The sequence below is a fragment of the Lonsdalea quercina subsp. quercina genome (assembly GCF_000688655.1).
Lineage (GTDB): Bacteria > Pseudomonadota > Gammaproteobacteria > Enterobacterales > Enterobacteriaceae > Lonsdalea > Lonsdalea quercina.
Map to the genome: position 1 here is coordinate 461372 of NZ_JIBO01000006.1, position 57671 is coordinate 519042.

The 57671-nt window shown below is 55.1% G+C and carries 44 protein-coding genes and 1 other RNA gene (2 of these 45 running past the window's edge); 15 read left to right on the plus strand and 30 right to left on the minus strand.

Translation table 11 applies throughout. The features are described from left to right. Both RZ35_RS07125 and ydiJ read right to left on the minus strand, forming a co-directional pair. On the minus strand, positions 1–421 hold the 5' portion of the coding sequence (locus tag RZ35_RS07125) for a hotdog fold thioesterase (protein ID WP_026742679.1). 5 nt of this gene lie to the left of the window's left edge; only the first 421 of its 426 coding nucleotides appear in the window; the start codon lies at positions 419–421; its stop codon lies beyond the left edge, outside the window. Further along, positions 418–3471, minus strand: coding sequence for a D-2-hydroxyglutarate dehydrogenase YdiJ (gene ydiJ, locus RZ35_RS07130; protein WP_026742680.1), 3054 nt, complete (start codon positions 3469–3471; stop codon positions 418–420). Before ydiJ ends, RZ35_RS07125 begins: the two co-directional genes overlap by 4 nt. A gap of 300 nt (positions 3472–3771) precedes the next feature. Between ydiJ and ydiK the strand changes: the two genes are divergently transcribed. Then, positions 3772–4878 carry an AI-2E family transporter YdiK gene (gene ydiK / locus RZ35_RS07135; RefSeq protein ID WP_394296480.1) on the plus strand — a complete coding sequence of 369 codons (1107 nt, stop codon included), beginning with the start codon at positions 3772–3774 and terminating at the stop codon, positions 4876–4878. A gap of 258 nt (positions 4879–5136) precedes the next feature. After that, an RNA gene (gene rprA / locus RZ35_RS17270) (antisense sRNA RprA) lies at positions 5137–5238 on the plus strand. 157 nt (positions 5239–5395) lie between these two features. Here rprA and ppsA read toward each other — a convergent pair. Next, entirely contained in the window at positions 5396–7774 is a 2379-nt protein-coding gene (gene ppsA / locus RZ35_RS07140) for a phosphoenolpyruvate synthase (protein ID WP_026742682.1), read from the minus strand. 278 nt (positions 7775–8052) lie between these two features. Between ppsA and ppsR the strand changes: the two genes are divergently transcribed. After that, positions 8053–8880: a posphoenolpyruvate synthetase regulatory kinase/phosphorylase PpsR gene (gene ppsR, locus RZ35_RS07145; RefSeq protein WP_026742683.1), complete on the plus strand. Its 828-nt coding sequence runs from the start codon at positions 8053–8055 to the stop codon at positions 8878–8880. Between the two features lie 132 nt (positions 8881–9012). Further along, positions 9013–10059, plus strand: coding sequence for a 3-deoxy-7-phosphoheptulonate synthase (locus RZ35_RS07150; protein WP_026742684.1), 1047 nt, complete (start codon positions 9013–9015; stop codon positions 10057–10059). Between the two features lie 114 nt (positions 10060–10173). Here the strand turns inward: RZ35_RS07150 and rmf are convergent, their stop codons facing one another. From rmf to pyrD, 8 genes are all read right to left on the minus strand, one after another. Then, positions 10174–10341, minus strand: a complete 168-nt coding sequence (gene rmf / locus RZ35_RS17275) for a ribosome modulation factor (protein ID WP_071999766.1) — start codon at positions 10339–10341, stop codon at positions 10174–10176. Positions 10342–10596: 255 nt separating this feature from the next. Beyond that, on the minus strand, positions 10597–11160 hold the full coding sequence (gene pqiC / locus RZ35_RS07155; protein ID WP_026742685.1) for a membrane integrity-associated transporter subunit PqiC: 564 nt from the start codon (positions 11158–11160) through the stop codon (positions 10597–10599). A 3-nt stretch (positions 11161–11163) separates the two neighbouring features. Then, positions 11164–12807: an intermembrane transport protein PqiB gene (pqiB, locus tag RZ35_RS07160; protein ID WP_026742686.1), complete on the minus strand. Its 1644-nt coding sequence runs from the start codon at positions 12805–12807 to the stop codon at positions 11164–11166. Between the two features lie 13 nt (positions 12808–12820). After that, entirely contained in the window at positions 12821–14062 is a 1242-nt protein-coding gene (gene pqiA, locus RZ35_RS07165) for a membrane integrity-associated transporter subunit PqiA (protein ID WP_026742687.1), read from the minus strand. Positions 14063–14124: 62 nt separating this feature from the next. Then, positions 14125–16044 (minus strand): ABC transporter ATP-binding protein, encoded by a 1920-nt coding sequence (locus tag RZ35_RS07170; RefSeq protein WP_026742688.1) that lies wholly within the window; start codon positions 16042–16044, stop codon positions 14125–14127. Positions 16045–16048: 4 nt separating this feature from the next. Then, a complete protein-coding gene (rlmKL, locus tag RZ35_RS07175; protein WP_026742689.1) occupies positions 16049–18166 on the minus strand; it encodes a bifunctional 23S rRNA (guanine(2069)-N(7))-methyltransferase RlmK/23S rRNA (guanine(2445)-N(2))-methyltransferase RlmL in 2118 nt (705 codons plus the stop codon). Between the two features lie 515 nt (positions 18167–18681). Continuing rightward, positions 18682–19242, minus strand: coding sequence for a cell division protein ZapC (locus RZ35_RS07180; protein WP_026742690.1), 561 nt, complete (start codon positions 19240–19242; stop codon positions 18682–18684). A gap of 158 nt (positions 19243–19400) precedes the next feature. Continuing rightward, positions 19401–20408: a quinone-dependent dihydroorotate dehydrogenase gene (gene pyrD, locus RZ35_RS07185; RefSeq protein WP_026742691.1), complete on the minus strand. Its 1008-nt coding sequence runs from the start codon at positions 20406–20408 to the stop codon at positions 19401–19403. Between the two features lie 248 nt (positions 20409–20656). On the opposite strand from pyrD, the gene ssuE reads away from it, so the two are divergent. From ssuE to ssuB, 5 genes are all read left to right on the plus strand, one after another. Then, positions 20657–21214, plus strand: a complete 558-nt coding sequence (gene ssuE / locus RZ35_RS07190; protein ID WP_026742692.1) for an NADPH-dependent FMN reductase — start codon at positions 20657–20659, stop codon at positions 21212–21214. Between the two features lie 9 nt (positions 21215–21223). Further along, entirely contained in the window at positions 21224–22177 is a 954-nt protein-coding gene (locus tag RZ35_RS07195) for a sulfonate ABC transporter substrate-binding protein (RefSeq protein ID WP_026742693.1), read from the plus strand. Positions 22178–22199: 22 nt separating this feature from the next. Next, positions 22200–23345, plus strand: coding sequence for an FMNH2-dependent alkanesulfonate monooxygenase (gene ssuD / locus RZ35_RS07200; protein ID WP_026742694.1), 1146 nt, complete (start codon positions 22200–22202; stop codon positions 23343–23345). A gap of 9 nt (positions 23346–23354) precedes the next feature. Next, entirely contained in the window at positions 23355–24146 is a 792-nt protein-coding gene (gene ssuC / locus RZ35_RS07205; RefSeq protein WP_026742695.1) for an aliphatic sulfonate ABC transporter permease SsuC, read from the plus strand. After that, a complete protein-coding gene (gene ssuB, locus RZ35_RS07210; protein WP_026742696.1) occupies positions 24143–24937 on the plus strand; it encodes an aliphatic sulfonates ABC transporter ATP-binding protein in 795 nt (264 codons plus the stop codon). The genes ssuC and ssuB overlap by 4 nt, the downstream gene beginning before the upstream one ends. 239 nt (positions 24938–25176) lie before the next feature. Here ssuB and pepN read toward each other — a convergent pair whose 3' ends face one another. After that, positions 25177–27792 carry an aminopeptidase N gene (pepN, locus tag RZ35_RS07215; protein ID WP_026742697.1) on the minus strand — a complete coding sequence of 872 codons (2616 nt, stop codon included), beginning with the start codon at positions 27790–27792 and terminating at the stop codon, positions 25177–25179. Between the two features lie 576 nt (positions 27793–28368). On the opposite strand from pepN, the gene pncB reads away from it, so the two are divergent. The 4 genes from pncB to RZ35_RS07235 all read left to right on the plus strand — a co-directional run bounded on the left by pncB (position 28369) and on the right by RZ35_RS07235 (position 33949). Continuing rightward, positions 28369–29574, plus strand: a complete 1206-nt coding sequence (gene pncB / locus RZ35_RS07220; RefSeq protein WP_026742698.1) for a nicotinate phosphoribosyltransferase — start codon at positions 28369–28371, stop codon at positions 29572–29574. A 180-nt stretch (positions 29575–29754) separates the two neighbouring features. After that, the gene (gene asnS, locus RZ35_RS07225; RefSeq protein WP_026742699.1) at positions 29755–31155 is read left to right on the plus strand and encodes an asparagine--tRNA ligase; all 1401 of its coding nucleotides are present in this window, start codon (positions 29755–29757) and stop codon (positions 31153–31155) included. 292 nt (positions 31156–31447) lie between these two features. Then, positions 31448–32515 (plus strand): porin, encoded by a 1068-nt coding sequence (locus tag RZ35_RS07230; protein ID WP_026742700.1) that lies wholly within the window; start codon positions 31448–31450, stop codon positions 32513–32515. 243 nt (positions 32516–32758) lie between these two features. Then, positions 32759–33949 carry an amino acid aminotransferase gene (locus RZ35_RS07235; RefSeq protein WP_026742701.1) on the plus strand — a complete coding sequence of 397 codons (1191 nt, stop codon included), beginning with the start codon at positions 32759–32761 and terminating at the stop codon, positions 33947–33949. 95 nt (positions 33950–34044) lie between these two features. Here RZ35_RS07235 and RZ35_RS07240 read toward each other — a convergent pair whose 3' ends face one another. From RZ35_RS07240 to lolC, 11 genes are all read right to left on the minus strand, one after another. After that, a complete protein-coding gene (locus RZ35_RS07240; RefSeq protein WP_026742702.1) occupies positions 34045–34689 on the minus strand; it encodes an MBL fold metallo-hydrolase in 645 nt (214 codons plus the stop codon). 65 nt (positions 34690–34754) lie between these two features. Beyond that, on the minus strand, positions 34755–35303 hold the full coding sequence (locus RZ35_RS07245; RefSeq protein ID WP_026742703.1) for a YcbK family protein: 549 nt from the start codon (positions 35301–35303) through the stop codon (positions 34755–34757). Between the two features lie 166 nt (positions 35304–35469). Then, complete coding sequence (gene ldtD / locus RZ35_RS07250) at positions 35470–37188, minus strand: L,D-transpeptidase (protein WP_026742704.1); 1719 nt, start codon at positions 37186–37188, stop codon at positions 35470–35472. A gap of 345 nt (positions 37189–37533) precedes the next feature. Next, positions 37534–38985 carry a protein adenylyltransferase SelO gene (locus RZ35_RS07255; protein WP_026742705.1) on the minus strand — a complete coding sequence of 484 codons (1452 nt, stop codon included), beginning with the start codon at positions 38983–38985 and terminating at the stop codon, positions 37534–37536. Between the two features lie 103 nt (positions 38986–39088). Further along, the gene (locus tag RZ35_RS07260) at positions 39089–39823 is read right to left on the minus strand and encodes an EAL domain-containing protein (RefSeq protein WP_026742706.1); all 735 of its coding nucleotides are present in this window, start codon (positions 39821–39823) and stop codon (positions 39089–39091) included. A gap of 483 nt (positions 39824–40306) precedes the next feature. Continuing rightward, complete coding sequence (locus RZ35_RS07265) at positions 40307–40738, minus strand: NlpC/P60 family protein (RefSeq protein ID WP_394296481.1); 432 nt, start codon at positions 40736–40738, stop codon at positions 40307–40309. A 475-nt stretch (positions 40739–41213) separates the two neighbouring features. Beyond that, the gene (gene cobB / locus RZ35_RS07270; RefSeq protein WP_026742708.1) at positions 41214–42044 is read right to left on the minus strand and encodes a Sir2 family NAD+-dependent deacetylase; all 831 of its coding nucleotides are present in this window, start codon (positions 42042–42044) and stop codon (positions 41214–41216) included. Between the two features lie 9 nt (positions 42045–42053). Then, complete coding sequence (gene nagK / locus RZ35_RS07275) at positions 42054–42968, minus strand: N-acetylglucosamine kinase (protein WP_026742709.1); 915 nt, start codon at positions 42966–42968, stop codon at positions 42054–42056. Between the two features lie 74 nt (positions 42969–43042). After that, positions 43043–44290: a lipoprotein-releasing ABC transporter permease subunit LolE gene (lolE, locus tag RZ35_RS07280; RefSeq protein ID WP_026742710.1), complete on the minus strand. Its 1248-nt coding sequence runs from the start codon at positions 44288–44290 to the stop codon at positions 43043–43045. Then, entirely contained in the window at positions 44287–44994 is a 708-nt protein-coding gene (gene lolD / locus RZ35_RS07285) for a lipoprotein-releasing ABC transporter ATP-binding protein LolD (RefSeq protein WP_026742711.1), read from the minus strand. Before lolD ends, lolE begins: the two co-directional genes overlap by 4 nt. Further along, complete coding sequence (gene lolC, locus RZ35_RS07290) at positions 44987–46189, minus strand: lipoprotein-releasing ABC transporter permease subunit LolC (protein ID WP_026742712.1); 1203 nt, start codon at positions 46187–46189, stop codon at positions 44987–44989. The genes lolD and lolC overlap by 8 nt, the downstream gene beginning before the upstream one ends. Positions 46190–46325: 136 nt before the next feature. Here lolC and mfd point away from each other — a divergent pair, with 136 nt between their 5' ends. Together mfd and RZ35_RS07300 are read left to right on the plus strand one after the other, a co-directional pair. After that, positions 46326–49775 carry a transcription-repair coupling factor gene (gene mfd, locus RZ35_RS07295; protein ID WP_026742713.1) on the plus strand — a complete coding sequence of 1150 codons (3450 nt, stop codon included), beginning with the start codon at positions 46326–46328 and terminating at the stop codon, positions 49773–49775. Between the two features lie 437 nt (positions 49776–50212). Further along, a complete protein-coding gene (locus RZ35_RS07300) occupies positions 50213–51115 on the plus strand; it encodes a glutamate/aspartate ABC transporter substrate-binding protein (protein ID WP_026742714.1) in 903 nt (300 codons plus the stop codon). A 122-nt stretch (positions 51116–51237) separates the two neighbouring features. On the opposite strand, the gene RZ35_RS07305 is transcribed toward RZ35_RS07300, so the two are convergent. The 7 genes from RZ35_RS07305 to RZ35_RS07335 all read right to left on the minus strand — a co-directional run. Beyond that, complete coding sequence (locus RZ35_RS07305; RefSeq protein ID WP_026742715.1) at positions 51238–51777, minus strand: glycine zipper 2TM domain-containing protein; 540 nt, start codon at positions 51775–51777, stop codon at positions 51238–51240. Positions 51778–52112: 335 nt separating this feature from the next. Then, positions 52113–53420 (minus strand): NAD(P)/FAD-dependent oxidoreductase, encoded by a 1308-nt coding sequence (locus tag RZ35_RS07310; protein ID WP_026742716.1) that lies wholly within the window; start codon positions 53418–53420, stop codon positions 52113–52115. A gap of 350 nt (positions 53421–53770) precedes the next feature. Continuing rightward, on the minus strand, positions 53771–54796 hold the full coding sequence (gene nagZ / locus RZ35_RS07315; protein WP_026742717.1) for a beta-N-acetylhexosaminidase: 1026 nt from the start codon (positions 54794–54796) through the stop codon (positions 53771–53773). Between the two features lie 38 nt (positions 54797–54834). Beyond that, entirely contained in the window at positions 54835–55683 is an 849-nt protein-coding gene (locus RZ35_RS07320; RefSeq protein WP_026742718.1) for a phosphotransferase, read from the minus strand. 6 nt (positions 55684–55689) lie between these two features. Continuing rightward, complete coding sequence (gene lpoB / locus RZ35_RS07325; RefSeq protein ID WP_026740369.1) at positions 55690–56271, minus strand: penicillin-binding protein activator LpoB; 582 nt, start codon at positions 56269–56271, stop codon at positions 55690–55692. Positions 56272–56360: 89 nt separating this feature from the next. Next, positions 56361–56711, minus strand: coding sequence for a purine nucleoside phosphoramidase (gene hinT, locus RZ35_RS07330; protein ID WP_026742719.1), 351 nt, complete (start codon positions 56709–56711; stop codon positions 56361–56363). Positions 56712–56819: 108 nt separating this feature from the next. Further along, positions 56820–57671: the 3' portion of a malate/lactate/ureidoglycolate dehydrogenase gene (locus tag RZ35_RS07335; RefSeq protein WP_026742720.1), read on the minus strand. The gene runs 210 nt beyond the window's last position; 852 of the gene's 1062 nt are visible here — the last part of the coding sequence; the start codon falls outside the window, past its right edge — the gene reads right to left on this strand; the stop codon is at positions 56820–56822.

Genomic DNA, 57671 nt, shown 5'->3' on the forward strand with positions numbered 1-57671 from the left:
CATCGGGTGTGATGACCGCCGTGGTCAGACGCGACGTGCAACACAGGCGGTCGTCGGGACCGTAGATGTCGATTTGCCACACCTGATGTCGTTTACCGACGTGCAGCGCGCGGCAGATGCCTCTAACTTCACCTTCGCCGACGCCCCGCAGGTGATTGGCGTTAATTTCCACCCCCACCACCTGCTGGTCGTCCTGCGAGCACAGATAGCCCGCAACGGACCCCAATGATTCCGCCAGCGTGACAGAAGCCCCGCCATGCAGTCGACCGAACGGTTGTCGCGTCCGTTCATCCACCGGCATGACGCCCTCCAGCGTATCGTCGGTCATGCGGGTAAACCGGATGCCGAGATGCCCCACCATGCAATGGGCCGACCGCTGATTAAGCTGTTCCAGATCGCACTCTCGTTTCCACAACCTCATACTAGCTCCAACAACGCCTGTAAGGGATGTTTGAAGGACTGTCCTTCCATCCGTTTCATCTGACTGCGGCAGGAATATCCGGTTGTCAGACAGCGCTGTGGCGGCAGTTTATGCACTGCAGGCTGCCAGGACAGCGCATAGATCTTCTTGGAGTTATCCAGGTTGGGCGCTTCATGTCCATACGTTCCCGCCATCCCACAGCAACCGACGCTGACGTTTTCCAATTTGGCGCCGAATCGGGCGAAGATGCGGCGCCATTGCTGGGTGCTCGTTGGCAGCGCGGTCGCTTCCGTACAGTGGCCGAACAGATACCACGGTTCGCCCGCCTCGTCTCTGTCCGTGCCGTCCGGCAAGGCGTTCACTAGCCACTCGTGCACCAGTTGTACCTTGAAGTCGCCGCGTCGGTCGCCCAGCGCTTCTTGATATTCGTCGCGATAACACAGCACCAGCGCCGGATCGACGCCCACCATCGGTAGCCCGAGGGCCGCCACGCGGTTAAGAAAATCCGCGGTTTTACTCGCTGTTCGGGCGAAACGGGTTAGAAAACCTTTGATATGCTGCGCCTTGCCATTCGGCGAGAACGGCACCAGCNCCGGTTTGAAATGCAGCTTTTCCACCAGCTTGACGAAATCCGCCACGACTTTCGCGTCGTAATAGCTGGTGAACGGGTCCTGCACTATCAGCACATAGTCGGCACGCGCCCGTGGGGACAGCTGTTCCAGCTGTTCCAGCGTGGTCGTCATCGCGGGATGGCCCGCAAACTGTTGCCGCAACGACGGGGAGGATAACAGCGGGAGATCGACCATGCCGATAAATTTGCGGCTCAACTCGCCGACCCACGGCTGTTTGAGGAAAAAGTTGAAGGTTTTGGGCGCTCTCGCCATCAGCGGCGCATAGCTCTCCACGCCAGCGACTAGGTAGTCCCGCGCCGGTCGCAAGTAACGCGTATGGTAGAGTTGTAAAAAGCGCGAGCGGAAACTCGGCACGTCGATTTTAATCGGGCACTGCGTCGAGCAGGCCTTACAGGCCAGACAGCCCGACATCGCCTCTTTCACTTCATGCGAAAAATCATAGTCTCCCTTGCGCGCCTGCCAGGTGTGGCGTGTCTTCTGCACCAAGGTGCGGAAACTGATGCGCCGCTCCGACAGACTGTTTTCCAGCGCCAGCGGATCCACGCCCTGCTCCGTTAACAGCCGCAGCCACTCGCGCACCAGCGACGCGCGGCCTTTGGGGGAATGGATGCGATTACCGGTCACCTTCATCGACGGACACATCGGGCTGCGTGCATCAAAGTTAAAACACAGACCGTTGCCGTTACATTCCATCGCGCCGCGAAAAGAAGTGCGAACCGCCAGAGGAATGCGACGATCGTAGGTGCCGCGTTTCACCGCATCGACCTTCATCATCGGCGCGTCGACATCGATGGGCGCACAAATTTTTCCCGGATTGAGGCGGTTTTGCGGATCAAAGGCGCTTTTGACGCGACGCAGCTCTTCATACAGTTCCGGGCCAAAAAAGGCGGGGCTATACTCGGCGCGAAATCCCTTGCCATGTTCTCCCCAGAGCAGACCGCCGTATTTGGCGGTTAACGCCACAATCTGATCCGACAGCTGCTTCATCAGCATCTCCTGCTGCGGATCGCACATATCCAGCGCCGGACGGACGTGCAGTACCCCGGCATCCACATGGCCGAACATGCCGTAGCTCAGCTGATGGCTATCCAGCAGCGCGCGGAACTCCGCAATGTAGTCCGCCAGATGCTGGGGAGGAACGCAGGTATCCTCGGCAAACGGGATGGGTTTGGCCTGCCCTTTGCTGTTGCCCAGCAAACCAACCGCCTTTTTACGCATGCCATAAATTCGCTCGATACCAGCGAGGTCGTGACAGAGCTGATACCCGATCACGCCCTTCTCCCGCTTCGCCAACAGAGCATCAAGCCGCTGACACAATGACCCGACGCGCTCATCGATCAGAGCTTCATCATCCCCGGCAAATTCGACGATATTTAGCCCCAGCATTTCCTGACCGGGAACGTCGGTAATCAATTCACTGACCGAATGCCAGACGATATCCTCTCGCGCCAAATTCAGCACTTTGGAGTCCACCGTCTCCACGGATAAGGCTTGCGCATCCACCATAAACGGCGCGTTGCGCAGTGCGGAGTCGAACGAGTCGTACTTGATATTCACCAGCCGCCGGATTTTCGGCAACGGCGTGATATCCAGTTTGGCTTCGGTGATAAAAGCCAGAGATCCTTCCGACCCGGTCAAAATACGCGTGAGATCGAAGGTCTGCAGATCGTCGCTGAATACATGACGCAAATCGTACCCGGTAAGGAATCGATTCAGCTTGGGAAACTTGTCGACGATGAGATGGCGCTGCTCGCGGCAGCGGTTGAGTACGGTGTCGTATATCCGCCCGACCGGCGACGGTTCCTCAGCCAGTTGTTCGGCCAAAGTCACCGGCATGGGCTGCGTGTCCAGCATTTCGCCGCCTAACAGCACGGCCCGTAAACCGAGTACGTGGTCAGACGTTTTGCCGTACATCAGAGAGCCCTGACCGGAAGCGTCCGTGTTAATCATCCCGCCCAGCGTGGCGCGATTGCTGGTCGACAGCTCCGGCGCAAAAAAATAGCCGAACGGTTTCAGATACTGGTTAAGCTGGTCTTTGATGACGCCGGCTTCAACGCGTACCCACCCTTGCTCAGGATTGATTTCCAGAATCCGATTCATGTAGCGCGACATATCGACCACGATGCCCCGATTCAGGGCCTGTCCGTTGGTGCCGGTGCCGCCGCCGCGCGGCGTGAACGTGAGTGACGAGAATGCCGCTTCGCCCGCCAGCCGCGCTAGAAGCGCCACATCGGCGGTCGAACGAGGAAAAACCACGGCATCCGGCAACAGTTGATAAATGCTGTTGTCGGTCGCCATTGTCAGTCGGTCTGCATAGTGGGTGGCGGTATCGCCGGTGAATCCGTGTTGTTTTAACGCTTCCAAAAAGTCGAGCACCGGCTGAACGAGGCCAGGCGCCTGAGTGATCTGTGGGATCATTGTAGTTGACCCTGTCTGTAGAATAGTGTTTGCAAAACAGTGATAGAATTAGAGGCGTGACGCTTCTTTATCCCGGCGCCGCACAATTTTTGTTTTATCACATTTCATGCCGTGGCGCGCCTACGGAACGATAAAAACTTAAGGGGAACACGCCCTGTTCGGCGCAAGGCGTGGGATCAAGACTCACCACCCTGGCCGCAGTAAATGCAGCATCTGGGCTTTTTTACCGCTATTATCTTTCCCGCTGACAAAGTCTATCGTCAGTCGATAAGACATTCGCTCAAGAGGTAATAATCGTTGATGGAACACTCTCAGTCACCCCGTTTCGACCTAGCTACAATGCTGTTCACGCTTATGTTCATTGCCGTAATGATCATTGCCTGCTTTTGGGTTATCCAGCCCTTTATTCTGGGTTTTGCCTGGGCGAGCATGGTGGTTATCGCTACTTGGCCGCTGCTGGTCCGCCTGCAGAAACTGCTCTGGGGCCGTCGGTCGCTGGCTGTCGTCGCCATGACGCTGCTTCTGATTCTACTATTTGTCATCCCCACCTCTATTCTGGTAAGCAGCGTGATCGATAACTCTTCGACGTTGATCGGCTGGGCGTCTTCTCAGGAGCGCATGGCGCCGCCCACGCTGGAGTGGCTTAAATCCGTTCCTATGGTGGGCGACAAACTCTATAGCAGCTGGCAGACGCTTATTCACAGCGGAGGCAGCGCCCTGATGTCGAAGGTTCAGCCTTATGTCGGGAAAACGGCGACCTGGGTCGTGGCGCAGGCCGCGCACGTTGGCCGTTTCTTGATGCATTGCGCCCTGATGGTGCTGTTCAGCGTCTTGCTGTACAGCAAAGGCGATCGAGTGGCCTTCGGCGTTCGCCGCCTTGCCATTCGTTTAGGGCAGGAACGCGGCGATGCGGCGGTGATCCTGGCCGCGCAGGCCATCCGCGCCGTGGCGCTGGGCGTGGTCGTCACGGCTATTGTCCAATCCGTGCTCGGCGGGATCGGCCTGACGATCGCCGGCATCCCCTATACGACGCTGCTCACCGTTCTGATGTTCCTGAGCTGCGTCGCGCAGCTCGGTCCACTGCCGGTGCTGGTCCCCGCCATCATCTGGCTGTACTGGACTGGCGATACGACCTGGGGAACCGTGCTGTTGGTATGGAGCGGCGTCGTCGCTACGCTGGATAACGTCATCAGACCAATCCTAATCCGGATGGGCGCCGATCTGCCGCTACTACTGATCCTGTCCGGGGTCATCGGCGGCCTGCTGGCCTTCGGCATGATCGGACTTTTCATTGGGCCGGTCGTGTTGGCGGTTTCCTACCGCCTGCTCTCCGCCTGGATGCAGGACACCCCGGAGCCGCCATCACTGTCAGACGTGCACGTCGATCCTAAAAGCACCCAACTATAACCCGCCGACGTTTCCTTATCCGATGACATTCTCCAAGGCAGTTTCTGCCTTGGAGAACAGGAAACAATTAAGAAAAGCTTACCTATTTAAGACAACTCCGATTTAACCCTAATGACGGGCATTCTGTAAATCCTTACACATAAGGAGATATCAGCAAGAGAACTGTGTAACTAAAAAAAATCGTTAAAAAACAATTAACCATTAGGATGATTCTTAATGACGGATCCGGCACGAGTTCATACTATGGATAACGAAGCTAGTGTTTAAATCACATCTGTCCGGAGGTTTCTCCTCGTCAGAGCCAGTAACGAATTGCTGTGTGTAGTCTTTGCCCATCCCCTGTGATGGGCTTTTTTTTTGGCTGCGAATTATTCCTGGTGATAGCGCCCTTCGCCCCACAAAAAAACGCGCGTGACAACCAAGGTTGACCACGCGCGTTTCCTCTATCGTGACGCTCTAAATGACAAAGCAATAAGAAACAGTATCGCGATTACCGTATCGGACCGATGACCCTCTGTTAGCGGATTTCCGCGAGACTCAGCCAGGTTTGCACTACGGTATCCGGATTCAACGACAGGCTGTCGATGCCTTGATCCATCAACCAGGCGGCGAAGTCTTCATGATCTGACGGCCCTTGTCCGCAGATGCCGACGTATTTGCCCTGCGCTTTAGCGGCTTTGATCGCCATTGCCAGCAATATTTTTACCGATTCATTGCGTTCATCGAACAACGCCGATACCACGCCGGAGTCACGATCCAAGCCCAACGTCAGCTGCGTCATATCGTTCGAACCGATGGAAAATCCATCAAAGTGCCGCAGGAACGCTTCAGCCTGCAACGCGTTGGACGGAATTTCACACATCATGATGATTTTCAGCCCTTTGTCGCCACGACGTAATCCTTGCGCCGCCAGCTCCGCCACCACCGCTTCCGCCTGTTCAACGGTGCGAACAAACGGGATCATGATTTCGACGTTGGTTAGCCCCATCACATCGCGCACCCGTTTGACCGCTTCACATTCCAGCGCAAAACAGTCACAGAAGTCAGGCGAGACATAACGGCCTGCGCCACGGAAACCCAGCATGGGGTTCTCTTCGTCCGGCTCATACCGCTCGCCACCAACCAGGTTGGCATATTCGTTGGATTTGAAGTCAGACAGCCGCACGATAACGCGCTTCGGCCAGAAGGCGCTGGCGAGCGTGGCAATACCCTCTTTTAGACGTTCGATGTAAAACTCGACCGGGTCGTCGTAGCCCTGCATCAGACTTTTAATCTCCTGCTGTAGTTGCGGCGTCTGCTGGTCAAACTCCAGCAGCGCGCGCGGATGCACACCGATCATGCGATTGATGATGAATTCGAGCCGCGCCAGCCCTACGCCGTCATTAGGCAAGCAGGCGAAGTCAAAGGCGCGATCCGGGTTGCCTACGTTCATCATGATTTTGAGCGGCAAAGTCGGCATGGCGTCCACTGGCGAGCTTTTCACCGTGAAGTCCAACAGATCCTGATAGACGTAGCCGGTGTCGCCCTCCGCACAGGAGACGGTCACCTTCTGCCCATTACCGAGTCGCTCCGTCGCATCACCGCAGCCTACGACGGCCGGGATCCCCAGCTCACGGGCGATAATCGCCGCATGACAGGTACGCCCACCCCGGTTGGTCACGATAGCCGCGGCCTTTTTCATAATCGGTTCCCAATCGGGATCGGTCATGTCCGTTACCAGCACATCGCCCGCATTAACCAGATGCATTTCATTGATGTCATTGATGTTTTTGACTTCACCCGCGCCAATGCGATGCCCGATAGCCCGGCCCTCAACCAGCACTTCGCCGCTGGCGGGCAGGTGATAGCGCTCCATGACCTGACCATTCGAGCGCACGGTTTCCGGCCGCGCCTGCACAATGTAGAGACGACCGGTGTGACCGTCTTTCGCCCACTCGATATCCATCGGTCGGGCGTAGTGTTTTTCAATCAGCAGCGCCTGATGCGCCAGCGCCTGTACTTCTTCGTCGGTTAAGCAGAAACGGTCGCGCTGCGTCTCCGGAACGTCCTCGATACTGACCTGTTTGCCATGCTCTTGACTGGGGGCATACACCATGCGGATCTTCTTCGACCCCATGTTGCGGCGCACTATCGCAGGATTGCCCTTCAGCAGCATCGGTTTGTGGACGTAGAACTCATCCGGGTTGACCGCGCCTTGTACCACCATTTCACCTAGTCCCCAGGCCGCAGTGATGAAGACCACCTGATCGAACCCGGATTCGGTGTCCAGCGTAAACATGACGCCGGACGCCGCCAGATCGGAACGCACCATACGCTGGATCCCGGCGGACAGCGCGACTCCGCGGTGATCGTAGCCCTGATGTACACGGTAAGAAATGGCGCGGTCGTTGAACAGCGAGGCGAATACATGTTTGACCGCCGTCAACACGGCATCGTAGCCCTGTACGTTGAGGAATGTCTCTTGCTGACCGGCGAAGGAAGCATCGGGCATGTCTTCGGCGGTGGCCGACGAACGGACGGCGAAGGAAGCGTCTGGATCGTCCCCTGATAGCTGCTGATAGGCATCGCGTATCGCTTGTTCCAACGCAGGCTGGAATGGCGTATCGACAATCCATTGACGAATTTGGACGCCGGCTTTGGCCAGCTGGTTGACATCGTCAATGTCGGTTTTATCCAGCAGCGCGTAAATCCGCTGGTTGATGCCACTCTGTGTCAAAAAATCATTGAACGCCTGAGCGGTTGTCGCGAAGCCATTGGGGACTTCCACGCCCAGCGATGACAGGTTGGTGATCATCTCACCCAGAGAGGCGTTCTTGCCGCCTACCCGCTCCACGTCATGCATACCGAGTTGGTCGTACCACAAGACATTACGCTTATCTGTACCGTTGTTGGACATCGAAATTATCCTTCTGCATACAATGTAGGGTATGGAAGCACTGCTGCTGAAACCTCAGCTTTTTCGAGCGTAGCATAGCGTTTTGTAAAGCTGGGAAAGGTGAATCGATCAACCTAGTGAAAAAAAATTGTCGCCTCTGATTCACATTGCGCGGCCGGGAAAAAACATCAATAGTGAGCGGGTTTGCCCACTTAATCAGAAAGATATGCCCCGCCTTGGTTCTGGATGCCGATACTACGTTTGGACCGCTCCGGAGCCTATCGCCTTGAGGAGTCCCTGTGGAACGAAGCGTCTTTTATGTCTCCGACGGTACCGCCATTACAGCCCAGGTGCTGGGGCATGCCGTGCTCTCGCAGTTTCCCGTCGATGTCACCAGCTATACCCTGCCGTTTGTCGAAAGTTCCAGCCGTGCCAACGCCGTCCGGGAGCAGATCAATGCGATTTATCAACAGAGCGGCGTGCGCCCGCTGGTGTTCTACTCTATCGTGACGCCGGCGGTCCGAGACATCATCGTCAGCAGCGAGGGCTTCTGTCAGGATATCGTTCAAGCCTTGGTCGCGCCGCTACAGCAGGAGTTGAATATCGAACCAAGCCCGGTGGCGAACCGGACCCACGGACTCACGGCCGACAACCTGATAAAATACGATGCCCGCATTGCCGCTATCGATTACACGCTTGCGCACGACGACGGCATCTCGCTGCGCAATCTCGATCAGGCTCAGGTCATCTTGCTGGGCGTTTCACGCTGCGGAAAAACGCCCACCAGCCTGTATCTGGCGATGCAGTTCGGCATCCGCGCCGCCAACTACCCGTTCATCGCCGAAGATCTGGACAACCTCAACCTGCGGTTGCCCGAGGCGCTGCGGCCGTACCACGATAAACTGTTCGGTCTGACCATCGATCCAGAACGGCTGGCCGCCATTCGCGAAGAGCGGCGCGGCAATAGCCATTATGCGTCGTTACGACAGTGTCGGCTGGAGCTACGGGAAGTCGAGGCGCTTTACCGGCGTTATCAGATCAAATACATCAATACGACCAACTACTCCGTGGAAGAGATTTCCGCTCGGATCATCGATATCCTGGGCATGAGCAGGCGCATGTACTAGTTCAAAGGTACGATGGGTGGTAGACTTCTCCGCATCGTGCTGGATGGAGGCGAACCAAAGCGTTAAGCACAAGTGCTTCTGCTCCGCTTGAACCTATCAGCGCCTCCTTTCCCTTTTACTGAGAATGCTTTCATGCCCCAAACTGACGAACTCCGCAGCTCACGCCTTGATACGCTGATAACGCCGGAACAACTGATCGGCGCGCTTCCCTTGACGCCCGACGTCGCCGAAACCGTGACGACGGCGAGATCCAACATCGAAAATATTCTATCCGGACGCGACCCGCGTCTGCTTGTCATCATCGGCCCCTGCTCCCTCCACGATCCGGAAAGCGCTCTGGCGTACGCACGACGGTTAGCCGAACTTCGCACGCGCCATCAACATCGATTGGAAATCGTGATGCGGGCTTATTTTGAGAAACCGCGCACGGTGGTGGGATGGAAGGGATTAATCGCAGACCCGGATCTGAACGGCAGTTTTCAGGTCAATAAAGGCTTAACACTCGCCCGTCAACTGCTGCTGGAGATCAACAAGCTGGGCCTGCCGGCCGCCACCGAATTTCTGGATATCGTCACCGGCCAGTATATTGCCGATCTGATTAGCTGGGGCGCCATCGGGGCACGCACGACGGAGAGCCAGATTCATCGGGAAATGGCGTCGGCGCTATCTTGCCCGGTCGGGTTCAAGAACGGAACGGACGGCAACATTCGCATTGCGATTGATGCAATCCGCTCCGCTCAGGCGTCTCACATGTTTCTGTCGCCGGATAAACAAGGCCGGATGTCGGTCTACCGTTCATCGGGAAATCCGTATGGCCACATGATTATGCGCGGCGGGAAAACGCCCAACTACCATGCCGAAGATGTGGCGCAAGCTTGCCAGCAGTTGGCGTCGTTTTCTCTGACGCCGCGGCTTATCATCGACTGTAGTCACGGCAACTGTCAGAAGCAGCACCGGCGACAGAGTGATGTGGCACTCTCGGTTTGTGGGCAAATCGCCGAGGGAACCACGGCTATCGCGGGGGTGATGATAGAGAGTTTTCTGGTGGAAGGCGCTCAGCCCTCGCTCAATCCGGCCTCCTTGACGTTCGGCCAGTCTATTACGGACCCCTGTTTAGGCTGGGAAGACAGCGAGCGCGTACTGGCTCAGTTGGCGGAGGCGGTGAGCCACCGGTTGTAATTCGTCGCCGGAATCCGCGTGACAAGAATCACGCTGCACGACCACGTCGGAACCGCCATAAAAAAACCTCCGCAGCAAGGCGGAGGCGGTTCCTTTTCATTAGCTAAGGCAGCGCTAAGCTGCTACTGCCCTATCTTCCATGGCCTGTCGCCACCCTCCCAACCAGTAAGACCGAGCATTGATCGATTGATAGGGGCAAAGCTCCTTGGGTCGACCAGAAATACCTGCTTGATAACCGCGTGAATGCGCCCGTTCAAGGCGATCTCGTTTCTGTCTCTTCATGCCTCATTTCCCTCATACGAGTCTGGTGGAAAGAATGGTGATTACTTTATGAGCAACCACATTTAAGGAATAGCGATTCCTGGTCTGAAGATCAAGTCGCAATATTCACGCCATCGTCATATTTGTGAGCCAATATCGGAATCTTTTACCTGGAGGCGGGAACGGTTCACGGTAACCGTTTGAGGGGAAAACAAAACCGCTGATTGCCTCTGTTGATACAAGAAATCGACATTCAGCGGTCTATTTTATAACCAATCAGGACAGAGCGGCAGCCTGACGAACAATGGACTGAGCCACCTGCTGCCAGCCTTCGGCCAGCGTTTTCACCAGCGCATCGTAGCCGTCTTCAGACTGCGGCAACGTGACGTTGAACGGCTGAGTAATAATGCGATCCTGATAACGCAGCGTCCAGGCGCCGCGAATCACCGCACTACCATCGTATCGGCCCTGGAAGGCGGATACGGTGATATCCAGCGTCGCCCGATCGCCATCCGGCTCACGGTTCACTACCCCCCATGAAGGCAGCCCCTGCTGCAGCGTCGCTATCAACGACTGCTGCAATTGCTGGTCCAGCGGGCTGGCCCAGAGGTTGTTGCTGGCGATGGTGTACCGGACGTCGGACGTCTGATACACAATCCCGCTGTTCGACAGCGAGTCGGCCAGCGCAACCCCACGCACCCACAGGNGGGGCGCGGAGGCTGGGGTGACGGAAGCCGTGGCTTTATCGGCCTCCGACGGCAGCTGATAGTAAACCTTGTGTGAATCGCTGCTGCACGCCCCAAGCAGCAGCACTAACGCCAATGTCCATCGTTTCATCATGATTTATTTCGCCTTCTTCGGTTGCGGATCCTGACCACCCGATGCTTCAAACACCAGCGCATTACTCTTGCCGTTCAGGGTGCGCAGCAGCGGCTGCAGNTCACGCAATACCTGATCTAACCGCTGCATATCGTTCACCATCTTGTTATAGGCGGGAGAACCCGGCTGGNAGCCTTGCATGCTACGATTCAGCTCACGCAGCGTACGCTGCATATCCTGAGGCAGTTCCTGCATCGTTTTGTTGCCGGTGATCTGGTTCAGCGACGCCAGCGTTTTCTGCAGCTCGCGCAACGTCGCCTGACTTTCAGCCAGCGTTTGCGTGGCCTGCGATACCATTGGCGTCAACGGCAAACCGTTCNCCTTATCCAATACCGTCATCAATTTTTGCTGGATTTGCGATAGCCCGCCGCTGACCGTCGGCAAGACTTCATAGCCGTCGACCTTGACCATCGACACCGGACGCCCCTTCAACTGCGGGTAAAAGTCCAGATCGATATACAGCGCGCCAGTCAGGATATTGGCCGTCTTCATAGAGGCACGCAGCCCCAGCGCCGGCGCTTCCTTGATTTCCTGTTCCAGATTCAACTGATCCCAGACGTGCGCCTGCAAACGGTCTGGTTCGATACGGATCATGACCGGAATGCGGTAGTCATTCGTCAAACTCTGCTTGATCTCGTGCGGGAAGAACGGAACCTGCGACACGGTACCCAAACGGATGCCGCGGAACTCAACCGGGGCTCCCGGCTGCAAACCGCGTACGGACTCGTCGAAGAACACCAGATACTCCTTGAATCGGGTATACAGCGTATCCTGAATGCTGCGCTGGCTGTCGTAGAGCCGGTATTCGGCGTGTTCCTTCGCCGGATCGCCCAATTCCCAGCCGCTCGGCACGTCGAAGCTCACGCCGCCGTTTAGCAATGTCGCCAGCGAGCCCATCTCGACGCGCATCCCCTGCGCAGAAAGATCGAGCGCGACGCCACTATCTTTCCAGAAGCGAACGTTGCTGGTCACCAGCGAGTTGTAGGGTGCGTTAATGAACAGCTGGTAGCTCATTTTTCGTTCCGCAGGATCAAAGTGGCTGGTTTCCACCGAGCCAACGCGATAACCGCGGAACAGCACCGGATCGCCCGCATTCAACTGGCCGGCGCGTTCGCTGGTCAGCGACACGCGAATCCCTTTGGCATCCGGAGACGCCAACGGCGGACTGTCTAATAGTTTAAAATCTCGGCTTTCATCCTTATTGGAACCGGGCTGCAACTGAATAAACGACCCTGACAGCAGCGTCCCGAGTCCGGAAATCCCCTCTCGTCCAACCTGAGCCTTGACCACCCAGAACACCGAATCGGTGCTCAGCAGATGATCCATGTCGTTATTCAAACGCGCTTTGATCTCAACCTGATGGAGGTCTTTACTCAACACCACGCTTTCCACCACGCCGACGTTGACGCTGCGGCTCTTGATGGGCGTTTTCCCCGCCTCAATGCCGTCTGCCGTCTGTGCCGTCAGCGTAATTTCCGGCCCCTGATGGCTGAAGTGATAAAACAGGATCCAGGCGCCGATCAGCAACGTGACGATGGGCACAATCCAGACCGGAGACCAGCGCTTAAGCGATTCAATCTCCGCGGCGCTGTGGTTATTTTTCGTCAATGGAAAACTCCTCTCACTCACGGTTGTAACGATCCCACAACAGGCGGGGATCAAACATAATAGCGGCAAGCATGGTCAGAAGAACCACCGCGGCAAACAGCACTGCGCCGATTTCAGGATACACGCTCATAAAACGGCCGACGCGAACTAACGCGGACAGCACGGCAATCACGAACACATCAATCATGGACCAACGCCCCACGAATTCCACCACTTCGTAGACCAGATGCATCCGCTCGGTATCGTGACGGCTTTTGCCCTGCGTACACCAGCAAAGCCAGCCGAGCGCGATCATCTTCAGCGTCGGCACCATGATGCTGGCGATAAATATCACCAGGGCCACCGGATAGGAACCGGAGCCCCACAGCAAGACAACGCCGGACATAATCGTCGAATCCATTCTATTGCCCAGCGCTTCCGTCACCATGATGGGCAACATATTAGCCGGGATGTAGAGCATCAGCGAGGTGACCAGCAGCGCCAGCGTCCACTGCAGGCTATGACGCCGACGCAGATGTCCATGCGTGTGGCAACGCGGGCACACCTGCACATCCGCCGGGAGCACTGCCGTACAGCAGTTGCACGAGCGCACGCCCTGCGCAATCCCGCTGCGCCCTGTTTCCAGCGTATCCGGCACCGCCGGCGCGGGCGTGACGTCGTGCCACAAACGCCGGCGGTCAAGACTCTGAAAAGCCAGCAGTTGCAGAAGACAAAACAGGACATAGGGAATAAAGCTGATGCCGATGCCGATGCTGCCGTAAGCCATCAGTTTGACGAAACTTACCAGCACACCGGCCAGAAAGATTTCCGGCATACCCCAGCTTTTCAGTTGGAACAGAATTCGCGCCAGCAGCCGGGTGAGTCCAAGATTCATCCGGATATGCCCGCACAGCCCAATGATGATGAGCATGCAGCTGGCGGGAATACACTGCACGAATAGCATGAACAGCGTCGCGACGCTGGCATAGTTCTCATCCACCATGACTTTGGGGATTTCCAGCAAAGTGACTTCACTGGTGATCCCCGCCACCTGCATGGAGACGAAGGGAAACAGCGCAGACAGAAACAGCATCACCAGCGCGCTGATGGCGAAACTCACCGATCGCCAGCGCGCTTCAGGACGATGGCTCGTCAGCAGCGTATTGCATCGCGGGCATACCGCCCGCTGACCTGGCCGTAAGTCAGGAAGCTCGACCAGCAGGTCGCACTGCGGGCACAACATTTTACCCTCCGCAGAGTGGGAGTGGGTGCACATCAATAACCTCCTGTTGCCAGCCAACTAGGCAGCCGCGAGGCGGGCTTGCCTGACGTCAAAAGCTACGCGTTGCCGTTTTGCAAAGACTCAAGCTCTTCCCAGCGGGCAAAGCTGGTTTCCAGACGCTGTTCCGCCGACGCTAACGCATCCAGCACCGGCTGCGTTTCCTCATGAGGTCGTGAGAAAAACGATGGGTCGTTCATCTGCGCCTGCAGCGAAGCGATCTCACGCTCAAACTCTTCCAACTGCTGAGGCAACTGCGCCAGTTCACGCTGTTGGTTGTAGCTGAGCTTCACCGTGGCGGCCGGTTTGGCCGGCCGCGATACGGCGGGCGCAGACTTGGACTCGACGGGAGCAGAAGTCGCCGTCGCGCGCAGCGGAGTAGCCACTGAACGCTGCTGCTGTGCGTCATAGTAACCGCCGACGTACTGGCCGATAACGCCGTTGCCTTCGAAAATCCAGCATTCCGTTACCGAGTTGTCGACGAACTGACGGTCATGGCTGACCAGCAATACCGTGCCCTGGTAGCTGTCGAGCAGCTCTTCGAGTAGCTCCAGCGTTTCCACATCCAGGTCGTTGGTCGGTTCATCGAGAATCAACAGGTTGCTCGGCTTCAAAAATAGCCGCGCCAACAGCAGGCGATTTCGTTCTCCGCCGGACAACGCCTTCACCGGCGTCATCGCCCGTTTAGGGTGGAACAGGAAGTCCTGCAAATAGCCGAGCACGTGGCGAGAGCGGCCGTTGACCATCACTTCCTGCTTGCCTTCAGCCAGGTTGTCCATCACCGTCCGCTCCGGATCCAATTCGGCTCGATGCTGATCGAAGTAAGCCACTTCCAGCTTTGTCCCACAATGGATGCGGCCGCTATCTGGCTTCAACTGGCCCAGCATCAGCTTCAACAGCGTGGTTTTACCGCAGCCGTTAGGCCCGACCAACGCGATTTTATCGCCGCGCTGAACCTGGGCGGAGAAGTTGTTCAGCAGGACTTTGCCGCCGACCTGATAGCTGGCGTTTTCCAGTTCAAAGACGATTTTGCCGGATCGCGCCGCCTCTTCCACCTGCATTTGGGCCGATCCCATCACTTCGCGACGTTGAGTACGTTCCTGACGCAAGGCCTTCAGCGCTCGCACACGGCCTTCGTTACGGGTGCGGCGAGCCTTGATGCCCTGACGGATCCAAACCTCTTCCTGCGCCAGTTTGCGGTCGAATTCCGCGTTCTGCAGTTCTTCCACTCGCAGGGCCTCTTCCTTGCCCGCCAGATACTTATCATAGTCGCCCGGCCAGGAAACGAGTTTGCCGCGGTCTAAATCAACGATGCGGGTCGCCATATTGCGAATGAAAGAACGGTCATGAGAAATGAAAATGATGCTGCCCTGAAACGATTTCAGGAACCCTTCCAGCCAGTCGATGGTTTCGATGTCCAAATGGTTCGTTGGTTCGTCCAGCAGCAATACCCGAGGAGCGCTAACCAGCGCCCGGCCCAACGCGGCCTTGCGCAACCAACCGCCGGACAGGGACGACAGCGGCGTGTCTGCGGTCAGGCCCAGCTGTTCCAGCACGGCGTTGATGCGATCTTCCAGTTTCCAGAGACCCTGATGGTCCAGCACTTCCTGGACTTTAGCCAGTTGATTCAAGTTTCGTTCGCTAGGATCGGTTTCGACCAGCCGCAGCGCGGCGTGATATGCCTTCAGATGCTCCGCCTGCTCCGCGACGCCCTCCGCCACAAAGTCGAAAACGCTGCCGGCCACGTTGCGCGGCGGGTCCTGCTGCAATCGGGCGACAATCAGGTCCTGCTCGAAGATAAGACGCCCATCGTCCAGAGGGATCTCCTTTGCAAGGATTTTCAACAGCGTGGATTTTCCGGCGCCGTTACGACCGACCAGACAGACACGCTCGTTGTCTTCGATATGCAGCTCAGTATTGTCCAGCAGCGGCGCATCGCTGAATGAAAGCCAGGCGCCCGATAAACTGATTAATGACATGTAATTACTTTTCCTCTCCGGCATGCTTCAGCAGCCAGCAGTTGTGAATCTGACGATTGCGGGCGAAATCCTGCGATTGGGTACGTGCAGTAATATCCTGTGCATCCAGCCCCAGCGCGGCGAGGCCTTCCATATCCATCTGAAAGCCCCGTTTGTTGTTGGAAAACATGATGGTACCGCCGCGTTTTAACAGGCGCTTCAAATCTTTCATCAGCATCAGATGATCCCGCTGCACGTCAAACGTGGCTTCCATGCGTTTAGAGTTGGAGAACGTCGGCGGATCGATGAAAATCACGTCGAACTGTTCGTTGGACTGGCTCAACCAGCTCAGGCAATCCGCCTGGATCAGTCGGTGATGACGTCCCGTGAGACCATTGGCGCGCAGGTTCTTCTCCGCCCATTCCAGATAGGTACGCGACATATCCACCGTGGTCGTACTGCGTGCGCCGCCGATGCCTGCGTGAACGCTAGCCGTCCCGGTATAGGCGAACAGGTTGAGGAAATCTTTTCCCTGACTCAGTTCGCCCAGCATTTTGCGGGCGACGCGGTGGTCCAGGAACAGACCGGTATCCAGATAGTCGGTCAGATTGACCCACAGTCTAGCGTTGTACTCGTCCACCAGCAGGAACTCGCCTTTTTGGGCGAGCTTCTCATACTGATTTTTCCCTTTTTGCCGTTCACGCGTCTTAAGGATCAGCTGATTAGTCGGCACGCCCAGCACGCTGAGTGTGGCATTGATGACGTCGAACAAACGCTGACGGGCTTTTTGGGCATCCACCGTCTTCGGCGGCGCGTACTCCTGCACCACCACCCAACTGCCGTAACGGTCAACGGCGACGTTGTATTCCGGCAAATCGGCGTCGTAAACGCGATAGCATTCAATCCCCTGCTGTTTAGCCCATTTGTCCAGCTTGCGCAGGTTTTTCTTCAGTCGGTTGGCAAAATCATCCGCTGGCGCGCTTACGTTTTCAGCGCTGTTCGCCGCCAGCTGGTAATTTTTCTGCACACAGTCCAGCGGGCCGTTTTTGGCTTTGAACTGGCGGTCGGCGCGCAGTTGTAAACAGCTCAGCAGCTCCGGCGAAGCGCTGAAAAGAGACAGCTGCCAGCCGCCGAACGACGCTTTCATAATCCGCCCCAGCATATTGTGCAGCGCGATCAGGGCTGGTTCGCTTTCCAGACGCTCGCCGTAAGGCGGGTTGCTGAGCACCGTCCCGGTAGGGCCTTCCGGCAGCGGATTTTTAAGCTGAATGGCGTCGCAGACATCGAAACGAATCAAATCACTGACACCGGCGCGGCGGGCGTTGGCGCGAGCAATGTCGATCACCCGGCGATCGTTATCCGAGCCGAAGAAACGGGACGCGGTAGCCTGCATCCCGGCGCGGGCGCGCTGTTGCGCTTCGGTAGTCACCTCTTTCCACAGCGTGGGATCAAACTGCTGCCAAGCCAGGAATCCCCAGTGATGGCGATGCAAGCCCGGCGCGCGATCGGCGGCGATCATGGCCGCTTCGATCAATAACGTCCCGGAGCCGCACATGGGATCGACCATCGGCGTGCCGTTTTCCCAGCCGGAACGCAGCACGATAGCGGCAGCCAGATTTTCTTTGAGGGGCGCCTGACCGGCCAGCTCGCGATAGCCTCGCATATGTAGGCCGTCGCCGCTGAGATCGATCGCCACGCTGGCTTTCTCTCGCTGCAGAAAAACGTTGATGCGAATATCCGGCTGCTGTTTGGCAACGTCGGGACGTTGACCGGTACGGCGGGTGAAGCTGTCGACGATGGCGTCTTTCACTTTCAATGCGCCGTACTGGCTATTACGGATTTCGTCGTTAGTGCCGCTGAAATGGACGGCAAAGGTTTTATCGACGCTGAAAATGGTCGACCAATCCACGGCTTGAACGCCCAGATAGAGGTCCAAATCGCTGTAGACGTTGAATTCGTTGAGCGGAAGCAGAATGCGGGACGCCAGGCGGCTCCACATCAGGCTTTGGTACACCAGGCGATCGTCTCCCTGAAAATGCACGCCCCCCTGCACGACTGCGCAATCCTGAGCGCCCAGCGTCTCAAGTTCGCTTTTTAATAATTCTTCCAAACCACGCGCCGTGCTGGCAAACAGAGAGTTCATAGAGCAGATATCACCTTAAAGAAAATTGAGGCGCATTATAGCTAATCCCCACCGGTTGTCATAATGCACCGCAGCCGACCGAAGCCATTATGGTCTTAGCTATGTCGGGTCGGGCGGAAACGATCCTTGAATATCACGATGCTTATACGATAGATGACGACGCCGCGCCCCTGCAACGCGGGCTGGTGTGGCTTGGACGATAAGCTGTCGGTAAAGGGACCTTCGGGTTGCGGTTGGTCGGAATATCCCGGAACAAGCCACACAAAACGTCTATTAAAGAGGCGATGCGCGGTCATCATTTGACGTCTAAACCGTCGTCATATCAGTTACATCGACAAGTCAGGCCAATGTAAAACGCGCGATAAAACATAGGAAGTCTGGGAAAGACGTGATGAGGACTAACAAAAACTTGCCGTTAACGACGAGAGGGGAACGGGTCAGTCACTCCCGAAGTCTGTGCAAATACCCGCACGGCCGACGCCGGTTCTGTGTAGCCGNCTCCGTAACCAGCGGAGTCAACCTACACAGGCATACTGGGACGAATCGCTGTCGATATCGTCAACCGCGGCTGTCGGCAACAGGCGGTCGTGCATGATTTTGATGGGATCGCCAAGTTGCAGCATTTTAGCATTCAGCATCAGTTGGCTTTGCGCCACTAAACACAGGCTGGCTTTCTCGCCCTCTTCCACCACCAACAGGGTGGCGTCTTCATCGCGATCGACGAGTTGAACGGTGACGATGTCACCTGTCGTCGGGCGGTAGCCCTCACCTGATTGCGGCGCGAAGTGCCAGCTTTTGGGCATTAGCGGTTTCATAAAGCGATTCGCCNCCAGCGCGTTTAATACCAGTTCGGCTTTTTCCGCCTGTGGGAGGGGTATTCCCTGACACTTTTCCTGATAGGTAAAAAATAACGCGGCGTCATCGACGCAAAACGCGCTTTCCCTAAAAGCATCCGGGGTTAACATCGACATAGGATAACGGGAACGAAATAACATGCCATCCGCCAGATCCAACATCAGACGCTGCTGTTCGTTGTCAAAATACCAACGCCAATTATCGTCAGGTTTTAATTTCATCGTGATACCTTCATTCTTCCTTTTGCGCTGCCTGCGATATTTAACGCCTGCAAATTTAACCCGTAGAGAACTCGAGTGCGTTATTTTTATACAGCACGAAAAATATAGACTAGCCGGGAGCATAAATAAACCCCCGGCTATGAATGAAGATGAAAAAATTAGATATGATTGACGATATCTTTAATTAGGCCCGGTCCGCGGAAAATAAACCCGCTGTAAATTTGCACCAGCGTCGCACCCGCCGCCATTTTTTCCCGTGCAGCCATAAGAGAGTCAATACCCCCCACTCCGATAATAGGTAGACGACCGCTTAATTCCTGAGATAAACGACGTATCACTTCGGTGCTGAGCAGTTGTAATGGACGACCGCTCAATCCCCCGGTCTGACCGCTGTGATTCAACCCTTGGATCAATTGACGATCCAGCGTGGTATTCGTTGCAATCACGCCATCAATATTATATCGCACCAGACTATCTGCAATTTGGATCAATTCTTCCTCTGAAAGATCCGGCGCTATTTTCACCGCCACAGGGACATATTTTTGATGTTTGGCTTCCAGCTCCGCCTGTTTATTTTTTACCGCTTGTAACAAATCATCCAGGGCTTCACCGTACTGAAGCGTCCGTAATTCAGGCGTATTTGGCGATGAAATATTAATGGCTATATAACCTGCATGGGCATATATCTTCTCCATACAGATTAGGTAGTCATCCTTTCCATTCTCGACCGGCGTGTCTTTATTCTTGCCGATATTGATCCCTAATATGCCGCCGAAATGGGATTTCTTGACGTTCTCCACCAGATTATCCACCCCGAGATTATTAAATCCCATGCGGTTAATTAATCCTTCGGCTTCGATCAAACGAAATAAGCGCGGCTTATCATTTCCCGGCTGAGGACGCGGCGTCACTGTCCCGACTTCAATGAAGCCAAATCCCATAGCCCCCAACGCGTCCACGCACTCGCCGTCTTTATCCAGCCCGGCGGCAAGCCCCAACGGGTTTTTAAACGACAGCCCCATGCAGGTCACAGGTTTGGTGGGAACAGACTGACGGACGAGAAATTCTAACGGAGTATGGCTGATACGACGCAACTGCTGAAAGGTAAACTCATGCGCGCGCTCTGGGTCGAGCTGGAATAACGCTTTACGAATAAGGGGGTACATGGACTCTCCTGGATTCCCGGTTGCAGACCGGGGCGATATTATCGGCTATCCGTCCCAGAAAGGGAATTGACCTGTGACAAAAAAGGCCTAGCCGGTCGCGGCGGAACGCCATAGCACCGGCAATGTTATGCACTTACAGTCTTTCGATTCCATAATAAATCATTTAATGGAATAAGCCTGTGTCTGCCAGACTGACCGCATGTTGCCTAATGGTAAGAGTTGCTAACAATACGTTAGAAGGAGTGCATATGCGCGTTATCACTTTAGCAGGGAGTCCTCGCTACCCGTCACGTTCCACCGCGCTTCTGCAGCATGCGAACAAGTGGCTGACGGCCAAGGGCGTGGAAGTCCTACCCTGGCATCTACACAATTTTCCTCCGGAAGATCTCCTCAATGCCCGCTTCGACAGTCCTGCGCTACAAACGCTCAACGAGCAGTTGTCCACCGCCGATGGCGTGATCATCGCCACCCCGATTTACAAGGCCTCGTTCACCGGGGGCCTGAAAGCCCTGCTGGACGTCCTGCCCGAGCGGGCTTTAGCGCATAAGGCCGTACTGCCGATCGCCACCGGCGGGTCGCTCGCGCACATGCTTGCGGTCGACTATAGCCTACTGCCGGTACTCAACGCGCTGAAGGCTCAAGAGATCCTCCAAAGCGTCTTCGCCGACGACAGCCAGATCCGCGATTACGACCGCACCCCAGAATTCTCTAGCGCGCTGCAAGAACGGCTTCAGGAAGCGTTGGAGAACCTGTTTCAGGCGCTCCTGAGACGTCAGCACTATCCCCAACTGCAACATAGCGCATAGGATCTCAGCATGTTTTCATGGTTGAAACGTCAATCGCCCTGGCTGATGGTCGGCACGCTGGGGCTGGCTTCCATCACCTTCGCGGCCGAGAATCCGCCTCAGCTACGCATCGGTTACCAAAAAGGCTCGGNCAGTCTGTTGCTCGCAAAGACGCATCAGTTGCTGGAAACGCGTTTTCCAGATACTGCCATTCGCTGGATTGAGTTTCCCGCCGGGCCGCAGCTGCTGGAAGCGCTGAACGTGGGCAGCATCGATGTCGGCAGTACCGGCGATACGCCCCCAATATTCGCTCAGGCTGCCGGTGCGGACCTGCTCTACATTGGCGTCGAGCCTCCGAAGCCCAAAGCTGAAGTCATTTTGGTCGCCGCCAACAGTCCGGTCAAAGACGTCGCAGATCTGAAAGGTAAAAAAGTGGCGTTCCAGAAAGGGTCCAGTTCGCACAATCTGGTGCTGCGCGCCCTTCAACAAGCGGGGCTTTCATTCAGCGATATTCAGCCCGCTTACCTGACGCCAGCCGACGCTCGCGCCGCATTTCAACAGGGAAATGTGGATGCGTGGGCGATCTGGGATCCGTACTATTCCGCCGCCCTGTTGCACGGCGACGTTCGCGTGTTGACCGACGGCAGCCATCTGAATCAGACCGGCGCGTTTTATCTGGCGTCCCGTCACTACGCGGAGCGCAACGGCGCTTTTATCCGGCAGGTATTGGATGTGCTGACGGAAGCAGAAAAATTGACGGTCAGCGAACGCCCGCAGAGCACTGACCTGCTGGCTAACGCGATAGGGCTTCCACACGCGGTGATCGCCAGCTATCTGGATCATCGCCCGGTGACCGTGATCCGCCCTTTGGATCAACGCGTCATCAGCGCACAGCAGGAAACGGCGGATCTGTTCTATCAAAATCGTCTGATCCCGATGCCGATTACGATCTCATCCCAGGTCTGGCACGCCCCTTCCGAATAATTAAATCGACTGGAGACACGTCATGAGCCTCAATATTTTCTGGTTTCTCCCCACACACGGCGACGGTCACTACCTCGGCAGCGGTGAGTCGGCACGTCCCGTGGATTACCGCTATCTTCAACAAATTGCCCAGGCTACGGATCAACTCGGTTTCGGCGGCGTGTTGATCCCGACCGGCCGCTCCTGCGAGGACTCTTGGTTAGTCGCGTCATCGCTCGTTCCCGTGACTCAGCGGCTGCGCTTTCTGGTCGCGCTACGCCCCGGCGTCATTTCTCCTACCTTGGCCGCCCGTCAAGCGGCGACGCTGGACCGCCTGTCCAATGGACGCGCGCTTTTCAATCTGGTGACCGGCGGCGATCCGGACGAGCTGGCCGCCGAAGGTCTGTTTCTTAATCACGAGGAGCGTTATGAAGCGTCCGCCGAATTTACCCACATCTGGCGACGGGTGCTGGAAGGCGAAACTGTCGATTTCGACGGCAAGCACCTTCAGGTTAAAGGCGCGCGGCTGATTTTCCCGCCCGTGCAACAACCCAGGCCGCCATTGTACTTCGGCGGATCGTCCAATGCCGCGCAGGATCTGGCGGCGGAGCAAGTGGAGCTGTACCTCACCTGGGGAGAGCCACCAGCACAGGTCAAAGAGAAAATCGATCAGGTGCGCGCCAAAGCGGCGGCGCAAGGGCGCACGGTGCGTTTCGGCATTCGCCTGCACGTGATTGTGCGGGAAACCAACCGTGAGGCCTGGCAGGCGGCGGATCGACTCATCTCTCAACTGGACGACGACACTATCGCCAAGGCGCAGCAAGCGCTGAGACGTTACGATTCCGTCGGCCAGCAACGCATGCTCGCCTTACACGGCGGTAAACGCGACAAACTGGAGGTCAGCCCCAATCTTTGGGCAGGCGTGGGATTGGTGCGCGGCGGCGCGGGGACGGCGCTGGTGGGCGACCCCGAGACGGNCGCAGAGCGCGTTCAGGAGTATGCGGACCTCGGCATCGACACGTTTGTTCTGTCCGGCTACCCGCATCTGGAAGAGGCGTATCGCGTGGCGGAACTGCTGTTTCCCCATCTGGACGTCGCCGTTCCCGACGTGCCAGCGCCGCGACCGCTACCGGCTCTGGGCGAAGTCATCGGCAATAACTATGTGCCGCTTCAGGCCGCGCAAAGCTAAGGAGCGCCCATGAAATCGCTATGGCGACAAGCGGCTTATCGACTTACGCCCTGGGCGCTGCCGCTCCTGCTGGTGATCGTCTGGCAGGTTGCATCGCAAACCGGCTGGCTGTCCACCCGGATCCTGCCTTCTCCCGAAGCCATTGTCGCCGCATTTTGGCGGCTGACCGTCAGCGGCGAGCTAGGGCAACATCTGGCGATTAGCACCGGGCGCGCGTTGCTCGGCTTCGCTATCGGCGGCTCGCTGGGGCTGCTGCTCGGTTTCATTTCCGGGCTTTCCCACACGGGCGAACGTTTACTCGATACCTCCGTGCAGATGCTGCGCAATATTCCACATTTAGCGCTGATCCCACTAGTGATTCTGTGGTTCGGGATCGAAGAAAGCGCCAAGATCTTTTTAGTCGCCTTGGGCACGCTTTTTCCTATTTATCTCAACACCTATCACGGCATCCGTAACCTCGACCGTGGTTTGCTGGAGATGGCGCGCAGCTACGGCCTTTCGGGGTTTAGCCTGTTCCGACAGGTTGTGCTGCCCGGTGCGCTCCCCTCCATAATGGTGGGCGTTCGGTTCGCGCTTGGGCTGATGTGGCTGACGCTGATCGTGGCGGAAACCATTTCGGCCAGTTCGGGAATTGGTTATCTGGCGATGAATGCGCGGGAGNTTCTCCAGACCGATGTCGTCGTGGTCGCCATTATTCTTTATGCCTGCCTGGGCAAACTCGCCGATGTCAGCACCATGTTGCTGGAGCGCATCTGGCTACGCTGGCATCCCGCCTATCAACCTAAGGAGGAACCTGCATGAAGCTTACCTCGCTCTCCTCGCCGGCGCGCCTTAACGCGGGTATGCCATTATTGATCAATGGCATTAGCAAACGTTACGGTCGGCGTACCATCCTGCAGGATATCCAGTTGCATATCCCCGCGGGTCAGTTTGTCGCCGTCGTGGGCCGCAGCGGCTGCGGCAAAAGCACCCTGCTGCGCCTGCTCGCCGGACTGGAAACGGTTTCGTCCGGAGAATTGCTGGCAGGCAGCGCACCGTTAAGCCAGTCCCGAGCGGATACCCGACTGATGTTTCAGGAGGCACGCCTGCTTCCCTGGAAAAAAGTGATTGATAATGTGGCCTTGGGGCTGCGCGGTGAATGGCGATCCGCCGCGCAGGATGCGCTGGCGGCCGTTGGACTGGCCTCTCGTGCAAACGAATGGCCGGCCGCGCTGTCCGGCGGACAAAAACAGCGTGTGGCGCTGGCCCGCGCATTGATCCATCGGCCCGGTTTGCTGCTGCTGGATGAACCGCTGGGAGCGCTGGATGCGTTAACGCGCATCGAGATGCAGGGGCTGATCGAATCGCTCTGGCTGCAACAAGGTTTCACGGTGCTATTAGTCACCCATGACGTCAGCGAAGCGGTGGCATTGGCGGATCGCGTTATTTTGATTGAAGAAGGTCGAATCGGTCTGGATGTGCTGGTCGATCATCCCCGTCCACGTCGACGCGGCTCGGCGAGATTGGCCGAATTGGAGGCCAGCGTGTTGGAACGGATTCTGACGCCCACGAAGCATGAACACCCTACGTCGTTAACACGGGCGACGTTATGATTTCCATCTATTGAAACAAAAAAACAGCCGCTGCCTCGGACAGGCGAGCGGCTTTAGACCGTTAGTAAAACCGGCTTGCTCTTCATGAGCCGCGATGAGGCTTTTCACCACATCAATGATGTCGGCCGTTGAGGCCTTGCTTGAAGACCTCAACATCGCCTCGACGGCTTTGCGAAGAAACGCCCCCAGTCATGTGACGCCAACGCCACTTAAAGCCTGGGGAGAATCTTCGACGACGGTCAGGCTTCCAGCGCCTTCGTAATTTTCTCGAACAAATCGCCCGACAGATTGGGCAACGCCTTGAGTGTTTCCAACGCCTTGCGCATCTGCTCCTGTCGCGACTGATCGTAGCGTTTTAAACGGATCAACGGTTCGATCAACCGGGCGGCGACCTGCGGGTTACGCGTGTTGAGGTCCACCAACATTTCGGTCAGGAAACGATAGCCGCTACCGTCAGCGGCATGGAATGCCGCCGGGTTGCCTGAAGTGAAGGCGCCAACCAGCGACCGCAGACGGTTCGGGTTGTTCAGACTGAACGAGCGGTGTTTCAACAGCCCCCGTACGCGATCCAGCACATCTGTTTCCGGGCTGGTGGCCTGTAACGTAAACCACTTATCCATCACCAGGCCGTCCTGATGCCAGCGATCATCGAACGACGCCAGCAGCGCATCGCGACATGGCAACAATGCACTCACCCCCGCCGAGAGCGCCGCCAGAGAGTCCGTCATGTTGTCGGCTTGCTCGAACTGCCGACTCACCAACGTATCCGCCTGCTGTTCGTCGCCGAACGCCAGGTAGTGCAGGCAAACATTACGCAGCGCGCGTTTACCCATATCTTCCTGATCGATGCGGTATGCCGGAGTCTGATTATCGCGATACACCGCCAGCAGCTCATCCGCCATCTCCTGCGCCAGCGTTTGAGTCAACGCATGTCGCACGGCGGAAATCGCTTCGGGGTCGATAATATCGAACAGTTCCGCAATCTCATTTTCGCTGGGCAGCGACAAAATCTGCGATGCCAGCATCGGGTCCAGAGAGTCATCCAGCAAAACGCCGCGGAAAGCGTCAACCACATGCAGCGGCAACGATAACGGCTGTTTCTGCTGATAGCGCGCCACGTTCAGACGAATATGGCTCGCCAGCAGGCTTTGCGCCGCATCCCAACGGGAGAATGCGTTGCGGGCGTGGCGCATCAGGAAGGTCAGTTGCTCATCGCTCCAGCTGTAGTTGACTTTCACCGGCGCGGAAAACTCTCTTAATAGAGAAGGCACCGGCTGACAAGGCACCTGCTCGAATACAAACGTCTGTTCGGGTTCAGTCACGCTCAACACGGATCCGACAGACTGGCCGTTCTGCACCAGCGGGATCGGCTGACCCTCGTTGTCATACAGCTCGATATCCAGCGGGATATGCAGCGGTTGTTTACGCAGTTTATCATGACCGACAGGCGTGTTCTGCGTCACCTGCAGACGATATTGTTCATTCGCCGCATCGTAATCGTCCTGAATAGTCAGCACCGGCGTCCCCGACTGGCTGTACCAGCGACGGAACTGCGTCAGATCGATACCAGATGCATCTTCCATCGCCTGAACAAAATCGTCACAAGTGGCGGCGCTGCCGTCATGGCGGTCGAAATAGAGCCGCATCCCAGCCTGGAATTTTTCTTCGCCCAACAACGTATGCATCATGCGAATGACCTCTGCCCCTTTTTCGTAAACCGTCAGGGTATAGAAGTTATTCATCTCGATGACCTGATCCGGACGGATGGGATGAGACATCGGGCTGGCATCCTCAGCGAACTGCGCGCCGCGCATCACGCGAACGTTGTCAATGCGGTTAGCAGGACGCGACCCTCGGTCAGAGCTGAATTCCTGATCGCGGAATACCGTCAAACCTTCTTTGAGGCTAAGTTGGAACCAGTCGCGGCACGTGACGCGGTTGCCGGTCCAATTGTGGAAATACTCATGACCGATCACCGCTTCTATATTGAGATAATCCTTATCAGTTGCGGTTTCCGCTTTGGCCAGGACGTACTTCGAGTTGAAGACGTTCAGGCCTTTGTTTTCCATTGCGCCCATATTAAAGAAGTCGACGGCGACAATCATGTAGATGTCGAGATCGTATTCCAGACCAAAGCGTGTTTCGTCCCATTTCATCGCATTTTTCAGAGATGTCATCGCCCAGTCGGCACGGTCGAGATTGCCGCGATCCACGTAGAGTTCCAGCGCCACTTCTCTGCCGGAACGCGTGGTGAACGTGTCGCGTAAGACGTCAAAATCGCCAGCCACCAACGCGAAGAGGTAGCAAGGTTTGGGGAACGGGTCCTGCCATTCCACCCAGTGACGGTGATCGGCAAGCTCGCCCTGCGCCACGCGGTTGCCGTTAGACAACAGGTAAGGATAGCGGTTTTTGTCAGCCGTAATCCGGGTGGNGAAACGAGCCAGTACATCGGGTCGGTCAAGGTAGTAAGTGATATGCCGGAAACCCTCGGCCTCACATTGGGTGCACAGAGCATCGCCGGACTGGTATAAGCCTTCCAGCGCGCTGTTGGCCGCCGGGTTGATTTCCGTTTCGATCTGCAACGCGAATTTTTGCGGCAGCCCGTTCAGTTCAAGACCATCGGGGAGCTGCTGGTACTCCGTCCAACGCTGACCGTCCACCAAAATGTCGATCAGGTGCAATCCTTCGCCGTCCAACCGCAAAGGAGCCCCGGTTTCGCCCTGCAATACCACCTGACTGGTGGCGACCACCCGTGTTTTGTCCTGGCCCAGGTCGAAATCTAATGCAATATCAGTGATGGTGTAGTCCGGCGCGCGATAGTCGTGCCGGTATTTTACTTGGGGTTGCTGGCTCATAAATCGTTACCTTAGTGACGGACAATAATGGCGACAGGTCATGCAATCAGGCCCGCCGGGTTAAGACGCGCTATTTCAGACCAAAGCGCTTATTTTTCGCGGCGAGCGTCTACGTTGTTCCACGGCGCGTAAATTGAGTTAAACCGCCGAGCCTTTCGATATAGACGTGTTAGGGGCGAATTCAGTGCCTGAACTGCTCCTCAAACCGTCTGAACAACGCATCAAAATGCGGTTTCTTTACATACAGATTCTTTATTGAACAAGCTGTTATCTCTATTAAAGGGATCTCGGGGACGGAATGCAAACATTCCCTCTTTTCCACATTTTAATCGGAGACACGACATGATTTTTTTGAATTTTTTGTTTAGTATAAAAAACATTTGGTTTCAAACACTAATGTTAAAAACGGCAAAAAAATAGACACTTTATTTTCACAATCGCACATTTGAATCTCGCCTAAACACGCCCATTATGGTGATATAGCCCGAACAAACAGACGATTTTGGGAAGGTTCCGAGCCCTTCCGTCATCGTTTTAACCGCTTAACTGCGTTGAACGAGGATGCTGTAACGCATTATGACTTCTTCCCTTTCCCCGATTATGACCTCGTTGCTGGATACCGATGCCTACAAGCTGCATATGCAGCAGGCTGTCTATCATCAGTACTACGATGTTGAGGTGGCGGCGGAGTTCCGCTGCCGCGGTGATGAAAAACTAGGTATCTATGCGGAGGAGATCTCCGCGCAGGTGGAAGCGATGGGCAGCCTGGCGCTCAGCGATGACGAGTTTGACTACCTCTCAGCGCTGCCTTTCTTTAAAACAGATTACCTGAATTGGCTGAAGACGTTTCGCTTCAATCCCCGGCAGGTTCAAATCAGCGCTCATCAGGGGCGACTCGATATTCGCATTGCCGGCCCGTGGCGGGAAGTAATCCTATGGGAGGTACCGTTGCTGTCGGTGGTGAGCGAAGTCGTACATCGCGATCGTTCACCGCACGTCGGTGTGAATGAGGCTATCGCTCAGCTGCGTCAAACGCTGAGTCAATTCGAGACCACAAGTGTCTGCATGGATCTGTCGCATTTCAAGCTGATGGATTTCGGCACACGCCGCCGATTCTCCCGTGACGTGCAATTCAATATTGTACGCACGCTGAAAGATGAGTTCCCTTATCTGATTGGCACCAGCAACTATGATTTGGCGCGGAGACTCGATTTGACGCCGGTAGGAACTCAGGCCCATGAATGGTTTCAAGCACATCAACAAATCAGCCCGACGCTCGAAAACAGTCAACGGGCCGCGCTGGAAGCCTGGTTGCACGAATACCCTGACCAACTCGGTATTGCTCTGACCGACTGCATCACCATGGATGCCTTCCTCAGGGATTTCGACCAGCGCTTTGCGGAAAAATATCAGGGCTTACGGCATGATTCCGGAGATCCGATCCAGTGGGGCGAAAAAGCGATCGCCCACTACCTCTCGCGGGGCATAGATCCGCTGGAGAAAACGTTGGTATTCTCCGACAGCCTGAATATGGAAAAAGCAATTGCGCTTTATCGCCATTTCTGGCGGCGCATCAATCTCGTTTTCGGCATTGGTACACGCCTGACCTGCGATATTCCGGGAGTCACGCCGCTCAATATCGTCATCAAGTTGGTGGAGTGTAATGGACGACCGGTGGCGAAGTTATCCGACAGTCCAGGAAAAACGATTTGCCACGATCCGGAGTTTGTCAGCGCTTTGCGTAAAGCCTTCGACCTGCCGCGGGTACGCAAGGCCAGCTGAAACGGCTGTTCACACTGACCAACGCTTAATCTTTAATCCAGCGACATCGGAATGCACAAAACTTATTGCATTCCGGTGATTTCTGCTTGTGTCCTGCATACCGCCAAGTAACATAGCGGTGCTGCCCTGAGCTGGGGCAATTACTGTTTTTAAACATATTTTATTCAAAGAGAGAATGTTATGAGCGTAGTGCCTGTAGTCGACGTACTGCAAGGCCGTGTCGCCGTTGACAGCGAAGTCACCGTGCGCGGCTGGGTACGTACCCGGAGAGATTCTAAAGCCGGTATTTCCTTTATTGCCGTCTATGACGGTTCCTGCTTTGATTCNCTACAGGCCGTAGTTAATAATAATCTTGATAATTATCAGAGCGATGTCCTGCGCCTGACTACCGGCTGTTCCGTATCGATCACGGGTAACGTCGTTCCTTCGCCCGGTCAGGGCCAGAGCTTTGAGCTGCAGGCGACCGATGTCAGCGTAGTAGGATGGGTTGACGATCCGGATACGTATCCGATGGCGGCCAAACGTCACAGCATCGAATACCTGCGTGAAGTCGCGCATCTGCGTCCGCGGACCAACCTGATCGGCGCCGTTGCTCGCGTACGCAACACGCTGGCGCAAGCTACCCATCGTTTTTTCCATCAGCAAGGTTTCAACTGGGTTTCAACCCCATTGATCACGGCTTCGGATACCGAAGGCGCCGGTGAAATGTTCCGCGTGTCTACGTTGGATTTGGAAAACCTGCCGCGTACCGAAGAGGGAAAAGTCGATTTCAACGAAGATTTCTTCGGTAAAGAAGCTTTCCTGACCGTATCCGGCCAGTTGAACGGCGAAGCTTACGCGTGCGCGCTATCAAAAATTTATACCTTTGGTCCCACCTTCCGTGCTGAAAACTCCAACACCAGCCGCCATCTAGCTGAATTCTGGATGATCGAACCGGAAGTTGCCTTTGCCGATCTGGAAGATACGGCCAAACTGGCCGAAGACCTGCTGAAGTTCGTATTTAAAGCTGTTCTTGAAGAACGCGCGGACGATATGGCGTTTTTCGCTCAGCGCGTAGATAAAGAGGCGTTGACGCGTCTGGAGAAATTTATTCACGCGGATTTCTCTCAGGTGGATTACACCGACGCGATCACCATTCTGGAAAACTGTGGCGAAAAATTCGAAAATCCGGTGTCCTGGGGTATCGATCTGTCTTCAGAGCATGAACGTTATCTGGCAGAGAAACATTTCAAAGCGCCTGTGGTCGTTAAAAATTACCCGAAAGATATCAAAGCATTTTATATGCGCATGAATGATGACGGGAAAACGGTTGCAGCGATGGATGTTCTGGCGCCGGGTATCGGTGAAATCATCGGGGGTTCTCAGCGTGAAGAGCGTCTTGATCATCTTGACCGGCGCCTGGAAGAAATGGGACTGAATAAAGAAGACTACGGTTGGTACCGCGATCTGCGCCGTTACGGCACGGTCCCCCACTCCGGCTTTGGGCTCGGTNTCGAACGTCTGGTCGCTTATGTGACCGGCGTTCAAAACGTGAGAGATGTCATTCCGTTCCCACGTACTCCCCGCAACGCGAGCTTTTAATAAAAGATTAATATAAGCAAAACAAATATCTAGCAAAACGAAGGGGCCATTTGGAATGGCCCCTTCGTTTATTTTGCATTCTTGTAAAAAGTTCAGCGTTTTTTACATTTTGTAATACATATTTTCCAATAGTTACCTAATTACGAAGTTAGTATCATCTTTAGGGTAGCTTAACGACCTAGCGAATGGAAAACTGCGTGCAGACACAGTAAGACATCACATTTGCTACAAAAGTTCCGTAGGAAATTTCTGAGGCAAATGTAGGTGTCCAATAACACCAATGAGGGTAACAATGATGAAGCGCAATTTTCTTGCAGTGGTAATCCCGGCTTTGTTAGCTGCAGGCGCAGCAAATGCAGCTGAAGTCTACAATAAAGACGGCAACAAGCTGGATCTTTACGGCAAAGTTGTTGGCCTGCACTACTTCTCCAATGACGACGGTAATGATGGCGACCAAACTTATGCTCGTCTTGGCTTCAAAGGTGAAACTCAGATCACTAACGAACTGACCGGCTACGGTCGTTTCGAGTACGAATTTAATGCGTCAGGCGCTGAAAACCAGAACGCTGCCGCAAGCAAAACGCGTTTCGCTTATGCTGGTTTCAAATTTGGCGACTACGGCTCATTTGACTATGGCCGCAATCTGGGCATCGCCTACGACGGTATTTCTTACACCGACGTTCTGCCGGAATTTGGCAGTGACAGCCAGTATGCCGACAGCATCACGGGTCGCAGCTCTGGCGTAGCAACCTACCGCAACAAAAACTTCTTTGGTCTGGTTGATGGATGGGATTTCGCCGTTCAGTATCAGGGTAAAAACGAAGGCGACCGTGACATTAAACGCCAGAATGGCGACGGCTGGGGCGTCTCTTCTTCCTATACCTCGCCAATCGGCGTGGGCGTAATCGGTTCTTATGAGACCGTTGACCGTACTACCGCTCAATCAGATGACGGTCACGGCGACCGCGCTGAAGCGTGGGCTACCGGTCTGAAATATGACGCTAACAGCGTTTATCTGGCCGCCACCTATGGTGAATACCGTAATCTGACCTACATCAACAAAGGTGTAGTTGCTACGACCAGCACAGCAGACAAAACCAAAGTCTTCGAAGCCGTTGCACAGTACACCTTTGACTTCGGCCTGACTCCGTCTCTGGGTTACGTTTCCGCGAAAGCAAAAGACGACTCTAACGGCAACAACGACTACGTCAGCAAATACGTCAGCCTGGGTGCTAACTACGCGTTCAACAAAAACATGTCTGTCTACACTGAATACGACATCAACCTGCTGGACAACGATAACGCATACGCCATCGCTAACGATGACCGCGTAGCACTGGGTGTTGTTTACCAGTTCTAATCTGCGTAAAGCTTATCTGCCTTAATTTGGTAGTTTAGTTTATAAACCAGGTCAAGATTGCACGCCAGTTGGTATATCCAACTGGCGTTTTAGTTTGCGTAAAAGCAAACATTCTGTTTGCCAGCACGTATTCTCCCTTTCCTAATAATTGTCATTTCTTTGATGCAAACGGTTGGCAAAGCCTGATGCTAGCGTTAACCTGCTAGCTCTCTTGCTTAAATTCAGTCACGGAACTACTGCGCAATGTTTGAAAAAATCTCTGCTGCTCCAGCCGACCCGATTCTTGGGTTGGCCGATCTCTTTCGCGCTGACGAGCGTCCTCATAAAATCAATCTGGGTATCGGTGTTTATAAGGACGAAACCGGTAAAACGCCTGTATTAACCAGCGTAAAAAAAGCAGAACAATATTTACTCGAAAACGAAGTCAGCAAAAACTATCTCAGCATCGACGGCTTACCGGAGTTTGCACTCCGCACGCAAGAGTTGCTGTTCGGTAAAGATAACGACATCATCACGAATAAACGAGCTAGGACGGCCCAAACCCCAGGTGGTACAGGCGCACTCCGGGTCGCGGCAGATTTTATTGCGCACAACACCACGGCTAAACGTGTTTGGATCAGCAATCCAACCTGGCCTAACCACAAAAACGTATTTGCCGCGGTCGGGCTGGAAGTGTGTGACTACGACTATTACGACGCCAATACCCATCAACTGGACTTTGATGGCATGGTGGCAAGCCTGAACGCGGCTCAGGCGGGAGATATCGTTTTATTTCACGGTTGCTGCCATAACCCTACTGGGATTGACCCTACGGCAGAGCAGTGGGCTAAGTTAGCGTCACTATCACAGCAGAAAGGCTGGTTACCTTTGTTCGATTTCGCCTATCAGGGATTTGCGAATGGTTTGGATGAAGATGCTCAGGGCCTGCGGACTTTCGCCGCTAACCATCAGGAACTGTTGGTCGCAAGTTCCTACTCCAAAAATTTCGGCCTGTATAACGAACGTGTGGGCGCCTGCACATTGATTGCAGCAGAGAGTGCAATTGCCGATACCGCATTTAGCCAGATAAAAGCGGCGATTCGAGCAAACTACTCTAACCCGCCTTCTCATGGCGCTGCCGTAGTCGCGACGATTCTCTCTAACGATGTTCTGCGCGGGATCTGGGAACAGGAACTAACGGCGATGCGTGAACGTATCCAGCGGATGCGTCAGCTTTTCGTGAACACCCTTCAGGAAAAAGGCGCCCAACAAGACTTCTCTTTCATTATCCAGCAGAACGGTATGTTCTCATTTAGTGGACTTAACAAAGATCAGGTCACTCGCCTTCGCGATGAATTCGGCGTTTACGCCGTTAATTCCGGGCGAGTCAACGTAGCAGGGATGACCCCAGAAAACATGGCTCCGCTGTGTGAGGCGATCGTTGCCGTGCTATAAACAAGCGAATCTGTGAACATGAAAAAAGCCAGTCCGGTTGACGCCGAACTGGCTTTTTTTTCAACTCGCCTGAGATTGAATCGGCAATCAATGCTTTATCCGACGGTGATTCCCTGCAAAAACGGGTTAGTCCGGCGTTCTTCACCGAAGGTCGACATCGGCCCGTGTCCGGGAATAAAGGTGACATCATCGCCAAGCGGTAACAGCTTTGCCGAAATTGATTGAATCAACGCCTCATGATTTCCCTGTGGGAAGTCACTGCGGCCGACCCCTCCCCTGAAGATAACATCCCCGGAAATAGCCAGTCGGTCAGATTCACTAAAGAAGACGATGTGGCCCGGCGTATGCCCTGGGCAGTGCAACACAGAAAGCGACACGTCACCAATAGTGACCGTGTCGCCCTCTCCTAACCACTCATCTGGCGTCAACGATTGGCAATCATCAAGACCAAACATCCGACTTTGTGCCGGCAGACCGTCAAGCCAGAATGCATCGGCACGCTGCGGGCCTTTGATGGGCACCTGATAATACTCAGCAAGCTCTGCGGCGGCGCCAACGTGATCCAGATGGCCATGGGTCAAAAGAATTTGCTTAACCGTCACATCGGCTTGAGTCACGGCTAGTTTGATCTTTTCCGCGTCACCGCCGGGATCGACTAGAGCCGCTTCACCGCTTGCCTCAGACCACAGCAAGGTACAGTTCTGGCTAAATGCCGTCACAGGAATAATTTGATATTTCATATCGCTCCGCTTTTGCTCCCGCAGCCCGTGTTATATCAACATCGCTGCGGGCTATTTTCTTTTTCTTACCAGGTGCGCGCAGGGCCTGTATCAATGTGTACAAAGTTACTGCGTGGATAGTATCCAACGCCACCGGCTCGCATTTTGACAGCCGCTTTGCGTATATTCGCCAGTTGTACGCCTTCGATATGAAAATCCATCGCTTTGCCCTGCGTATGATAGCTTTGTTTAGCCACGCCACGGCTGTGAGAGCGGAGGTCTTCATTCGTGCCACGCGAGCGGTAACCCGAGATCAGCTGCACCGGCTTATTGTTTCCCAACATGACCTGTAATCGATATAACTGATCAAAAAGTTGCGGATCGATGCTTTTGATTTTATTAGCGCGATAATCGCGGAAGAAATAATCTAATCGAGTAAGTTCTTCTTTTATATAACGTCGCCCATCGAAAAACTCTGCTTTTAGACGTTCGCCTGTATTGAGATTATTGAGAGTTAAAATTCGAGGACGTGCAGTAGATAATGAGGCGAGTGACTGACCAGGCAGCAAGGCTATGCCCAGAGCAGCCCCTCCGAGCGTCAACCATTTGCGACGATGGTTATCAATGTGTTCCATATGGCAATATTACCCAGGCTAATAATCGGTGTAAGGGCACAAAACGCGCACCGTTTCGAACCTTAACCGTCGAAACATGCCGAGTCAACCCGCCTTGCAGCGAGGAGTGGTAAGCGCCCCGCCCCCGGCACCGGCTGACTCAGCCGTAACTCACGGAAATCCTTGGTTACTGCAATAATAACCCTACTTTGGACAGCATGGATTCACCGGTTTTGGACCGGCCATCATAATTGTAAATATCTGTGCGATATTGGGCTTTGCCATCCTCTGCGACCCAAGCCGTCAGGTAGTAGAAATTGACCGGAATACGCTTGCGCATGGTGACATAGGTTGTATTACCCTCTTCTAAAGTCGAGGACACCCGCGCGCTATTCCAACCTGCATCCTGCAACAGCAGCCCGGCCAGCTCAGCGGCCTTATTGACTCGCACACACCCCGAACTCAATGCCCGAATATCTTTATGAAACAGATTGTGATTCGGCGTGTCATGCAAATAGATAGCTTCCGAGTTCGGCATATTGAATTTGTAACGCCCCAGCGAATTAGTGCTTCCCGGAGCCTGGCGCAGACGATAAGGGAATCGCTCAGCTGATACCTGAGACCAATCGATCATGGTCGGGTCAATCGGCTGAGCATTCTCACTCCAATCAGACAACAGCGTGTAACCGTGACGCTGTAAATATCCTGGGTCCATAATCACCTTGGGAATGATGTCCTGACGGGTCAGCGTCGTCGGCACATTCCAGGGCGGATTGACCACCACATTAACCAATGCACTGCTCATCAACGGAGTTTTACGTTTCGGCTGCCCGACAATCACTCGGGAGGATAAAATTTCGGCGCCGTTCTGGTAATAGGTCAGCGAAAAGTTGGGAATGTTGACCAAAATACCGTTCGATACATTATCGGGGATTAATCGCAGCCGCTGAATGTTCAGCGCCAGCAACGTTGCTCGCGTTTGCGACGACACATTCAGCCAGTCTTTTGTCCGCTTCCCAATCGCACCATCATCTTGTAAACCGTGCCAATGTTGAAAACGCTTAACGGCATCCACCAGTTCCCCCGTGTAGACGTTTGTTGCCCCTGATGGCGCAGAGGCAATGCTGCCATCAGTCGAAGGGGATTCATTGAACAGCGGCAACGTAGTCGCATTCGAGGCCAACATGCCGGTGCGTTGCAAAATCTCCTGCAGAGCCGGCAACTCGCTGCTTTGATCGCCCGGACGAAGGGTGCCGCCAAGCTGCAATTTGGGCCACGGACGTTTGTCCAACAAGCTCGCCTTCAACGCTTCATGCATCTTCACATATTGGGAGTGCCGCGGAGCCAGGCTGGCGACGAATTCTGCGCTACGACCTTCTTTAACCGCATTTTGCCATTCGGTAATCAGCCCTGACGGCGGTAAAGATAGCGTATAGGGCACATTGGCGTATAACCAGTTGCTCCCGTTTTTGTCCACACCTGAGACGTATTGCAGGTAGCCCAACATCGCATCGGATAGCACCCGATCCCTCGCCAATCCGGCCAGTTTGGGATCGGTCAACCAGGAAACCCACGTTGTGAACTGTGGCTGAATGCCCGCGAGGGCCAACTCGGCTAATTGTTGTTGGAATGCATTAACGGCTCGACTATCTGACCACATAGGCTGCTCAGCCGTTTGCGTATACAGCCCGCGCAGCGCAGAGCCATAATGCAGCGTTATGCCTGCGGGCAATGGCCCCGCCAGACCGGTAGTTGCAGGCGCAGCGGTGGATATTGGCGTCGTCGTCCCTGACAGCATGGTTTGTGTGGCCGCCTGGGCTGAAAACGCAATCAGGCCGCCAAGACAAAGCGCGCCTCCCGTTATGCCCAGCCTTAGACCCTGCATTTTTCTTTTTGCTAACAACATCCAATAATCCCCTGTTTTTACCTTACCGAATTCAGTACTCGCCCTTGCCGCATTATGGAAAGAGATTTTGCATTTGCGGAAAGTCACGGCGCTTTGTGGAAAAGAAACCTGTCTGATGAGGAGCGGGTGTGAATTCAGATTGCTTTAAACGCTAGTATATAAACAGAAAATAATTTTTGCTTCAGAAGGAATGAACTTATTTTGTAGAAACTTGTCTCCTCAGGAGGAATTTGTTTGCAAAATAACCTGATTCGCTTCAAGTCAGGCATTTCCGCATGCAAACAAGCAGCCCTGCAAATGCCTCGGCCTCGACAAACCCACTCCTTGTGTTAGCGGCCTTACCGTTTAGCTGGAGCAAGATATTTCTAGATGCTTTCCCCATTCGGGGGGAGGCGCTGATAGTTCAGCCAAATCCGGCTGTGCCTCGAAAGGATGACTGATGGCCCGATGTAGACGCGTCAACGTACTCATATCATCCCGCTCAGCGCCTTCGATGGCCTGCTGCGCCAGATAGTTACGCAATACGTAAGTCGGATTTGCTTTGTACATGCTTTCGCGTCGCGCAGTATCATCAGCAGGCTCCAAGCGTAAGCGACGGCGATACGCGCCAAACCAACGATCGAAAGCTTTGCGGTCGATAAATTCGTCACGAAGGGGCGAACGTCCATTTTGCACTTCCGTCTCGGACAGCAGCAGGAAAGTCCGATGGTAGTCGCCTTTTTCCTGTTGCAAGAGCCGGAACAACCCCGTCAGAATATCATTGTCCGCATGTTCTGCTGATGAGAAGCCAAGCTTAGCCCGCATCAGGTCGCCGTACTGCTGCATTAATACCGGCGCGTAGCGATCTAACGCGGATTGCAATGTCTCAGGCGGCATGAGTCCAGAGAGCGACTGGGCCAGCCGATGCAAATTCCACTGGGCCGCAGCAGGCTGATTATCAAAAGAGTAGCGCCCTTGATAGTCAGAGTGGTTACAGATGAAATGAGGATCGTAATCGTCCAGAAACCCGAAGGGACCGTAGTCAATCGTCATACCAAGAATGGACATATTATCGGTATTCATGACGCCATGCGCAAAGCCTACCGACTGCCAATGTGCGATGAGACGCGCGGTGCGCTCCACTACGTCGGTAAACCACAGCCGATATTTGTCTGATTCCTGGTGCCACTGCGGCCAATGATGCTCAATAACAAAATCGGCCAACTGACGCACCTTGTCCGGTTTACGGCGATAATAGAAGTGTTCAAAATGGCCAAAGCGCACATGACTTTCCGCTATTCGCAGTAACATTGCGCCCCGTTCCTCCGTTTCACGTCGCACCGCTTGTTCACTCGTAGAGATAGTCAGGGCGCGGGTCGTCGGTATCCCTAAAGCATGTAATGCCTCGGAGGCCAAAAACTCGCGGACCACAGAACGGAGCACGGCGCGCCCATCCCCTTGACGTGAATAGGGCGTTTTTCCCGCGCCCTTGAGATGCCAGTCGACGTGGCGTCCATCGGCCAACTGCTGTTCGCCTAATAAAATTCCGCGGCCATCCCCCAATTGTCCCGCCCAAACGCCAAACTGATGTCCGCTGTAAACCTGAGCAATAGGCTCCATTCCCGGCAGACTTTTTTCACCGCACCAAATAGGGCTGTTCTCGGGCGTAAACCAGTCAGCGGACAGTCCGAGTTCGTCGGCTAGCGCTTCGCTGTGATAAAGCAGCCTGCCCCCCTGCAACGGGGAAGGTTTCAATGGGGCGTAAAAGCCGGGCAGTTGCTGGTAATAACGATTATTGAATTTAGGGGGGTACGGCATGGTCGGGTCCTCTCTTTACCGCAGTGTAGAGCGGAGCTAAAGGAATTAACACCGAGTAAAGATAAGGATATTCATGACCGAAAAAAGGGCATTGCCGATAGATTTACCCGTAACACACCGCAGCAGGCAGTTTCTGATCCAGCTGGTCTAACGGCACCGCAGGCCACAACTGCCCCTGAACGCCACTGATGTCTAGATCGTACGACTGCTCAAGCAGTGCTGGGCTGTCAATGCCCTGAGCAATCACCATCATACCGGAGTTGTGCTTTTTGATGACACTCAGCATGGGGTTGATCATGGAGACTTCCGTCGGACGCGCTAATAAGCGTTGAACGAAACGAGGATCCAATTTTACATGGCGAAATAAGCCATCATAGAATGGTTTCAAATTGGTTTTTCCAGATCCGAAATTATCCAACCACAAATTGAATAATTGACTCAGCGCCAGAATATTAGGATTTTCCTTACCTTGGTCGAGGTTGGGATAAATCTCATTAATTTCGAGTTGGATAAAAGAAAGTGCGCTAAGCGTATCTTTAATTTTTTCATCCCGAATGATTAATTCAGACAACGCGCGATCGATCTTGAGCAAAACCATTACCTGATTATCGCGAAACCAAGAAGCTTTGCTTTTAATAATAAGAAGTTGTTCTTTAAATAAGGCGATTTTCTGCGATCTATCGAGCAGGCTCAACAAGATGCTGTGAGGCATAGTCAGGTTGCCGGCGGCGCTGTGGAAGCGGCCAGTCATTTCCACGGCCAGCAGCCGGGCATCTAGGCTATAGACCGGCGAAAATAGATAGTTGCTGATATACTCCACATCAAGCTGGATACGCATAGTGTTTGGCCAGAATTAAATAATGTGAACACTCACCCGAACAGAGACGTAAGAGACTACGCGTTTCTATTCACCACAACTCAATCAGTAATTATTCATCAATGATCGTTAGTAATATATTAATCATAAGTCTAATAGATTAAGACATTTAAAGTCACGAGAATGCGACGGTCATAATAAAAAAATACGCGGGGTAATAGCCGAATAAAGAACATTCTGCAGATACTCTATAATGTGTACCCAAGAGAACACAATTCGTTTTTCACTTTTCAGACAAACCCCCAATACGCGTTGCAGTTTATTAACAAACATTTCAATTCCCAAACGTTATTCAGCTAACGCTTACGGCGAATCACAAATATTCAACCGCCGCTGCAACATGCTTAATTCTCATTTCAGCCTAGATTCAATCCGTTGAATGGCGTCCACCTTCTTCAACCCGATCCGTCGGCTTAAACAGAGGCTGATATTGCCCGACTGCGCTCAGATTCTCCGCGCCTGCCAATAGGCACGTTTCCAGTAAACGTTGTTGAGCGATGAACGAATGACCCCTTTGCTGGTAGAGGCATGGATAAACTGTTCATTGGCATCGTAAATACCCACATGCATACCACTGTTACCACTTCCAGTTTTAAAAAAGATCAGATCGCCCGGTAACAGATCCTCTTTGTCGATACGCGAACCGACTTCCACCTGATCTTCCGTCGATCGCGGTAACTGCAAGCCAAACTTGTCGCGAAATGTCACAAAAACGAAGCCTGAACAATCCACGCCGTGACGGTCAAGGCCTCCATAGCGGTAGGGTGTTCCCCGCCATTCGGCCAACTGCTGGTGTAACCGTGCCTTGACTTCCCGAGAGTCGCTCAAGCGGCTATTAGTCTGCGGCGCATGATGGCTGCATCCCGCGAGGATCATGACGACTGCTGCCAACACTATAAATTTCCAACGCAACACGTACATACGCTCACTCACGTTCGGGAAGATAATTGACCGGCCATACCGATTTTCGATAACCTTGCTCAGCACATTATAATGTTTTTCATTTAGGCAATAGCTGAAATACCCTATCGATTTCGCATTTGCACTATGATGACATCTATGATGCAACAATAACTAAACAAAACAGCATCTCTGCCCGGCTTGTCACAATAATAAAACGCGGTCCGTTGAACCCGCACTGCACGGGATGACCTGAAATACAGTCCTCACATCGACCATCATTCGCTGCAATTACACTAGATAATCCCACCAACTTACTGGAATTAAAGAAAAAAAAGGCTCATGCGCTGCATGAACCTTCACATGAACTTCACTGATTCAGTCACCGCGCCTTCGTGCACGCACAAGGCACGTCAGGCGTTAACCTTCACCCCTTCGTGCGGCGAACAGCTCAAAACGGAATGCTGATATGCGCTAACAGCCAACGCTTAACGAAATCCGGCACCACTTGGCTGGCGGGGCCATAAATTTTTTCATCGAAATGACTTTCTACCTGGCTCGGCTGCAGATTTAGCTCAACCGTATGGGCGCCATGCTGATGCGCTTCGTAGACAAATCCGGCAGCCGGATAGACGTTACCCGACGTGCCGATGGCAATGAAGAAATCCGCTTCGGTTAGCGCCTGATCAATGCGCTCCATCTCCAGCGGCATTTCACCAAACCAGACAATATGAGGACGCAGCCGTGCCGGTATCTCACAGCACGTGCACCGTTCGTCTTCGCCGACGTCGCCGTCTCGTTCGAACACCACCCCGCTCCGCTCGCAACGCACCTTATTCAATTCGCCATGCATATGCACAACGCGCCGGCTGCCGGCCCGTTCATGCAAATCATCGATGTTCTGCGTAACCAGTAGAAAGTCGTCGCCCAGAATGTCTTCCCACTGCGCCAGCGCCCGGTGAGCTTCATTCGGTGCAATTTCCGGCTGCGACAACTGGCGGCGTCGGTCATTGTAAAAACGCTGAACCAGCACAGGGTCCCGCGAGAATCCTTCCGGCGTCGCCACATCTTCTACCCGATGCTCTTCCCACAGCCCATCTGCGGCGCGAAAAGTACGAATGCCGGATTCAGCGGAAATACCCGCTCCGGTGAGCACCACGACACGAGGCTTTTTCACGTGTTTCACCGCCAGATAATCGATGTGAAAAATACGCGCGCGCAAACGCTGATGACGCATACGCTTACCCTGACGAAAACGGCCTAAACGCCGATGCGAAAGCATGTTGGCTCCTTAAAGCTCCAGTAAATGTAGCAAAGCCGCTCCCCTGACACCGCCTGCATCCCCATAGCGCGCCTTTTCGATCGAAGGCAAACGTGCCGTGGGCAGCAGGAAGTTAGGTAAATAACGCGGCAAGAGTGAATAAATAGCATCAAAATTAGACAGGCCACCGCCCAGTACCAGAAGATTCGGATCGAGCGACGTCAGCAGGCTACCCAGACAAGCGGCGAGAAGCGTCACGTAACGCTCGACATGAATCTGGGCCTGCGGGTCGCCGGCGTAATAGCGCTGGATAATCTTGGTGGCAGGCAGGGCCAGTGAATAGTCATGCTGATAGAGCCTCTCGAAGCCCCGGCCTGAAATGTAGTTTTCTACACATCCCTTCCGGCCGCATCCGCAGGGCGCGCGGCACAACTCCCATCCCAAAATATCCAACGCGTCCACCGGCAAACGGGTATGGCCAAACTCCCCGGTGATGCCGTTCGCGCCATTGACCGGATGGCCGTTGACGATCAGCCCCCCGCCGACCCCGGTCCCTAAAATGAGGCCGATAATGACCGGATAACGGCGGAAATCAGCGTGGTGCGCTTCCGAGAGGGCAAAACAGTTGGCGTCGTTGCTGATGCGGATATCTCGTTGCAACAGACGGGTAAGATCCTGCCGCAACGGTCGTCCCATCGCGGAGGGCAGATTAGCGGTGAACAACGTCCCGGCGTCCTGCTCATACAGCCCAGGCACGCCGATACCAATGGATCCCGAGGTTCCGGCCACCGCGTCGGCTTCTTCGGTCAGCAGCTTCAGCGTCGTCAGTAGTTGACCATAGTCATCACGCGGCGTCGCCACGCGTTTTTGCCATACCGGTCGCCAGTCGGCGTCGAACACACCGATTTCTATTTTGGTGCCGCCGATGTCGAACCCGTAATACATACCCTACTCCCGTCACTACGGCTGGCTCAGGATTCGACGCTATCGCGTCTGAGCCGTGAACGTTATGCGCCCGCTTACTGACCGCTTAATACTCTGGCGGGATCGATGCGGCTGGCCCGGCGAGCGGGATACCAGCTGGCGATCAGGCTAAGAGCCAACGCCGTGACCAACACCAGGATGACGTCGGCGGCATGCAGTTCCGACGGCAAGAAATCGATAAAGTAGATATCGCCGGACAGAAAGCGATGACCGGTTATCGTCTCAATACCTTGGATCAGCGGCGTGAGCTGCAGCGTCGCGATAATTCCGACGATGGCCCCCAGCACGCTGCCCAGCAGTCCCGCCAGCAGACCATACCAGACGAAAATGGCGCGAATAAGTCCGTCTCCGGCACCCAGCGTTCTTAACACGGCGATATCGCTGCTCTTGTCTTTCACCGCCATCACCAGCGTGGACACAATATTGAAACTGGCGACGCCGATCACCAGCACCATCGCCAGATACATGATTGTGCGGATCATCTGAATATCGCGGTACATATAACCATAAGTGCCAATCCAACTGCGGATGTATACGTACTCTTCCGTGACCTTACCCGCATCGTGCACCAGCTGATTGGCGGCGAACACGTCATCCATCTTCAGCGCCAGACCGGTCACCGCATCGCCCATATCCAGATAGCCCTGAGCGTCTTTCAGCGGGACTAACGCCAGACTGTGATCGAGCTGTCCGCTCAGTTGGAGAATCCCGGTGACGTGCAAACGGATGCGCTTCGGTTGTAGCAGCTTCATCTGTGGATCGCTGTTGGGGATCATCACCGTCACCCACTCGCCTTCCTTCACGCCTAAAGCGTCGGCCACGCCTTTTCCCAATACGACCTGCTGTTCGCCGGCCTGAAAGCGGCTCCAGGCGTCGTTAAGAACGAAGTGCGGCAGCGCGCTTAAACGAAGCTCCTGCTGCGGGTCGACCCCCTTGAACTGAATCGCCCTTAGATTGGCGCCGTGTTCCAGCAATCCGGTAAAGTTGATATAGGGCGCCACCGCCGCAATGCCCGGCACCGCTTCGACCTTCGGAATCAGTCCCTGCCAGCCCTTGAAGGGGGGATTGACCGCTTCGATCTCTCCGTGCGGCACCACGGCCAAAATACGATTTTTCAGTTCACGCTCGAAGCCGTTCATCGCACTCAGCCCGACGATCAGCACCGCCACGCCCAGCGCAATACCGATTGTGGAAATCGCCGAGATCAGCGACACCATACCACTGCGTCTCCGTCCCCGGCTGAACCGCAGTCCCACCCGGAGTGAAAGTGGAGGAAAACTCATTGCGGCGCCCCCACCAGAGTCAGTTCCTGCTGCAATTGACCGTCGCGCATTTCCAACTGTCGGCTGAGCCGATGCGCCAGCTGTAAATCATGCGTTACCACCAGAAATGCCGTGCCCTGACGCACATTGAGTTCGCCCAACAGTTCAAAGATGGTATCTGCCGTGCGCTGATCGAGGTTACCGGTCGGTTCATCGGCCAACACCAATGACGGGTTGTTGACCAGCGCACGGGCGATCGCGACGCGCTGACGCTCACCGCCGGAAAGCTCCGCCGAACGATGGTGACTGCGCTTTTCCAGCCCGACGGCCGCCAGCATCTCACGCGCCTGCTCTTTAGCTGCTTTTGGCGGCGTTTTGCCGATCAACAGCGGCATAGCCACGTTTTCCAACGCGGTGAAATCCGGAAGCAGATGATGGAATTGGTAGATGAACCCCAGCTCGCGGTTACGCAGCGCCGCTTTGGCCGCGGGCGAAAGCGTATTCAGGGGTTTGTCTTTGAAAATCACCTCGCCGGATGTCGGCGTATCCAGGCCGCCCAGCAAATGCAACAACGTACTTTTGCCGGAACCCGAACTCCCGACTATCGCCATCATTTCGCCCGGCGCCATTTCAAATGAGACGTCCTTCAGCACATCGGTCGCTACCTTCCCGTCCTGGTAGCGCTTGCACAAATGGCGGCACTGTAACAGTAAAGTCTTATTCATAACGTAAAGCCTCAGCAGGATGGACGGCGGCGGCGCGCCAGGAAGGGTATAGCGTGGAGAGCAGCGCCAGCAGCATCGCCACAAGGGCGATAACGGTCACCTGGAGCGGCTCAATCACCACCGGCAGAGATCCGCCGTCGATGAGCAGCCCCAGCATCGGCAGCAGCGTATTAAGCTGGCTGGCCAACAGCACGCCGAGCAACGCGCCGACCAGCGAACCGAATACGCCTGCGCCGCCGCCCTGAACCATAAACAGCGCCATGATCTGACGCTGCGTCAATCCCTGCGTTTGTAAAATCGCCACTTCTCCCTGTTTCTCCATCACCAGCAGTCCTAAAGATGTGATGATGTTAAAGGCCGCTACGGCCACGATGAGGCTCAACAACAGCCCCATCATATTTTTCTCCATTCGTACCGCCTGAAACAGCTCGCCCTTACGCTCGCGCCAGTCTTTCCATACGGTCCCGGCGGGTAACGACTGCTGACTGAGCGCGTCTACCGCCAACGGTTCCTGCAACCAGAGCCGCCAGCCGGTGATGTTGCCAGGCGGGTAGCGCAACAGTCGAGAGGCGTCCTGCTGGTTGACCAACAGCTGATAGCCGTCCACCTCGCTCTGGGCGGCAAACGTGCCCGCTACGGTGAACAGACGTTGACTGGGGATTCGGCCCATCGGCGTCAGCTGGCTGGCGCTGGTCACCATCAGGCGCAACTGATCGCCGCGCTTGACGCCCAGCTGGCTCGCCAACTGCTCGCCCAGAATGGCCTGATAGGCTCCCGGCTGCAGCTGCTGCTGGCGGGTGTTGACCAGATAGCGCGACAACGGCTCGTCTTCATCCGGGTTAATGCCGAGCATGACGCCCACCGCGACGCCGCGAGCGCTTTGCAACACCACGTCGCCGGTCGTCAGGGGCGCGACGCGCGTCACCCCTTTAAGATGTTGCAGACCGGTGGCGGGGACATGGTCAGGATTCAGCGATCCCTGGGGCGTGGTGATCAACGCCTGAGGCATCAGTCCCAGAATGCTTTTTTCCAGTTCTCGCTCGAATCCGTTCATAACTGAAAGGACGGTGACCAGCGCCATCACACCGAGGGTGATGCCGATAGCCGACAGCCAGGAGACAAACCGCCCAAAGCGGTCCGAGGCACGCCCACGCATGTAGCGAAGGCCGATAAATAACGCGACAGGTTGATACATGAAATCCGTCTGGATGAGGTTGCTAAAGCAAAGTGATCAAGGATAATAAAGGGTAGTACCGCTTTATGGAACCCTAACTATCTCTCTCTCCGGCTTTTTCTTAGAGGGGCCGAGATTAAGACCTGATAATCAGACTATGCCTGAACAATACCGTTATACCCTGCCGCGCAAAGCGGGAGAGCAGCGCCTGCTGGGCGAATTGACCGGTGCTGCATGCGCCGTGGAATGCGCAGAAATCATTGAACGTCATGCAGGACTGGTGGTGCTGATCGCCCCGGATATGCAAAACGCGCTGCGGCTTCGTGACGAAATCCAACAGTTTACGGATCAGCCGGTCACCACCTTGCCGGACTGGGAAACCCTGCCCTACGACAGTTTCTCGCCTCATCAGGAAATTATCTCTGCCCGACTCGCGACGTTGTATCAACTGCCGTTGATGGAGCGCGGCGTTCTGATCCTGCCGGTTAACACGTTGATGCAAAAAGTCTGCCCGCATACCTTCCTGCATGGGCATGCGTTGATGCTGAAGAAAGGGCAGCGCTTATCCCGCAACAAACTGCGCAACCAGTTGGAACAGGCGGGCTATCGCAGCGTGGATCAGGTGATGGAACATGGGGAATTCGCCACACGTGGCGCTTTGCTCGATCTGTTTCCGATGGGCAGCGAAGAACCGTTCCGCATCGACTTCTTCGACGATGATATCGACAGTCTGCGGCTGTTCGATGTGGATACCCAGCGAACGCTGAACGAGGTCGATCACATCAGCCTGCTGCCCGCTCACGAGTTCCCGACGGACAAAGACGCCATTGAGCTGTTTCGCAGCCAATGGCGCGAGCAGTTCGACGTGCGCCGCGATCCGGAGCATGTCTACCAGCAGGTCAGCAAGAACACCTGGCCCGCCGGGATTGAGTACTGGCAGCCGCTGTTTTTCAGCCAGCCCCTGCCCTCGCTGTTCAGCTACTTCCCGGAAGGCACGCTGCTGGTCAACAGCGGCGATTTACAGCACAGCGCCGAACGTTTCTGGCAGGACATTCAGCAGCGCTATGACAGCCGCAGCGTCGATCCGATGCGTCCACTGCTGGCGCCTCCCGTCTTATGGCTACCGGTGGACTCGCTGCTCAGCGAAATCAAGCAGTGGCCGCGCGTGCAGCTGCGCACGGAGTCTTTGCCGTCGAAAGCCGCCAACGTCAATTTGGGCTATCAAAAGCTGCCGCCACTGGCCGTCGAGCATCAGCAGAAATCTCCGCTCGATGCGCTGCGCCGCTTCGTGGAGCCGTTCAGCGGCCGTATCGTGTTCTCGGTAGAAAGCGAGGGCCGACGGGAAACGCTGCAGGAACTGTTGTCGCGAATCAAACTGGCGCCACAGCCGATTGCCCGTCTGGAGCAAGCGCAGGAACCCGGCTGTTATCTGCAGGTCGGGGCGAGCGAGCATGGATTCGTGGACACCCTGCAACACTGGGCGTTGATATGCGAAAGCGATCTGCTGGGTGAGCGCGTCAGCCGACCCCGTCAGGACAACCGACGCGCCATCAACACGGAAACGCTCATCCGCAACCTGGCGGAGCTACGCACCGGGCAACCGGTCGTGCATCTGGAACACGGCGTGGGGCGCTATGCCGGACTGACCACCCTTGAAGCTGGCGGTATCACGGCGGAGTACCTGATTCTGCATTACGCTGGCAATGACAAACTCTACGTGCCGGTCTCCTCCCTGCATCTGATCAGCCGTTATGCGGGCGGCAGCGACGAAAACGCGCCGTTGCACAAGCTGGGCGGCGACGCCTGGGTACGCGCTCGTCAAAAAGCCGCCGAGAAAGTTCGCGATGTCGCCGCCGAGCTACTGGATGTGTATGCGCAGCGAGAGGCCAAGCGCGGGTTCGCCTTCAAGCACGACAAAGCCCAATACCAGCTGTTCTGCGAAGGCTTCCCGTTCGAAACCACGCCGGATCAGGCTCAGGCCATCAACGCCGTGTTGAGCGACATGTGCCAACCGCTGGCGATGGATCGCCTGGTATGCGGCGATGTGGGCTTCGGCAAAACCGAAGTCGCCATGCGCGCCGCCTACCTGGCGGTCGAGAACCACAAACAGGTCGCCGTTTTGGTCCCCACGACCCTGCTGGCGCAGCAGCACTTTGATAATTTCCGTGACCGCTTCGCCAACTGGCCCGTTCGCATCGAGATGATTTCCCGCTTCCGCAGTCAGAGCGAACAATCACAGGTGCTGGAACAAACGCGAGAGGGTAAAGTCGATATTCTCATCGGTACCCATAAGCTATTGCAGAGCGATGTGCACTGGCACGATCTGGGACTGCTGATTGTGGATGAAGAGCACCGGTTTGGCGTACGTCACAAAGAACGCATCAAAGCCATGCGCGCCAACGTCGATATCCTGACGCTGACCGCGACGCCTATCCCGCGAACGCTGAATATGGCGATGAGCGGTATGCGCGATTTGTCGATCATCGCCACTCCGCCGGCACGCCGTCTGGCGGTCAAAACCTTTGTGCGTGAATATGACAGCCTGGTGGTGCGAGAAGCGATTCTGCGCGAAACGTTGCGCGGCGGTCAGGTGTACTACCTGTATAACGATGTCGAAAATATCGAAAAGGCCGCGCAGCGACTCAGCGAGCTGGTGCCGGAAGCGCGGATCACCATCGGCCACGGGCAGATGCGCGAACGCGATCTCGAACGGGTCATGAATGACTTCCATCACCAACGTTTCAACGTGCTGGTATGTACGACGATTATTGAAACCGGCATCGATATTCCAAGCGCCAATACCATCATCATTGAACGCGCCGATCATTTTGGTCTGGCGCAGCTTCACCAGCTGCGCGGACGCGTAGGACGCTCTCACCATCAGGCCTACGCCTATCTGTTAACCCCGAATCCGAAGGCCATGAGTTCGGACGCGCACAAACGTCTGGAGGCTATCGCCTCGCTGGAAGATCTCGGCGCCGGCTTTGCGCTGGCAACTCACGATCTGGAGATCCGCGGCGCAGGCGAGCTTCTGGGCGAAGGGCAAAGCGGACAAATGGAAAGCGTCGGCTTCTCGCTGTATATGGAGTTGCTGGAGAGCGCGGTCGAATCGCTCAAGGAAGGTCGGGAACCCTCGCTGGAGGATCTGATCAGCAACCAGACCGACGTCGAGCTGCGGCTGCCGTCCCTGCTGCCGGAAGACTTTATTCCTGATGTAAATACCCGACTGTCGTTTTACAAACGTATCGCCAGCGCCCACGGAGATGGCGAGTTGACGGATCTCAGGGCCGAGCTGATCGACCGATTCGGTCCGCTCCCGGACGCCGCGCGCAACTTGTTGCAGATTGCGGCGCTACGCCAGCAGGCGCAGGCATTGGGCATCAAGCGGATAGAAGGTCACGACAAGGGCGGCTTCATCGAGTTTAGCCAGAATAACCGCGTCGAGCCGAGCCATTTGATTGGTCTGCTGCAGCGAGAACCCAGCGTGTATCGCTTGGATGGTCCGACCCGTCTCAAATTCATTACCGACCTGAGCGATCGCCCCGCGCGATTAACCTTCATCCGCGAACTGTTAACCGCGATGGCGCAGCACACGTGCCCGGTCTGAGGCGCGAAACCGCGTGTGACGGGCGAGTGCGTCTGTCTCCCGTCTGACTGACAGGACCCCGGTTCAAACCGGGGTCTTTTCATTTCACCGCTTGTTTCCGCGCGACAACACTCCGCTCGCCATGTCAGGCTCTCCCGCAAATGCCCGCCATCTTCTAGACGAACGCTCTCGTCGGTACGCACTATGAAGGTGCAGCAAAACGCTATCCGACGGACGATGCGCATACCATTGACTTCTTCTCACTCTCTGGCGCCTTGCCCTGCGAGGGATCGCCTTCCGTCAGATTTGGCTGCAAACATCATGGCATCAATTTTGCGTCATGATGCACCCCGCCGGACAACCGTGCTCGGCACATAGGCCGGCAGGCCCGTAACAGCGAAAGATTCAGGTAAACGTTCTACGCTTAAGCGGTCACCCCATTAACCACGGAGTCCAAAATGATAAGAACGATATGGGTCTCGGCTATTCTGGCCGGGACCGCTTGCCACGCAGCCTATGCCGCGGAAACCCGCCCCTCGTCCACCGATACCTTGCAGAAAATCAAAGCACGCGGGTTGATTGTTGTCGGGCACCGCGAATCCTCCGTCCCCTTTTCCTATCTGGATAACGATCAGAAAGTCGTCGGCTATTCGCAGGAGTATTCGAATGCGATTATCGATGCCGTCAAAAAACAGCTGGGTCTGCCTGACCTCACGGTGAAAATGGTGCCCATCACCTCATCTACGCGCATTCCCCTGCTACAAAACGGATCGATAGATTTTGAGTGTGGATCCACCACCAACAACGCGGAGCGTCAACAACAGGTGGCATTTTCCAACTCTATTTTTATCGTGGGTGGGAAACTTCTGGTCAGGAAAGAGAGTGGGATCGGTGACTTCAACGATCTCGCCGGTAAACCGGTCGTGACGACCGCGGGGACGACTAACGAAATCCTGCTCAACCAGCTGAATGACAAGAACGCCATGAAGATGCGCATTATTTCAGCCAAAGACCACAGCGATGCATTCAGAACGCTGGAGAGCGGGCGTGCGGTAGCGTTCTATATGGACGATCCGCTGCTGGCCGGAGAGCGCGCCAAAGCTAAGCGACCTGACCAATGGGTCATCGTCGGCACGCCGCAATCCCATGAAGCCTATGGCTGTATGCTGCGTAAGAGCGATCCGGCATTCAAGCAGTTGATGGACTCGACAATTGCACAGGCGCAGACCCAGGGCGACGCGGAGAAGTGGTATCAGCGCTGGTTTACGCAGCCTATTCCCCCGAAAAACATCAACATGAACTTTGAGATGTCCGCGGAGATGAAAGCCCTGTTCAACGCGCCAAACGACCATGTTCTGTAATGCATACCTTTCTCTCCTCCCGGTCGTCGCGGAGGAAATTTAACCGGGTAAGCGCTCAGGTTCAGCCCAAACACATCTTGGGATGAACCTGAGCGGCAAGCGAATGTGCCTGGAGGCGCGGCTCAAATCTTTTCGCTCAGTACCAGTTGACCATTGCGGTCTAAAGGAATTTTCGTACCGGGATCGCGTTCCATACGCACTTTACCTTCCTGTTCGCCTATCTTGTAGGTGACGTCATAACCCAGCACTTTTTGCGACTTGTCATACACCGTATGACAACGCTGCTGAGTGGAAGAATATGTATCACGTTCCTGCATTTTGCCCTGCACCTGATTACCCGCGTACCCGCCCGCTAAAGCACCGGCAACCGTCGCGACGTCACGACCACGCCCGCCGCCGAACTGGTGGCCTAAAACGCCCCCGGCAACGGCTCCGAGCACCGACCCGGTAATACGGTTTTCATCTTGCACAGGTTGTCTGTGGGCCACCGTGACATTACGGCACTCCTGCCGCGGCAACTTGACGGTTTCTTTAATCGGTGTAGCAGCTAACACCTGGGCATATTGCGGCTTCGGCGAGAAGACATCCATACTGGCGACAGCGGCCACACCCAGTGCGGCGGCAACGCCGATCCCCACGCCTGCTAACATTGACTTGTTCACAGGAAACCTCCTGAATAAATATTCACGCATTCTCCATCTCGCCCCAACGCCAACCCGTTGCAACAGATCTGTGAAGAGCGGTGATGATTTTGCCGAAAGCGCCAACTTTCGGGTGATGCGACGTGCGCGCAACGCCGTTCGTAAACAGGGGGAAGTCTGCACAAAGTGATTTTGGGGGACAATAGGATTAATGAACCAAACGTCGATCGACATCCGCAAACATTACGATTTGGGATTTTTCTTATTAATTTCAGCAAGAAAGAGTAAGCAGAACTATTTACAAAACAATTAATTAATGCCGCCGATCACGGGGACAGGCGGCCAGGTTCAGACTATCAGTGCAGTTTCAGCTTGGGACGGATGACCCGGTTGATGCGTCCAACCAACATCATCAAACCGGTTCTCACGTAGCCATGCAGCGCAATCTGGTGCATACGATAGAGCGAGATGTATACTAAACGCGCAATCCGCCCTTCGACCATCACGGAGCCACGCATCAGATTGCCCATCAGATTCCCAACGGTGCTGTAATTGGAAAGCGACACCAGCGAACCGTGGTCTTTGTAAACGTAAGATTTCAGCGATTTGCCATTTATCAGCGCCATGATGTTATCGAAGCATAGCGACGCCATCTGATGCGCGGCCTGAGCGCGAGGAGGCACGAAACCGCCGCCTTCCTGCGGGCAGGAAGCGCAGTCGCCCAGCGCGAAAATACTTGTATCGCGGGTGGTTTGCAGCGTGGGTTTCACCACCAGCTGGTTGATGCGGTTAGTTTCTAGGCCGGCAATCTCCTTCATCGCGTCAGGCGCTTTAATGCCCGCGGCCCACACCATCAGATCGGCATCAATAAATTCGCCGTCTTTGGTATGCAGACCTTGGGTCTCCGCGCTGGTCACCATGGTTTTCGTCAACACACGGACACCAATATTTGTCAGTTCCTGATGCACCGCCGAGGAAATACGCGGCGGCAGCGCTGGCAGAATACGTTCGCCTGCTTCGACCAGCGTGACGTTCAGCGTCTTATTATCCAGCGCGTTAAAACCATAGCTGTTTAACTGTTTGACTGCGTTATACAACTCAGCGGACAACTCGACGCCCGTCGCACCGCCGCCCACGATAGCGATATTGACGCGCTCTTTGCGGTTGGGATCAGCGTTGAATTTGAGAAACAGATCCAACATTTCGTTGTGGAAACGACGCGCCTGCTTGGGGTTGTCCAGAAAGATGCAATGCTCTTTAACGCCGGGAGTACCGAAGTCATTGGAAGTACTGCCCAGTGCAACGACCAGAATATCGTACGGCAGCGTACGTGCGGCAACCAACTGCTCGCCGGCTTCGTTACGAATCTCTGCCAGCTCAATCTCTTTTTGCTCGCGATTAATGCCCGTCAACGTCCCCATTTGGAACTGGTAGTGATGATTGCTGGCATGAGCCAGATAACTCAGCGAGTCCATATCATCATCCAGAGAGCCGGTTGCCACTTCGTGCAACAGCGGTTTCCACAAATGGCTTGAATTGCGGTCGACCAGCGTTATTTCGGCTTTGTTTTTGCGGCCTAGTTTGTGCCCAAGGCTTGTTGCAAGTTCTAATCCGCCAGCGCCACCGCCGACAATCACAATTTTTTTGATTGGCAAAGATGTCAAAATGACCCCCTGAAAATAGCTAAGCCCACGGTTAACAAAGGAAAGTCAGAATATCCTTATATAACATGTGGTTCTATAAAGTTAGTTGGTATCTACGGGCAGGATATCATGGCGGGTCATATGGTCATACCAAAATTGATATATATCAATTCTTTTAGATATTTATTGACCAGAGGGACAAGAATAGCTGTTCATAAACAAACAGTTATAAAACTGAAACGATTCCTAAAACACTCGCAAGATGACACCATATTGACACGCAGCAAATCAAGTGGGCGTGGGTAATATCATCAAGGCGTCCCAAGGAAATGGGACGCCTCGCGGTGTCCTTCAAACAGATAAACAGCCCGCTATTTCGCGGTCTTAAAAGACTGCCAGCGTTGGTTGAGAGTGGTCAATTGCTGACTCACTCGTTTCCAACGCGGGGAATCCAGCAGTTCACGGCGCGTGAAATGACCACGGTGTTTCAACCGTTCAAGGCCTGGCACTTCACGATGAGGTAACTGATCTAACACGCTGACGGCCCCTTCACGATGATTGCATACCAATATCATGTCGCAACCGGCTGACAAAGAAGCCTCCGCGCGTTCGGGATAGCTGCCCATGATCGCAGCGCCTTCCATCGACAAATCATCGGAAAAGATGATGCCGTCAAATTTCAACTCCTGCCGCAAAACGCGTTTCAGCCAGTATGGCGAACCGCTGGCAGGCAGCGGGTCGCCTTCGGTATAAATCACATGCGCTGGCATAATCGCGTCCAGCTGCCCGCGATTAATCAATTCACGGAACACCGACATGTCCCGTTCCCGAATCTGAGCTAGCGGACGAGGATCTCGCGGAGTCTCTTTGTGTGAGTCCGCGCTCACCGCGCCATGACCTGGAAAATGTTTGCCCGTCGCTTTCATCCCCGCCGAGTGCATGCCGGTAATAAATCGATCCGCCACCGCCAATACGGTTTGAGGGTCGTCATGAAACGCGCGCTCGCCGATAGCGGCGCTCTGATGACCGACATCCAGCACCGGTGCGAAACTGATGTCGATGTCCATAGCGATCATTTCCGCCGCCATCAGCCAACCGCCCTCTTCCGCCAGTGCTTGCGCCTGCGCTAAATCGTTGAGTGCCGCGAAAGACTGCGCCGCCGGCAACGGAGTGAAACCGTCGCGGAAGCGCTGAACGCGCCCCCCTTCTTGGTCGACGGCAATGACCAGCGGCTGTCGCGCCGCCTGACGGATCTGACGCACCAGCTCGCCGAGCTGCTCCGCATCATGAAAATTACGGCTAAACAGAATTACGCCGCCGACCAGCGGATGTGCCAGCACTTCGCGGTCTTCGGCATCCAGCTCGTAGCTGGCCACATCTAACATTAACGGACCCACAACAACCTCATTCATCTGTTTTTATTTGCCCGCCGAGCCTACCAGGGCAAGCCTAATTTCAACCGCAACGACGTTGCGGCCTGCAAAAATGTCGTCTGGCGCGTCTGCTGCCAGCGAACTTCGTACCACATCAGCATCAGGAAATCGACCCAGGGCAGCCACTGCGTTATCCGCTCGCTCAATAATTGCGAGGACAGACCGGACCAATGGCGGCAGTAATCATCCAGAAATCGCTGCTGTCGTTCACGCGCCAGCGCATTGGCGCGGAACAGCGCCGCTAGCTCCAGAGCGATATCGCCATCGACCGCATATTCCCAATCAATCAGACGCCAGGTTTGCGCATGATGGACGAGGTTGCCCGGATGTACGTCCAGATGCAATGGCGCCAGAATCAACGTCGGCGGCAAAGGGCGGCCTAGCAACCGTTGGAGATGACGCAGCAGGTTTGGCGTCCGCCGGGCGGGCGACATATTTTGCCAATGGCGAGTCAACAGCGCTTTCAACGGCAACGGAAAACCGAATCCAGGTTGATGATGCAGCGCCGCCAAACATGCCGCCAGCGCGCCCTTTTGCAAAAGTTCAGCAAACTGCGCGNCCGTGGCGACGCGCCCTTCCAGCCACTCCACCAGCAGCCACTCGCTGCGCAGGGCGACGGGACGAGGCGCCAGTCCGGTCCGGGAGAGCTGGCGCAAAATGCGGAACTCACGCCGACGATTACCGCCCAGCTGTGAGCCGTCACGCGATTGCCCTCGCGCCAGCCAGTCTCCCTCCGGCGAATGCACCCGCCAGCTTTCTGAACTTAGCCCCCGCACCTCAGACAAACAAAAACCGGCGGTCGACGCCGGTTTTTGTCGTTCAAGCAGCGCAAGGAGCGCTGATTGACTCATAGAGCCTTACTCATGAATCGTGCCGGTGCCGGACCAGACAATTTCGCCGGTCTGAACCAGCATCAATTGCAGCTCCAGTTCAGGAGATTTCACGTCGCCGCTGGCGTCGCTGTAAAGCACATACTGCGCCCCGACATAGCGAGCCAATCCAATCGCTTTGCTACGCGACCCCAGACTATCTTCTGCGGAAAGGCCCAGCGTCTGCCGCGCCACCCCCAGTTGCTGGCGCGACACCAGGGTGAACACAGGGTTAGACCCCAGCGCATTGTAAAGCGCCGCGGTCGCTTTCCCGGTCTGTAGTGAGCCGTTGGTGCTGTTCTTCACGTTATCAAGCAGCAGCAAGCTGCCTTTGGTGACCCCTTCCGCCTTTAACATCTGATCCACCAATGGTGAAACGCTGGCCTGCCAGTCCAGAGACTGAAGTTTAGGCGGTGAAGGAACAGGCTCGGACTGGGGGGGCAATGGCTGCGAAGGCGCCGACGGCTCCGCCGGTTGAACGGGAGCAGGCGGCTGCTCTGGTTGTTGCTGACGGCTGGTACAGCCCGCGGCGATCAGCGCAAGCAGTAATACGCCGAGATATTTCTTCATGATTTTCCTCTCAACAAACCCAAGCAGAAACGACGACACGCTAGTAAGCCACAACGGCATCGCAATACTTTTAGTGACAACGTCACAAATTAAATGGCCAGTAATGGACCCAACGCACAGCCGCCCAGCAGGTGCATGTGCACGTGGTAGACTTCTTGCCCGCCATGACGATTACAGTTGATGACCAAGCGATAGCCATCTTCGGCAATCCCTNCCTGCCGGGCGATTTTCCCCGCCACCGTAATCATGCGTCCCAGCGCGGCTTCATGCTCGGCGGTGGCGTCGTTCACGGTGGGGATTAACACATTCGGTATGATGAGAATGTGGGTGGGTGTGCGTGGCGCGATGTCACGAAACGCGGTGACCAAATCGTCCTGATAAACCACATCCGCTGGAATTTCCCGGCGGATGATTTTACTGAAAATTGTTTCCTCAGCCATGATAACTATCCTTTGTATAGCCGCGCCCTCTGGCGCATCGTTGTGAAGTATGAGCGATAAATCTGATGATTTTCAACCCTCTTCGTTTTTTATCATCGCATTGACAAACTACAGAGCAAACGCGCTTTCCTGCATCCCCAGCGAATACCCCGCCTCGACGATCTTTCGCCACTCCAGATCGGATAGAGNGATGCCATCCGCCATGCGCTCGCGGCAAACCATTATTTCCGGTTCACCCGCCATCAAGATAGGCGCGTCAGGATCGGGAGTGCGCGAAGAGCGCACGTAGTCCAGCATGGCATCATATTCCCGGCGCAACCACGCCATTCCAACCAGTTGAGCAGGGTCGATCACGATGGTCGTCATATTATTGACGATAGCCCCGGCGCGTTCGTTTTCCGGCTGGATAGTACCGCCGCCGGACAGAATCCCCGCCAGCAGTTCTGCCGCCATAATCAATCCCCCGCCCTTGTGTCTGGCAATCGGCCTCAGCGCGCCGGGACGTACTTCATCCCACATCACGCTGGGATCGTTAGTCAGACGACCTTCATTATCGAACATCACCTCTTCATCAAAAGTTTTTCCCGCCAAATAAGCCACCCGCGTTTTCCCCAGGGCGACCATGCTGGTTGCAAAATCGAGAATGAACGGCGGATTTTCGCTGCTGCCGGGGAAAGCAATACAGATAGGATTGGTGCCGAAACGGCTTTCGCTGCCGCTGAAGGGCGCCACGATGGGCGGAAGATCGTTAACGTTGACGAAGTGGATGGCGACCAGGCCCTGATCGGCCGCCATTTCACCATAGGTGCCAATACGCCCAAGGTGGCAGGTCGACGAGAGCGTCATCAGACAGACGCCCGTTGTTTTAACGCGTTCGATAGCTGCCTGCATGGCCTCTTTGCCCGTACGCTGACCGAACCCACGGTCGCCGCTGAACTGCAACACGGCCCCTGCGTCTTT

What these genes read in the sequence shown, in the direction of transcription:
- ydiK (WP_394296480.1), top strand. Translation starts at nt 3,772, where the DNA reads ATGGAACACTCTCAGTCACCCCGTTTCGACCTAGCTACAATGCTGTTC.
- pyrD (WP_026742691.1), bottom strand. Translation starts at nt 20,408, where the DNA reads ATGTACCCCCTTATTCGTAAAGCGTTATTCCAGCTCGACCCAGAGCGC.
- lolE (WP_026742710.1), bottom strand. Translation starts at nt 44,290, where the DNA reads ATGAGTTTTCCTCCACTTTCACTCCGGGTGGGACTGCGGTTCAGCCGG.
- RZ35_RS07150 (WP_026742684.1), top strand. Translation starts at nt 9,013, where the DNA reads ATGCCCCAAACTGACGAACTCCGCAGCTCACGCCTTGATACGCTGATA.
- nagK (WP_026742709.1), bottom strand. Translation starts at nt 42,968, where the DNA reads ATGTATTACGGGTTCGACATCGGCGGCACCAAAATAGAAATCGGTGTG.
- RZ35_RS07260 (WP_026742706.1), bottom strand. Translation starts at nt 39,823, where the DNA reads ATGCGTATCCAGCTTGATGTGGAGTATATCAGCAACTATCTATTTTCG.
- rlmKL (WP_026742689.1), bottom strand. Translation starts at nt 18,166, where the DNA reads ATGAACTCTCTGTTTGCCAGCACGGCGCGTGGTTTGGAAGAATTATTA.
- ppsA (WP_026742682.1), bottom strand. Translation starts at nt 7,774, where the DNA reads ATGTCCAACAACGGTACAGATAAGCGTAATGTCTTGTGGTACGACCAA.
- pncB (WP_026742698.1), top strand. Translation starts at nt 28,369, where the DNA reads ATGACTTCTTCCCTTTCCCCGATTATGACCTCGTTGCTGGATACCGAT.
- ldtD (WP_026742704.1), bottom strand. Translation starts at nt 37,188, where the DNA reads ATGTTGTTAGCAAAAAGAAAAATGCAGGGTCTAAGGCTGGGCATAACG.
- RZ35_RS07235 (WP_026742701.1), top strand. Translation starts at nt 32,759, where the DNA reads ATGTTTGAAAAAATCTCTGCTGCTCCAGCCGACCCGATTCTTGGGTTG.
- ssuE (WP_026742692.1), top strand. Translation starts at nt 20,657, where the DNA reads ATGCGCGTTATCACTTTAGCAGGGAGTCCTCGCTACCCGTCACGTTCC.
- lolD (WP_026742711.1), bottom strand. Translation starts at nt 44,994, where the DNA reads ATGAATAAGACTTTACTGTTACAGTGCCGCCATTTGTGCAAGCGCTAC.
- cobB (WP_026742708.1), bottom strand. Translation starts at nt 42,044, where the DNA reads ATGCTTTCGCATCGGCGTTTAGGCCGTTTTCGTCAGGGTAAGCGTATG.
- lolC (WP_026742712.1), bottom strand. Translation starts at nt 46,189, where the DNA reads ATGTATCAACCTGTCGCGTTATTTATCGGCCTTCGCTACATGCGTGGG.
- RZ35_RS07300 (WP_026742714.1), top strand. Translation starts at nt 50,213, where the DNA reads ATGATAAGAACGATATGGGTCTCGGCTATTCTGGCCGGGACCGCTTGC.
- RZ35_RS07170 (WP_026742688.1), bottom strand. Translation starts at nt 16,044, where the DNA reads ATGTCATTAATCAGTTTATCGGGCGCCTGGCTTTCATTCAGCGATGCG.
- lpoB (WP_026740369.1), bottom strand. Translation starts at nt 56,271, where the DNA reads ATGAAGAAATATCTCGGCGTATTACTGCTTGCGCTGATCGCCGCGGGC.
- RZ35_RS07240 (WP_026742702.1), bottom strand. Translation starts at nt 34,689, where the DNA reads ATGAAATATCAAATTATTCCTGTGACGGCATTTAGCCAGAACTGTACC.
- RZ35_RS07230 (WP_026742700.1), top strand. Translation starts at nt 31,448, where the DNA reads ATGATGAAGCGCAATTTTCTTGCAGTGGTAATCCCGGCTTTGTTAGCT.
- rmf (WP_071999766.1), bottom strand. Translation starts at nt 10,341, where the DNA reads ATGAAGAGACAGAAACGAGATCGCCTTGAACGGGCGCATTCACGCGGT.
- pqiA (WP_026742687.1), bottom strand. Translation starts at nt 14,062, where the DNA reads ATGTGCACCCACTCCCACTCTGCGGAGGGTAAAATGTTGTGCCCGCAG.
- RZ35_RS07265 (WP_394296481.1), bottom strand. Translation starts at nt 40,738, where the DNA reads ATGATCCTCGCGGGATGCAGCCATCATGCGCCGCAGACTAATAGCCGC.
- ssuB (WP_026742696.1), top strand. Translation starts at nt 24,143, where the DNA reads ATGAAGCTTACCTCGCTCTCCTCGCCGGCGCGCCTTAACGCGGGTATG.
- mfd (WP_026742713.1), top strand. Translation starts at nt 46,326, where the DNA reads ATGCCTGAACAATACCGTTATACCCTGCCGCGCAAAGCGGGAGAGCAG.
- RZ35_RS07245 (WP_026742703.1), bottom strand. Translation starts at nt 35,303, where the DNA reads ATGGAACACATTGATAACCATCGTCGCAAATGGTTGACGCTCGGAGGG.
- RZ35_RS07255 (WP_026742705.1), bottom strand. Translation starts at nt 38,985, where the DNA reads ATGCCGTACCCCCCTAAATTCAATAATCGTTATTACCAGCAACTGCCC.